The organism is Streptomyces caeni (assembly GCF_042678285.1).
Lineage (GTDB): Bacteria > Actinomycetota > Actinomycetes > Streptomycetales > Streptomycetaceae > Streptomyces > Streptomyces caeni.
Map to the genome: position 1 here is coordinate 907 of NZ_JBHUDX010000092.1, position 56611 is coordinate 57517.

The 56611-nt window shown below is 71.3% G+C and carries 46 protein-coding genes and 11 pseudogenes (2 of these 57 running past the window's edge); 31 read left to right on the forward strand and 26 right to left on the reverse strand.

The features are described from left to right. Positions 1-726, forward strand: the 3' portion of a protein-coding gene (locus ACFSL4_RS30210) for an aminotransferase class I/II-fold pyridoxal phosphate-dependent enzyme (protein WP_381089856.1). 531 nt of this gene lie to the left of the window's left edge; the window shows 726 of its 1257 coding nt (coding positions 532-1257); the start codon falls outside the window, past its left edge; its stop codon occupies positions 724-726. Next, entirely contained in the window at positions 723-1802 is a 1080-nt protein-coding gene (locus ACFSL4_RS30215; protein WP_381089859.1) for an MBL fold metallo-hydrolase, read from the forward strand. The genes ACFSL4_RS30210 and ACFSL4_RS30215 overlap by 4 nt, the downstream gene beginning before the upstream one ends. Before the next feature lie 14 nt (positions 1803-1816). Here ACFSL4_RS30215 and ACFSL4_RS30220 read toward each other — a convergent pair whose 3' ends face one another. Both ACFSL4_RS30220 and ACFSL4_RS30225 read right to left on the reverse strand, forming a co-directional pair. Next, positions 1817-2440, reverse strand: coding sequence for a DedA family protein (locus ACFSL4_RS30220; RefSeq protein WP_381089979.1), 624 nt, complete (start codon positions 2438-2440; stop codon positions 1817-1819). Next, the gene (locus tag ACFSL4_RS30225) at positions 2440-3213 is read right to left on the reverse strand and encodes an MBL fold metallo-hydrolase (RefSeq protein ID WP_381089862.1); all 774 of its coding nucleotides are present in this window, start codon (positions 3211-3213) and stop codon (positions 2440-2442) included. The genes ACFSL4_RS30220 and ACFSL4_RS30225 overlap by 1 nt, the downstream gene beginning before the upstream one ends. Before the next feature lie 83 nt (positions 3214-3296). Here ACFSL4_RS30225 and ACFSL4_RS30230 point away from each other — a divergent pair, with 83 nt between their 5' ends. From ACFSL4_RS30230 to dnaK, 5 genes are all read left to right on the forward strand, one after another. After that, entirely contained in the window at positions 3297-3749 is a 453-nt protein-coding gene (locus ACFSL4_RS30230; protein WP_381089865.1) for a hypothetical protein, read from the forward strand. 154 nt (positions 3750-3903) lie between these two features. Further along, complete coding sequence (locus tag ACFSL4_RS30235) at positions 3904-5964, forward strand: alkaline phosphatase family protein (RefSeq protein ID WP_381089868.1); 2061 nt, start codon at positions 3904-3906, stop codon at positions 5962-5964. 124 nt (positions 5965-6088) lie between these two features. Beyond that, positions 6089-6223 carry a hypothetical protein gene (locus ACFSL4_RS30240; protein WP_381089990.1) on the forward strand — a complete coding sequence of 45 codons (135 nt, stop codon included), beginning with the start codon at positions 6089-6091 and terminating at the stop codon, positions 6221-6223. Positions 6224-6297: 74 nt separating this feature from the next. Then, positions 6298-6723 carry an OsmC family protein gene (locus ACFSL4_RS30245; protein ID WP_381089871.1) on the forward strand — a complete coding sequence of 142 codons (426 nt, stop codon included), beginning with the start codon at positions 6298-6300 and terminating at the stop codon, positions 6721-6723. A gap of 171 nt (positions 6724-6894) precedes the next feature. Next, on the forward strand, positions 6895-8769 hold the full coding sequence (gene dnaK, locus ACFSL4_RS30250) for a molecular chaperone DnaK (RefSeq protein ID WP_381089874.1): 1875 nt from the start codon (positions 6895-6897) through the stop codon (positions 8767-8769). Between the two features lie 75 nt (positions 8770-8844). Here dnaK and ACFSL4_RS30255 read toward each other — a convergent pair. After that, positions 8845-9648 (reverse strand): annotated as a pseudogene (locus tag ACFSL4_RS30255) (SAM-dependent methyltransferase). A gap of 53 nt (positions 9649-9701) precedes the next feature. Beyond that, the gene (locus ACFSL4_RS30260; RefSeq protein WP_381089877.1) at positions 9702-10565 is read right to left on the reverse strand and encodes a helix-turn-helix domain-containing protein; all 864 of its coding nucleotides are present in this window, start codon (positions 10563-10565) and stop codon (positions 9702-9704) included. Positions 10566-10739: 174 nt separating this feature from the next. Between ACFSL4_RS30260 and ACFSL4_RS30265 the strand changes: the two genes are divergently transcribed. Next, a complete protein-coding gene (locus tag ACFSL4_RS30265) occupies positions 10740-11504 on the forward strand; it encodes a hypothetical protein (protein ID WP_381089880.1) in 765 nt (254 codons plus the stop codon). On the opposite strand, the gene ACFSL4_RS30270 is transcribed toward ACFSL4_RS30265, so the two are convergent. After that, on the reverse strand, positions 11490-12317 hold the full coding sequence (locus ACFSL4_RS30270) for a helix-turn-helix domain-containing protein (RefSeq protein WP_381089883.1): 828 nt from the start codon (positions 12315-12317) through the stop codon (positions 11490-11492). The genes ACFSL4_RS30265 and ACFSL4_RS30270 overlap by 15 nt on opposite strands. A 185-nt stretch (positions 12318-12502) precedes the next feature. On the opposite strand from ACFSL4_RS30270, the gene ACFSL4_RS30275 reads away from it, so the two are divergent. From ACFSL4_RS30275 to ACFSL4_RS30295, 5 genes and pseudogenes are all read left to right on the forward strand, one after another. Then, positions 12503-13663, forward strand: a complete 1161-nt coding sequence (locus ACFSL4_RS30275) for an RNA-guided endonuclease InsQ/TnpB family protein (RefSeq protein WP_381089886.1) — start codon at positions 12503-12505, stop codon at positions 13661-13663. A 90-nt stretch (positions 13664-13753) separates the two neighbouring features. Further along, positions 13754-14821, forward strand: a complete 1068-nt coding sequence (locus ACFSL4_RS30280) for an ADP-ribosylglycohydrolase family protein (protein ID WP_381089889.1) — start codon at positions 13754-13756, stop codon at positions 14819-14821. An 88-nt stretch (positions 14822-14909) separates the two neighbouring features. Next, the gene (locus ACFSL4_RS30285) at positions 14910-15212 is read left to right on the forward strand and encodes a 4a-hydroxytetrahydrobiopterin dehydratase (protein WP_381089892.1); all 303 of its coding nucleotides are present in this window, start codon (positions 14910-14912) and stop codon (positions 15210-15212) included. 11 nt (positions 15213-15223) lie between these two features. Continuing rightward, positions 15224-15979 (forward strand): class I SAM-dependent methyltransferase, encoded by a 756-nt coding sequence (locus ACFSL4_RS30290; protein ID WP_381089981.1) that lies wholly within the window; start codon positions 15224-15226, stop codon positions 15977-15979. A gap of 12 nt (positions 15980-15991) precedes the next feature. Beyond that, a pseudogene (locus ACFSL4_RS30295) lies at positions 15992-16935 on the forward strand (helix-turn-helix transcriptional regulator). A 70-nt stretch (positions 16936-17005) separates the two neighbouring features. On the opposite strand, the gene ACFSL4_RS30300 reads toward ACFSL4_RS30295, so the two are convergent. Next, positions 17006-19921, reverse strand: coding sequence for a glycoside hydrolase family 48 protein (locus tag ACFSL4_RS30300; RefSeq protein ID WP_381089895.1), 2916 nt, complete (start codon positions 19919-19921; stop codon positions 17006-17008). A gap of 265 nt (positions 19922-20186) precedes the next feature. Here ACFSL4_RS30300 and ACFSL4_RS30305 point away from each other — a divergent pair, with 265 nt between their 5' ends. From ACFSL4_RS30305 to ACFSL4_RS30320, 4 genes and pseudogenes are all read left to right on the forward strand, one after another. Beyond that, on the forward strand, positions 20187-21656 hold the full coding sequence (locus ACFSL4_RS30305; RefSeq protein ID WP_381089897.1) for a cellulose binding domain-containing protein: 1470 nt from the start codon (positions 20187-20189) through the stop codon (positions 21654-21656). 47 nt (positions 21657-21703) lie between these two features. After that, positions 21704-23434 carry a glycoside hydrolase family 6 protein gene (locus ACFSL4_RS30310; RefSeq protein WP_381089899.1) on the forward strand — a complete coding sequence of 577 codons (1731 nt, stop codon included), beginning with the start codon at positions 21704-21706 and terminating at the stop codon, positions 23432-23434. Between the two features lie 153 nt (positions 23435-23587). Further along, positions 23588-24499: a class I SAM-dependent methyltransferase gene (locus tag ACFSL4_RS30315; protein ID WP_381089902.1), complete on the forward strand. Its 912-nt coding sequence runs from the start codon at positions 23588-23590 to the stop codon at positions 24497-24499. A gap of 81 nt (positions 24500-24580) precedes the next feature. Next, positions 24581-25316: pseudogene (locus tag ACFSL4_RS30320) on the forward strand (SDR family oxidoreductase). Positions 25317-25464: 148 nt separating this feature from the next. Here the strand turns inward: ACFSL4_RS30320 and ACFSL4_RS30325 are convergent. The 3 genes from ACFSL4_RS30325 to ACFSL4_RS30335 form a co-directional block, all read right to left on the reverse strand. Then, on the reverse strand, positions 25465-26301 hold the full coding sequence (locus tag ACFSL4_RS30325) for an aldo/keto reductase (RefSeq protein ID WP_381089904.1): 837 nt from the start codon (positions 26299-26301) through the stop codon (positions 25465-25467). Positions 26302-26476: 175 nt separating this feature from the next. Continuing rightward, positions 26477-28303, reverse strand: a complete 1827-nt coding sequence (locus ACFSL4_RS30330; protein ID WP_381089907.1) for an AMP-dependent synthetase/ligase — start codon at positions 28301-28303, stop codon at positions 26477-26479. Positions 28304-28685: 382 nt separating this feature from the next. Continuing rightward, a complete protein-coding gene (locus ACFSL4_RS30335; RefSeq protein ID WP_381089910.1) occupies positions 28686-29549 on the reverse strand; it encodes a LysR substrate-binding domain-containing protein in 864 nt (287 codons plus the stop codon). 132 nt (positions 29550-29681) lie between these two features. Between ACFSL4_RS30335 and ACFSL4_RS30340 the strand changes: the two genes are divergently transcribed. Beyond that, positions 29682-30722 (forward strand): bile acid:sodium symporter family protein, encoded by a 1041-nt coding sequence (locus ACFSL4_RS30340; RefSeq protein WP_381089913.1) that lies wholly within the window; start codon positions 29682-29684, stop codon positions 30720-30722. A 262-nt stretch (positions 30723-30984) separates the two neighbouring features. Here ACFSL4_RS30340 and ACFSL4_RS30345 read toward each other — a convergent pair whose 3' ends face one another. Together ACFSL4_RS30345 and ACFSL4_RS30350 are read right to left on the reverse strand one after the other, a co-directional pair. After that, positions 30985-31845: an ABC transporter permease gene (locus ACFSL4_RS30345; RefSeq protein WP_381089916.1), complete on the reverse strand. Its 861-nt coding sequence runs from the start codon at positions 31843-31845 to the stop codon at positions 30985-30987. Next, positions 31842-32768, reverse strand: a complete 927-nt coding sequence (locus ACFSL4_RS30350; RefSeq protein ID WP_381089919.1) for an ABC transporter ATP-binding protein — start codon at positions 32766-32768, stop codon at positions 31842-31844. The genes ACFSL4_RS30345 and ACFSL4_RS30350 overlap by 4 nt, the downstream gene beginning before the upstream one ends. A 133-nt stretch (positions 32769-32901) precedes the next feature. Here ACFSL4_RS30350 and ACFSL4_RS30355 point away from each other — a divergent pair, with 133 nt between their 5' ends. From ACFSL4_RS30355 to ACFSL4_RS30365, 3 genes and pseudogenes are all read left to right on the forward strand, one after another. Then, positions 32902-34074, forward strand: a complete 1173-nt coding sequence (locus tag ACFSL4_RS30355; protein WP_381089922.1) for a sensor histidine kinase — start codon at positions 32902-32904, stop codon at positions 34072-34074. Continuing rightward, positions 34071-34727 (forward strand): response regulator, encoded by a 657-nt coding sequence (locus ACFSL4_RS30360; protein WP_381089925.1) that lies wholly within the window; start codon positions 34071-34073, stop codon positions 34725-34727. Before ACFSL4_RS30355 ends, ACFSL4_RS30360 begins: the two co-directional genes overlap by 4 nt. 214 nt (positions 34728-34941) lie before the next feature. Then, a pseudogene (locus ACFSL4_RS30365) lies at positions 34942-35292 on the forward strand (isochorismatase family protein); the annotation flags it as partial. A gap of 180 nt (positions 35293-35472) precedes the next feature. Here the strand turns inward: ACFSL4_RS30365 and fdhD are convergent. The 11 genes and pseudogenes from fdhD to rpe form a co-directional block, all read right to left on the reverse strand. Next, positions 35473-36357, reverse strand: coding sequence for a formate dehydrogenase accessory sulfurtransferase FdhD (fdhD, locus tag ACFSL4_RS30370; protein ID WP_381089927.1), 885 nt, complete (start codon positions 36355-36357; stop codon positions 35473-35475). 7 nt (positions 36358-36364) lie between these two features. Then, positions 36365-36493, reverse strand: a pseudogene (locus ACFSL4_RS30375) (2Fe-2S iron-sulfur cluster-binding protein); the annotation flags it as partial. Then, a pseudogene (locus ACFSL4_RS30380) lies at positions 36493-37146 on the reverse strand (molybdopterin oxidoreductase family protein); the annotation flags it as partial. The pseudogenes ACFSL4_RS30380 and ACFSL4_RS30375, both read right to left, overlap by 1 nt. A 20-nt stretch (positions 37147-37166) precedes the next feature. Further along, positions 37167-37370, reverse strand: a pseudogene (locus ACFSL4_RS30385) (ketopantoate reductase family protein); the annotation flags it as partial. Positions 37371-37514: 144 nt separating this feature from the next. Continuing rightward, entirely contained in the window at positions 37515-39134 is a 1620-nt protein-coding gene (locus ACFSL4_RS30390; protein ID WP_381089930.1) for an NADH-quinone oxidoreductase subunit M, read from the reverse strand. 48 nt (positions 39135-39182) lie between these two features. After that, positions 39183-40184: a CbbX protein gene (gene cbbX / locus ACFSL4_RS30395; RefSeq protein WP_381089933.1), complete on the reverse strand. Its 1002-nt coding sequence runs from the start codon at positions 40182-40184 to the stop codon at positions 39183-39185. Continuing rightward, a complete protein-coding gene (locus ACFSL4_RS30400) occupies positions 40181-40594 on the reverse strand; it encodes a ribulose bisphosphate carboxylase small subunit (RefSeq protein ID WP_381089936.1) in 414 nt (137 codons plus the stop codon). Before ACFSL4_RS30400 ends, cbbX begins: the two co-directional genes overlap by 4 nt. Before the next feature lie 35 nt (positions 40595-40629). After that, on the reverse strand, positions 40630-42078 hold the full coding sequence (locus ACFSL4_RS30405) for a form I ribulose bisphosphate carboxylase large subunit (RefSeq protein ID WP_381089939.1): 1449 nt from the start codon (positions 42076-42078) through the stop codon (positions 40630-40632). Between the two features lie 145 nt (positions 42079-42223). Then, entirely contained in the window at positions 42224-43186 is a 963-nt protein-coding gene (locus ACFSL4_RS30410) for a phosphoribulokinase (protein WP_381089941.1), read from the reverse strand. Beyond that, entirely contained in the window at positions 43174-45252 is a 2079-nt protein-coding gene (gene tkt / locus ACFSL4_RS30415) for a transketolase (RefSeq protein WP_381089944.1), read from the reverse strand. The genes ACFSL4_RS30410 and tkt overlap by 13 nt, the downstream gene beginning before the upstream one ends. Then, positions 45252-45965 (reverse strand): ribulose-phosphate 3-epimerase, encoded by a 714-nt coding sequence (gene rpe / locus ACFSL4_RS30420; RefSeq protein WP_381089947.1) that lies wholly within the window; start codon positions 45963-45965, stop codon positions 45252-45254. Before rpe ends, tkt begins: the two co-directional genes overlap by 1 nt. A 159-nt stretch (positions 45966-46124) precedes the next feature. On the opposite strand from rpe, the gene ACFSL4_RS30425 reads away from it, so the two are divergent. Both ACFSL4_RS30425 and ACFSL4_RS30430 read left to right on the forward strand, forming a co-directional pair. Then, positions 46125-46787, forward strand: coding sequence for a response regulator (locus tag ACFSL4_RS30425; protein ID WP_381089950.1), 663 nt, complete (start codon positions 46125-46127; stop codon positions 46785-46787). Continuing rightward, the gene (locus ACFSL4_RS30430) at positions 46784-47980 is read left to right on the forward strand and encodes a GAF domain-containing sensor histidine kinase (RefSeq protein WP_381089953.1); all 1197 of its coding nucleotides are present in this window, start codon (positions 46784-46786) and stop codon (positions 47978-47980) included. Before ACFSL4_RS30425 ends, ACFSL4_RS30430 begins: the two co-directional genes overlap by 4 nt. Here the strand turns inward: ACFSL4_RS30430 and ACFSL4_RS30435 are convergent. The 3 genes from ACFSL4_RS30435 to glpX are packed head-to-tail and all read right to left on the reverse strand — an operon-like array spanning position 47955 to position 50762. Beyond that, positions 47955-48677, reverse strand: a complete 723-nt coding sequence (locus tag ACFSL4_RS30435; protein ID WP_381089956.1) for an HAD-IA family hydrolase — start codon at positions 48675-48677, stop codon at positions 47955-47957. The two genes, ACFSL4_RS30430 and ACFSL4_RS30435, sit on opposite strands and share 26 nt — an antisense overlap. Next, positions 48674-49690: a class I fructose-bisphosphate aldolase gene (locus tag ACFSL4_RS30440; RefSeq protein ID WP_381089958.1), complete on the reverse strand. Its 1017-nt coding sequence runs from the start codon at positions 49688-49690 to the stop codon at positions 48674-48676. The genes ACFSL4_RS30435 and ACFSL4_RS30440 overlap by 4 nt, the downstream gene beginning before the upstream one ends. A gap of 49 nt (positions 49691-49739) precedes the next feature. Then, positions 49740-50762, reverse strand: a complete 1023-nt coding sequence (glpX, locus tag ACFSL4_RS30445) for a class II fructose-bisphosphatase (RefSeq protein WP_381089984.1) — start codon at positions 50760-50762, stop codon at positions 49740-49742. 376 nt (positions 50763-51138) lie between these two features. Here glpX and ACFSL4_RS30450 point away from each other — a divergent pair, with 376 nt between their 5' ends. The 4 genes from ACFSL4_RS30450 to ACFSL4_RS30465 all read left to right on the forward strand — a co-directional run bounded on the left by ACFSL4_RS30450 (position 51139) and on the right by ACFSL4_RS30465 (position 54525). Beyond that, a complete protein-coding gene (locus ACFSL4_RS30450) occupies positions 51139-52464 on the forward strand; it encodes an OFA family MFS transporter (protein WP_381089961.1) in 1326 nt (441 codons plus the stop codon). Then, positions 52439-52567, forward strand: coding sequence for an MFS transporter small subunit (locus ACFSL4_RS30455; protein WP_381089964.1), 129 nt, complete (start codon positions 52439-52441; stop codon positions 52565-52567). Before ACFSL4_RS30450 ends, ACFSL4_RS30455 begins: the two co-directional genes overlap by 26 nt. A gap of 157 nt (positions 52568-52724) precedes the next feature. Next, positions 52725-53672, forward strand: a complete 948-nt coding sequence (locus tag ACFSL4_RS30460) for a beta-ketoacyl-ACP synthase III (protein ID WP_381089967.1) — start codon at positions 52725-52727, stop codon at positions 53670-53672. 175 nt (positions 53673-53847) lie between these two features. Next, positions 53848-54525 (forward strand): GntR family transcriptional regulator, encoded by a 678-nt coding sequence (locus ACFSL4_RS30465; RefSeq protein WP_381089970.1) that lies wholly within the window; start codon positions 53848-53850, stop codon positions 54523-54525. A 7-nt stretch (positions 54526-54532) separates the two neighbouring features. Here the strand turns inward: ACFSL4_RS30465 and ACFSL4_RS30470 are convergent, their stop codons facing one another. Beyond that, positions 54533-54811: a hypothetical protein gene (locus ACFSL4_RS30470; protein WP_381089993.1), complete on the reverse strand. Its 279-nt coding sequence runs from the start codon at positions 54809-54811 to the stop codon at positions 54533-54535. Between the two features lie 11 nt (positions 54812-54822). On the opposite strand from ACFSL4_RS30470, the pseudogene ACFSL4_RS30475 reads away from it, so the two are divergent. The 4 pseudogenes from ACFSL4_RS30475 to ACFSL4_RS30490 all read left to right on the forward strand — a co-directional run. Further along, positions 54823-55053 (forward strand): annotated as a pseudogene (locus ACFSL4_RS30475) (sugar phosphate isomerase/epimerase); the annotation flags it as partial. Between the two features lie 9 nt (positions 55054-55062). Continuing rightward, positions 55063-55431, forward strand: a pseudogene (locus ACFSL4_RS30480) (ADP-forming succinate--CoA ligase subunit beta); the annotation flags it as partial. Between the two features lie 103 nt (positions 55432-55534). Beyond that, a pseudogene (locus ACFSL4_RS30485) lies at positions 55535-55786 on the forward strand (succinate--CoA ligase subunit alpha); the annotation flags it as partial. A 373-nt stretch (positions 55787-56159) separates the two neighbouring features. Next, a pseudogene (locus ACFSL4_RS30490) lies at positions 56160-56611 on the forward strand (aldehyde dehydrogenase family protein); its annotated part runs 208 nt beyond the window's last position; the annotation flags it as partial.

Sequence of the window (56611 nt, forward strand, 5' to 3'; positions counted from 1 at the left end):
GCCGAGGGGCTGCACCTGGTCAGCGACGAGACCTGGCGCGACACCCTGCACCGGCCGCACGACACGGTGCTGTTCAGCCCGGCCGAGATGCTCTCCGACCGGGTCGCCGTCGTCACCGACCTGGCGGGGCCCTTCCTCCCGGCCGGCTGGCCCGCCGCCGTCGCCCGCTTCCCGGCCACCGCCGACGGCGCCGGGCTGCGCGCCCGCGTCCTCGATGTGCTCACCGCGCTCGGTGCCCGGATAGCCGACCCGGTCGCCGCCGCGGCCGTGTACGTCCTCGACGAGCCCGCCGACGTGGCCCGGCGCCTGACCGAGGGTGTCGCGCTGCACGCGCGCGTGGCCGCCGCCGTGCACCGTACCGTCGTCGCCGCGGGCGCCCTCGCCCGGCCGCCGCAGGCAGGACGCCACCTCTACGCCGACCTCGACCCGCTGCGCGAGGCGCTCGGCGGGCACGGCGTCGGCGACGCACAGGAACTGGAGGACTTCCTCACCGCCCGGCTCGGCATGCCCGCACCCGGCGGCCACCGTTTCGGGGACGACCTGGCAGCGCTTCGCGTCCGCCTGCCCACCGGCCCCCTGCTCGGCACCACCGCCGAGGAGCGAGCGCAGTGCCTTCTCTCATCCGCGCCGTTGGAACTGCCACACGTGCAACGCGCGTTGATCCTCTTGGGATCGGTCTTCGACGATCTACGCGACGACGCTCAGCGACGGGAGTCTCCTCGATGACGCAGCAGTCCGAGCCGACCACGAATGCCGCTCAGGCGACCCGGTACCCGGGAGACCCGGCGTCCACGTCCTTGCTGAGCGAGGCCCCCGGGCCGGCGACCTCGCTCCCGCCGCTCGCCGAGCCGCGTCCGCTCGGCGAGCGCCGTATCTGGCCGCGCTCCTTCGCAAACCGGCTGACCGCCCCCCTGCCCGGCCTCAAGGCGTTCGCCCGCTTCGCCCGCGAGGGGGCGGTGCGGCCCGGGCCCGAGGGCCTCAAGGACATCCCCCTGCTGCCGTACGAGCCCGGCCCCCTGCCGCGGGCCGGCACGCGCACACTCGCCGTGTCCTGGGTGGGGCACGCCAGTTGGGTGGTGCGGATCGGCGGGCTGACCGTCCTCACCGATCCGGTCTGGTCCCGCCGGATCCTCGGCACGCCGCCCCGGATCACCCCCGCCGGCATCGCGTGGAGCACCCTGCCGCGCGTCGACGCGGTCGTCATCAGCCACAACCACTACGACCACCTGGACGCCCCGACCCTGCGCCGGCTCCCGCCCGGCACACCGATGTTCGTACCGGCCGGGCTCGCCCCGTGGTTCCGGCGGCGCCGCTTCACCCGCGTCACCGAGCTGGACTGGTGGGAGGGCGCCGAACTGGGCGGGGTCCGCTTCGACTTCGTCCCCGCCCACCACTGGTCCAAGCGCACCCTCACCGACACCTGCCGGTCGCTGTGGGGCGGCTGGATGCTGACGGCACCCGACGGACGGCGCGTGTACTTCGCGGGCGACACGGGATACGGCCACTGGTTCGAGCGGATCGGCCGCCGCTACCCCGGAATCGACCTGGCGCTCATGCCGATCGGCGCGTACGACCCCCGCTGGTGGCTCAGCGACGTCCACTGCGATCCGGAGGAGGCGGTCCGGGCGACGGCCGACCTCGGCGCGCGGCGGATGGCGCCCATGCACTGGGGCACGTTCGTGCTGTCGGCGGAGCCGGTCCTGGAACCGCTGACGCGGGTGCGGGCCGCGTGGGAGGAGGCGGGGCTGGCCCGCGAGGACCTGTGGGACCTGCCGGTGGGCGCGTCACGCGTGCTGGAGTGAGCCGGGCCCCGCGCTCACGGGGTGGGGGTGCGGCGCATCCTGCGCCAGACACCGGGCGCCGTGCTGATCGTCAGCGTCAGCGCCACCGCCGCCAGCACGCCCTGCCACGGCTCCGGGAACAGGGCGCCGCCGAGAATGCCGATCAGCTGGTAGGTCAGGGCCCAGGCGAGGCAGGCCGGGGCGTCGCCGCGGACGAAGCGGCACAGCGGCATCCGGGCCATCAGACAGGCGAGCATCACCGGGATGCGGCCCGCCGGGACGAGCCGGGAGACGGTGAGCACCGCGATGCCGTGCTCGCCGAGCTTCGCCTGCGCCTGGGCCAGCCGGTCCTCGGGGGCGCGGTCGCGGATCGTCTCCAGCCAGCGGGAACCGTTCTTCGACCGCATCCCGCGCTGGCCCAGCCAGTACAGCGTGACGTCCCCCAGGAAGGCCGCGAGCGAGGCGATGAGGAAGACCAGCGTGAGCGCGAGCGGGGCGGTGTGGTGGAGGGCGACGACCGCCGCCGAACTGACCAGGGCACCGGTCGGCACGACCGGTACCAGGGCACCGATCAGCACCAGCAGGAACAGCGACGGATAGCCGACCGCCTGCTGGGTGGACTCCGGGGGCACGGCGGTGCTCGCGGCGCCGAGGACCATCACCGGGCGGCCTCCGGTCGGACACTCTCGCCGTGGGAGAGCACATGCACCGCCACCTCGGGCGCGCGGAGCGCGGCGAGGCGCACGAATTCATTACCCGGCGCATGGAACTCATGGGGGCGCACGGCGTCCATGCCGATCGGCCAGTACGTGCCGTAGTGCACCGGCACCGCGCTGCGCGGCGCCAACCGGGCCAGCGCCCGCGCCGCGCGCCCCGCGTCCAGATGCCCCTCCCCGAGATACGGTCCCCAGCCGCCGACCGGCAGCAGCGCCACGTCGACCGGTCCGACCTCCTCGGCCATCGACTCGAACAGACCGGTGTCCCCGGCGAAGTACGTGCGCGCGTCACCCTCGACGACGAACCCGAGGGCCGGGGAGCGGTGCGCCCCGAACGGCAGCCGACGGCCGTCGTGCCGCGCCGGTACGACCCGTACGACCAGGTCACCGACCCGCACCTGGTCCCCGGGCAGCACCTCCGTGAGCCGCAGATGGCCGAGCCGGCGCAGCCCGGGCACCTGGTCCGGAGCGCCGCGCGGCACCAGGACCCGGGTGCCGGGCGCCAGCCGTGCCAGCGACGGCACATGCAGATGGTCGGCGTGCAGATGCGAGATGAGCGCGACGTCCGCGAGCGCCGCCTCGGCGGGCGGCGGGGCGCCGCGCCGCCGGCGCAGATGCGCGAGGCGGGGCGTGAACAGGGGGTCGGTCAGCACGCGCAGACCGGAGTCCTGGAGCGTGCAGGTGGCGTGGCCCCACCATGTGATCTCCACCGGCACTCCCTTGCCTCCTTCGTGCGACTCCCCCGAGCGTACGGGCAGGAGTAGGGTCGGCGGGGAAACCCTGAGGTGAGGGGGACTCCATGGGAGATGCGGACGGCGCCTCCGGTACGCGCGACGCCTCCGGCCGACCTGCCGCGGTCCGGGTCACGGCGATCGCCAGCCTGACGCCGCTGGAGGAGCTGGAGGCCAACCCCTTCCTCGTCGACTCCCGGGGCCAGCACGCCATGTGCGCGCGCTGGGCGGCCGAGCGGGGGTACGTGGTGACACGGGAACTTCTCGTACGCGGTCTGCGCCCCGATCACAACGCCCTGTGGTCGGATGTGGAGGCGGGTCTGGTCGACCTGTTCGTCGCCCCCAGCCGGCGCGTCCTGGAGCTGGCCCTGGCCTCCGTGGACGAGTTCACCGCGGAGTGCGCGCGCCGGGGCGTCCGCGTCGAGACGGTCGGCCGCGCGGAACCCTCGTACGACGCCCAGATGAAGGCCCGGGTGCACCGCCGTCTGTCGATGCCGACGGCGGGCTACGACGGGCGATGACCCGGTGGCAGCCGCCGCCGACCGGGGCGGGGCTCCGGCGGTCCCGGTCGGGGTGACGCGGCCCCCGGTCGGTGTGACAAGGTGGGGAGGGGCCCTCGGGGACCGACCGGGCCGGAACGTGAGGTGTGGTGTGGTGCGCCGGCGGTGGCGGAGCGTGCTCAGCGGGGTGTGGCGCAGCATCACCGTGTGGGCCGCGTCCACCGTCACCATGCTGGCCCTCGCCGCGGTCCTGCCCGACTTCCGGCTGGAGTCCGCGGGCGGCGACAGCGTGACCCGCGTCGCCGTGACCGCCGCGGCGGGCGCCGGGGTCTTCGGTCTGCTGTCCTCCCTGGTGTGGCCCCTGCTGGTGCGGCTGCTGCTGCTCGTGCCCGCGCTCGTCCTCGGGCTGCTCGTCTTCTTCCTCAACGGGTCCCTGCTGCTGGTCGCCCTCCGCATCAACCCCTCCGGGCGCGGCGAGGCGGCGCCCGAGACCGCCGTTGTGGTCGCCGCCGCGATGTCCGCCGTCGCCTCGGCGACCGGCGCCGCCCTGGCCGTGCGGGACGACGACGCCTACCGCAGGCGGCTGTACCGGCTCGCCGACCGGCGCCGCGGACGCTCCGGTCACAGGGCCGGGCCCGCCACTCCGGGAGCCCTCTTCGTCCAGCTCGACGGGGTGGGGCACGATGTGCTCAGGGCGGCCGTCGACAAGGGGATCATGCCCACCCTCGCCTCCTGGCTCGCTACCCGCGGCGGCCGTGGGCCCACGCACCGGCTCACCGCCTGGCGCACCGACTGGTCCAGCCAGACGGGCGCCAGCCAGCTCGGCATCCTGCACGGCTCCAACCACGATGTCCCGGCCTTCCGGTGGTACGAGAAGGAGCAGCGCGAGGTCGTCGTCTGCAACCGGCCGACGAGCGCCGCCGAACTGCAGCGCCGGGCCGTGGCGCGGACCGGTGACGGCGGACTCCTCACCGCGGACGGCGCGAGCCGCGGCAACCTCTTCAGCGGCGGCGCCGGCCAGCTGGCCCTGGTGCTGTCCGTCTCCGCGCGGCGCGGGAAGGAGAACCGTTCCCGCTCCGGTTACTTCGCCTACTTCAGCGACCCCGCCAACGCCGTCCGCACCGCGATGTCGTTCGTCGCCGACGCCGGCCGCGAGGTCGGCCAGTCGGCCCTGGCCCGCCTCAGGAAGCAGCGGCCGCGCGTCGGCCGCGGCGGCCTCTACCCCCTCGTCCGCGCCTTCGCCACCGTCGTCGAACGGGACGTCGTCGTCGCCGCGGTGATCGGCGACATGCTCGCCGGGCGCAGCGCGGTCTACGCGGACCTGGTGGCGTACGACGAAGTGGCCCACCACTCGGGTCCGCACAGCCGCGACGCCGAGAAGGTCCTGCACCGGCTGGACCGCTCGCTCGCGCTGCTCGCGCAGGTCGCCGAGCACGCTCCGCGCCCGTACCGGATCGTCGTCCTGTCCGACCACGGCCAGAGCCCCGGCGAGACCTTCCAGGGCCGCTACGGCCTCAGCCTCGCCAATCTGGTGCGGGCCGGCTGCGGGCTGCCCGTGCCGCGCAGGGCGGAGCACACCCACAGCGGAGCCGAGGCCCGCGCGGCGGTCCGGGCGGCACTGCACAGGCCCGTCGAGGAGAGCGGCGAGGCGCACCGTCCCGCACGCCGCTCCGAGCCCCTTGTGCTGGCCTCGGGCAACCTCGGGCTCGTCTCCTTCCCGGACGTGCCGCACCGGATGAGCAAGGAGGAGATCGACCTGCGCCATCCCGCGCTGCTGTCGACGCTCGCCAACCACCCCGGCATCGGCTTCGTCCTGGTGCGCAGCGAGGAGCACGGCGGGGTGGTGCTCGGGGCGCACGGCGCGCAGATCCCGGTCGGCCGGCTCGCCGACGGGGCCGGACCGCTCGCCCCCTTCGGGCCCGGCGCCGCCGACGCCGTACGCCGCACACACGCCTTCCCACACGCCGCCGACATCATGGTCAACTCCTGGTACGACCCCGTCGAGGGCGAAGTCCTCGCGTTCGAGGAGCAGATCGGCTCCCACGGCGGACTCGGCGGCGCCCAGGGGCGGCCGTTCCTGCTGTCGCCGGTGGCACTGTCCGACCCGGCCCCCGACGGCACCGAACTCGTCGGCGCGGAGCGGCTCCACCATGTCTTCCGGCGCTGGCTGCGCGAGTGCGGCGGCCCCCAGGTACCGCTGACCGCAGGCGAGAACGAGGACGAACGCGCCGCCTGACCGGCCGCGGCCGCGCCCGTGCACCGCCCGAATCCCGGCTGCGGCGGACGATCGGGCCACCCACACTGTCCGTGTCGGACCCCGCGCACCCGCGCCCCCACTCGCACACCCGAGGAGCCGCCGCGTGCGGGCAGCCGTCACCGTCATCACGGACGGGTGGTGCGACATCCCGCGGGTGCGCCGTGACCACGCCTGTCTGATCCCGCAGGGCGCCCGGCTTCCGTTCACCGCGCGCGGGCCGGTGTTCCGGGTGCGGTGAGCCGGGTGCCACGGGGAGATGTGTGATCGGATTGCACGGAACCCGGCAACGGGCCCCTACCGAAAGGAAGAACCGTGGCAACCACGCGCTCCGCACACACCGTCTGGGAAGGCAACCTGCTCGAGGGGAACGGCGTCGTCACGTTCGACTCCTCCGGCATCGGCGAGCAGCCGGTGTCGTGGCCGTCGCGCGCCGAGAAGGCGAACGGCAGGACCAGCCCTGAGGAGCTGATCGCCGCCGCCCACTCCAGCTGCTTCTCCATGGCGCTGTCGCACGGCCTGGCCGGCGCGGGTACCCCGCCCGCCAAGCTCGTCACCTCGGCCGACGTCACCTTCCAGCCGGGCGAGGGCATCACGGGCGTCCACCTCACCGTCGAGGGCACGGTCCCCGGCATCGACGAGGACACCTTCGTCGCCGCCGCCGAGGAGGCCAAGAAGAACTGCCCGGTCAGCCAGGCCCTGGCCGGTACGACGATCACGCTGTCGGCCAAGCTCGCCTGACCGTCGTCCGTCCTTCGGTGCCGCGCCCGTCGCGAGGGGGCGCGGCACCGCCGTTTCCGGGTACGTGAAAAGGACGGAGCGGGAGTCACGGGGACCGATCGGGGCATTGACAAGGGGCCACTCAAGTTTTGTGATGGAACGTGGGAACCTCCCTGGCGGAAGGGGACAGCGATGGCACGTGCGGTCGGCATAGATCTCGGCACGACGAACTCGGTGGTGGCCGTTCTGGAGGGTGGTGAGCCCACCGTCGTCGCCAACGCCGAGGGGGCGCGGACCACTCCGTCGGTCGTGGCCTTCGCCAAGAACGGCGAGGTGCTCGTGGGCGAGGTCGCCAAGCGGCAGGCCGTGACGAACGTGGAGCGCACCGCGCGCTCGGTGAAGCGGCACATGGGCGACGCGAACTGGCGTTTCCCGGACAAGGGGTCCATCGACGGCACCCGCTACCGGGCGCAGGAGCTGTCGGCCCGGGTCCTGCAGAAGCTGAAGCGGGACGCCGAGGCGTATCTGGGCGAGGACGTCACCGACGCGGTGATCACCGTGCCCGCCTACTTCGACGACGCCCAGCGGCAGGCCACCAAGGAGGCCGGGGAGATCGCGGGGCTGAAGGTGCTGCGGATCATCAACGAACCGACGGCCGCGGCCCTCGCGTACGGGCTCGACCGCGGCGAGGAGCAGACGGTCCTCGTGTTCGACCTCGGCGGCGGCACCTTCGACGTGTCCCTCCTGGAGATCGGCGACGGCGTCATCGAGGTCAAGGCCACCAACGGCGACACCCACCTCGGCGGCGACGACTGGGACCAGCGGATCGTGGACCATCTCGCGCAGCGCTTCAAGGGCCAGTACGGCATCGACCTCGGACGCGACAAGATGGCGGTGCAGCGCCTGCGCGAGGCCGCCGAGAAGGCGAAGATCGAGCTGTCGAGCTCCTCCGAGACGACCATCAACCTCCCCTACATCACCGCCTCCGCCGAGGGACCGCTGCACCTCGACGAGAAGCTGACGCGCGCTCAGTTCCAGGAGCTCACCGCCGATCTGCTCGACCGCTGCCGGACCCCCTTCCACCAGGCGGTCAAGGACGCGGGCGTGAAGGTCGCCGCGATCGACCACGTCATCCTCGTCGGCGGCTCGACCCGGATGCCCGCCGTCACCGATCTGGTCAGGGAACTGACCGGCAAGGACCCGCACAAGGGTGTCAACCCGGACGAGGTCGTGGCCGTGGGCGCGGCCCTCCAGGCCGGGGTCATCCGCGGCGACGTCAAGGACGTGCTGCTGCTCGACGTCACCCCGCTGTCGCTCGGCATCGAGACCAAGGGCGGCATCATGACCAAGCTCATCGAGCGCAACACGACCATCCCGACGCGGCGTTCGGAGATCTTCACCACCGCCGAGGACAACCAGCCGTCGGTCGGCATCCAGGTGTACCAGGGCGAGCGGGAGATCGCCGCGTACAACAAGAAGCTCGGCGTCTTCGACCTGACCGGGCTGCCGCCCGCACCGCGCGGGGTGCCGCAGATCGAGGTGGCCTTCGACATCGACGCGAACGGGATCATGCACGTCTCCGCGAAGGACCTGGCGACGGGCCGGGAACAGAAGATGACGGTCACCGGAGGCTCCGCGCTCCCCAAGGACGACATCGACCGGATGGTGCGCGACGCGGAACAGTACGCCGAGGAGGACCGCAGGCGCCGGGAGACCGCGGAGGCCCGGAACCAGGCCGAACAACTCGTCTACCAGACCGAGAAGTTCGTACGGGAGAACGAGGACCGCATTCCGGCGGACACCAGGGGCGAGGTGACGGCCGCGGCCACCGAGCTGAAGGAACTGCTCAAGGGCGAGCCCGACACGGCGGCGCTGCGGGCCGGCATCGAGAAGCTCGCCACCGTCAGCCAGAAGATGGGGCAGGCCATGTACGCCCAGGCCCAGCCGTCCGCCTCCGGCGGCCCGGGCGGCGAACAGGGCCCCGAAGAGGGCGGCCCCGGCGAAGAGGGCGTGGTGGACGCGGAGATCGTCGACGACGACAAGGACTCCAGGGGCGGGGCCGCCTGAGGGACCGGGCGGCGAACGGACGGTCCGGCGCGCGGAGGGACGGTCCGGCGCGCGGAGGGACGGACCCGCTCCGGTTCAGGACTTGCGCGCGACTCCCGCGTACACCGGCACGATGCCATCCGCCTGGGCTGCCACGTCCTCCGGGTCCGGCCGCCACCCGGAGACGGGGATCACCCCGGGGCCCAGCAGCTCCAGCCCCTCGAAGAAGCGCCGGAACTCGGCGAGGGACCGGGGGAAGAAGGGTGTGCCGCTTTGCCGGAACAGCCCGGCGGCCTTCTCGACCGCCTCGGGGTTCAGATCGGAGGTGACCTGCGACAGGACCAGACAGCTCCCGGGAGCGAGGGCCTCGACGTAGCGCGTGAGCAGACCGTGGACCTCGTCGCCGAGGTAGTGGGTCAGCGCGACCAGCGACAGCGCGACCGGCTGCCCGAAGTCCAGGGACTCGGCCGCCAGTGCGAGGATGGCCTCCGGGTCGCGGGCGTCCGCGTGGACGTAGGCGGTGGTGCCCTCCGCCGTGCCGTGCAGCAGCGCCTCGGCGTGCCGCAGCACGATCGGGTCGTTGTCGGCCTACACCACCCGTGCCCCGGGGGCAACCGCCTGCGCGACCTGGTGCAGGTTGGGCTCGGTGGGGATGCCCGTGCCGATGTCGAGGAACTGGCGCACGCCCCCCTCCGCCAGCGTCCGTGTGGCCCGTTGCATGAACCGGCGGTTGGCGCGCGCGCCGCGCCGTGCGGCCGGATCCGCGGCGAGGATCCTCCGGCCCAGCTCCTCGTCCACCGGGTGGTTGTCCTTGCCGCCCAGCCACCAGTCGCAGACCCGCGCGGGGTGGGGCCGGCCGGTGTCGATACGGGCGGGCACCGCCTCACGTTCGGTCGTCATACGGTCGCTCCTTGGGTGATGTGCCCGGGAAGGCGGGGCGTGTTCCTGAAGGGTCAGAAGGCGTCGCGGTACTCCCGCAGGACCGCTCTCGTGCGCTGGACGGAGGCCGCCTTCGCGGACATGTGGTCCAGGACCTCCAGGTGCATGGCCACCTCGGCGCGCGAGTCGAGGTAGAGCGCGCCGGTCAGGTACTCGCTGTAGACCATGTCGGGCAGTTCCGGCTCCGCGAAGCGGAACAGCACGAACGGGGTGTAGGTGCCCGGGTGCGGGCCGGTGGCGTACTCCGCGACCTGCAGGGTGATCCTGGGGTGCTCGGTGGCCTCAAGAAGCCGGTCGAACTGCTCGCGCATCACCTCGGAGCGGATGCTCACCGGGCGCCGCAGCACGGTCTCGTCCATGATCACCCAGAGGTGGGGCGGGTTCTTACGGGCGAGCAGCTCCTGCCGGGCCATGCGCAGGGCCACGTGCCGCTCGATGTCCTGCGGGCGGGCCTGCCCGACGGTCCCGGCCTCCAGCACGGCACGCGCGTACTGCTCGGTCTGCAGCAGCCCGGGCACGAAGTGCGGCTCGTACGACCGGATGATGCGGGCGGCGCCCTCCAGGCTCACATACAGACTGAACCAGTCGGGCAGCACGTCGTGGTAACGCTGCCACCAGCCGGGTCGGTTGGCCTCCTCGGCGAGCCGGACGAAGGCGGCAACCTCCTTGTCGGACACACCATACGTGGTGAGCAGCACCTGCACATACGGGATCTTCAACGCGACCTCGGCGGTCTCCATGCGCCGCACGGTCGCCGGGGCGACGCGCAGCACCTGTGCCGCCTCCTCGCGCTTGAGCCCGGCGGCCTCCCGAAGCTCCTGCAACCGCCGCCCGAGCACCACCTGGCCCACGGTGGGCGCAGGACGCCGCTCACTCACGCCACGCCTCCCCTACGCGTCGAACAACGTGAGCAGTGTGGCATGTTCGGGTGAAGGTCTCATGGGTTGAGGGTCCACAATGCTTCCGGGCGGCCGGGGCCGGGGGCCCTGCGGATGCCGGGGGAGACGGGGGAGGGGGCAGAACATGGCCAAGTCGAGGGCCGTGAAGCAGCGTTGGGAGGTGTCCCCGGGGGCGGCGACGGGCCCGCCGGCCTGCCTGTGGGCGTGCTGGGTCTGCTGGCCACCGCAGGCCTGCTGGTCACGTCGGTCTGGTCGTGGATGCCGTCGAGGGGAACGCCGCCGGGCTCGGTGCCGCCGCAGACCCAGCAGACCTACGTCGAAGCCCTGGACGGCGCGCGCAGGGCCCTGTTCAAGGGCCGTGTCACCTACGACGACGTGCACCGGCTGCACTTCCAGGCGGGGCAGGAGACCCGATTCCGGGTCGTCGTCTCGGGCGGCCGGCCGGCACCGGCCGACGGCAGGCGGGACTCCACGGTGTACGCCGGGGCCGACATCGGCGTCCGGCTCGCCTGCCACGGCGACGCCGGGTGCATGACGAACTCGTCGCGGCGGCAGCCCGTCCTGACCCCGAAGGACCGTGCCGAGTGGGTCTGGTGGATCACCCCGCACCGGGCGGGCACGGTGACCCTCACGGTCACCTCGTACTACCGCGACTCGGACGCCGTCCTGTTCGAGAAGCCGTTCGAACTGGAGGCGCAGGCCGCCGCCTCCCCCCGCGGCTTCTTCCCGTCCCTCTGGGACTGGCTCAGAGGCGGCTGGGGCGTGATCGTCGGCTTCATGACCGGCGTCGGAGCGATCTGGGGCACGGGGGCCCTGATCGTAGGAGCCGTGCGGCGCCGCCGCCGCGATGACGACCCGGCCCCCGGAGGGAGCGACGGCCCCCCGGGGCCAAGTGCTGACGGGTCACAAACCGAGTGACTGAAGGTACTTCACCGTCGCCGGGTCGGCGGGCAGGAACGTCTCGATGGCCAGTTCCGCCACCGTCACGTCCATCGGCGTGTTGAAGGTGGCGATCGACGAGACGAACGACAGCACCCGGCCGTCGTGTTCGATCTGCATCGGCAGCGCGAAGCGGGGCACCGTGCCGTCCGGCCCGGGGCCGCTCCGGCCGGGTACCGGATACGCCGCCACCTCCTCGTACAGCGCGCGCAGGGCGGCCGAGCGCTGCAGGGCGATCTGCCGGTCCATCTGCGCCAGCAGGTGGTCGCGCCACTCGCGCAGATTGCGGATGCGCCCGGCCAGGCCCTCGGGGTGCAGCGTGAGGCGCATCGCGTTCAGGGGCGGGGCGAGCAGATGGTCAGGGACGCCTTCCAGAAGCATCGTGATGCCGCGGTTCGCCGCCACCACGTCGTACCCGGCGTCCACCACCAGCGCCGGATAGGGCTCGTATCCCCGGATCAGCTGCTCCACGCCCGCCCGCAGCGCGTCCATCGACGGGTCGTCCAGCGGTGTCTCCGGATAGCGCGGGGCATACCCGGCGGCCAGCAGCAGCGCGTTGCGCTCGCGGACCGGCACGTCCAGGTGCTCGGCGAGCCGCAGCACCATCTCCTCGCTCGGCCGCGACCGGCCCGTCTCGACGAAGCTGATGTGCCGCGCCGACGAGCCGGCCCGCAGCGCCAGCTCCAGCTGGCTGACCCGTCGCCGCTCCCGCCACCCGCGCAGCAGCGGGCCGATGCCCGGGCCGGGAGGGGCCGGTGACGAGGCGTCGGCGCCGGACGCGACAACAGTCATAGGGCCTTTCCTTCGTGCATACCCCCGGCCTCAGCCGGGGGTGGGGGTACCTCCCGCTTGCGGGGGAGAAATGAAGCTCCTGCGTAGCGGCGCAGGAAGAGCCGGTTCGCCGCCAGGGCGGACCGGCGTTCATCGTTCACCAGCCGACACCCGCCACTCACAGGGGAACTGCTAGGTTGTGAGGCGTGGCGCGGCAGGTCAAGCGGGCCTTCAAGTACCGCTTCTGTCCCACGGGCGAGCAGGCAGCGGAGCTGTCCCGCACGTTCGGCTGCGTCCGCCTCGTCTGCAACAGGGCGCTGGAGGAGCGCACACGGGCCTGGTATGGCGAGCAGCGCCGTGTCTCCTGCGTGCAGTCGTCCGCAGCGCTTACAGGGTGGAAGAAGACCGAGGAACTCGCCTTCCTGACCGAGGTGTCGTCCGTCCCGCTCCAGCGGTCGCTGCGGCACCTTCAGACGGCGTTCGGGAACTTCTTCGCCAGGCGGGCCGAGTACCCGCGCTTCAAGTCGCGGAAGAAGTCCCGGGCGTCGGCCGAGTACACCCGCAGCGCCTTCAACTGGTGCGACGGGCAACTGACGCTCGCGAAGATGGCGGATCCCCTGGACATCCGCTGGTCGCGTCCGCTCCCTGAGGGTTCGGTACCGACGACGGTGACGGTCTCGCGTGACAGCGCCGGGCGTTGGTTCGTGTCGCTGCTGTGCGACGACGTGATCGCACCGGCTCCGGTCGCGGTGAACGCGGTCGGTATCGATGCGGGCATCACCTCGCTCGTGACCTTGTCGACCGGGGAGAAGGTCGCCAACCCGAAGCATGAGCGGCGTGACCGCGCCCGCCCGGCCCGCGCGCAGCGGGAGTTGTCGCGGAAGGCGAAGGGCTCGGCGAACCGGGAGAAGGCCCGCCGGAAAGTGGCCCGCGTTCATGCGCGGATCGCCGACCGGCGCCGCGACTTCCTCCACACGCTGTCGACTCGGCTCGTCCGTGAGAACCAAACGGTCGTGATCGAGGACATCACCGTCCGCAACCTGCTGAAGAACGGCCGCCTCGCGCGTGCCATCTCGGATGCGGCCTGGGCGGCTCTGCGCATGATGCTGGAGTACAGGTGCGCCTGGTACGGGGGCGAACTCGTTGTGATCGACCGCTGGTTCCCCAGCTCCAAGCTGTGCGGGGCCTGCGGTACGGTCCGCGAGAAGCTGCCGCTCAACGTGCGTGCGTGGACGTGCGACTGCGGCGCCGTGCATGACCGTGATGTGAACGCGGCGAAGAACATTCTGGCGGCCGGGCCGGCCGTGTCCGCCTGTGGAGCTGGTGTCAGACCTCAATGGAGTTCTCCTGAGGGCAGTCGGCGTTGAAGCAGGAACCCCTACAGCGCGAGCCGTAGGAATCCCCCTCGTTCACGAGGGGGAGGACATCAAGGGACGACCGTAGTCGAGGAGTGGTACATGGACGACCGGCTCACCCCGTTCTGGGAGGCCGCGGCGATCTACCGGGCCCGGGTGCGCGGCTGTCTCCTCGGGGGCGCCATCGGTGACGCCCTCGGGTATCCCGTCGAGTTCGCCTCCCTGGACCGTATCCGGGCCACGCACGGAGCCCAGGGCGTCAGCGGGCTCACCGCCGACGGCGAGGGCATCGTGGGCCGGGTCACCGACGACACCCAGATGACCCTGTTCACCGCGGAGGGGCTCCTGCAGGCACACGAGCGGGAGCGGCTCAAGGGCATCGGCGGCGGATGGTCCCGGCTGGTCCGGGACGCCTACGGACGCTGGCTCGACACCCAGCGCCTGCCCGGCCCGCCCGCGGGGGTCCGTGACGGCCTCGCCGCACAGCCCTGGCTGTACGCGCGCCGCGCCCCCGGCAACGCCTGCCTGTCCGGACTCGCCCAGGACTTCGTCCCCGACCCGGGGGCCGCGCTGGGACGGCCCGGTCCCGTCAACTCCGACTCCAAGGGCTGCGGAGCGGTCATGCGCTCGGCGCCTTTCGGCCTGACCCGGGCGAGCGCCGGCACCGCGTTCGAGATGGCCGCGCGCTGCGCCCAGACGACCCATGGCCACCCCACCGGCTACTACTCCGCGGGCGCCTTCGCCGCGATCGTGGCGTACCTCGTCGAGGGCGACTCCCTGGAGGGCGCAGTGCTGCGCGCGCAGCGGCTGCTGGCCCGCCACCCCGGGCACGAGGAGACCACGGCCGCGCTGGATCGCGCCCTCGGCCTGGCCGCCGAGGGCGCGCCGACGGCGGAGCGGGTCGAGACGCTCGGCGCGGGCTGGATCGCCGAGGAGGCGCTGGCCATCGCCGTGTACTGCGCCCTCGCCGAGCCGGACGTCCGCCGGGCCCTCCTGCTGTCCGTCAACCACTCCGGTGACAGCGACTCCACCGGCGCCATCTGCGGCAACCTCCTCGGCGCCCGGCACGGCGACCACCGGCTGCCGCAGGAGTGGCTGCAGGCCGTCGAGGGGCGCGCCGCCATCGCCGTGGTGGCGGACGACCTCGCCGCGGAATGCGTACGACACTGACGGCGCGGGCGCGCGTACGAAGCCGCGCCGAGGGGATGTGACAAGGTGGGCGGGCCACCCCCCCCGCGCCGCATGGAAGGAGCCGGTCATGCCCGTCGAACCGCTGTCGCAGAAGGAGGTCGAGGACCGGCTGGCGAAGCTGCCGGGCTGGTCGTTCGAGGGCGACCGGATCACCCGCTCCTACCGGCTCGGCTCGCATCTCGCGGCGACCGCGATGGTCGTGCACATCGCCCAGGTCCAGGAGGAGCTCGACCACCACTCCGACCTCACCCTCGGCTACAACACCGTTTCCCTGGCCGTGAGCACGCACAGCGCGGGCGGCGTCACCGAGCGGGACCTGGAACTGGCCCGCAGGGTGGAGGAGCTGGCGCCCGGGCACGGGGCGCAGTGAACGGGAGCACCATGCTCGACTACGACAAGGAGGCCGCGGCGTACGACGCGACCCGCGGGGGTGAACCCCGGGCGGCGGCGGCCGCGGACGCCGTGCTCGGGCTGATACCCGAGGGGGCGCGCCGGCTGCTGGACGTCGCCTGCGGGACGGGGATCGTGACCCGGAGGCTCGCCGCGCGACGGCCAGGGCTGCGGGTGACCGGCACCGACCTGGCGCACGCGATGACACGCCGGGCCGCGGCCCGGCTGCCCTGCGCCGTCGTCCTCGCCGACAGCCGCCGGCTGCCGTTCCGCGACGGCACGTTCGACGCGGTCACGAGCATATGGCTGCTCCATCTCGTCGACGGTCCCGAGGCCGTGCGGGCCGTGCTGGCCGAGTGCGCCCGGGTGCTGAGGCCCGGCGGTGTCTACGTCACCACCGTCGACAAGGCCGCCGCCCACGACGTGGGCAGCGACATAGACGCCGTGCTCGCCCCGCGCCCTCGCCGGCCCGCCCGCGACGCCGCGGACATGGTCGCGGCCCACGCCGCCGCGTGCGGTCTGGTCCCGTCCGGGCAGGCATGTTTCCCCGGTCTCGGCCAGGGCCGCAGCCCCCGCGGCGCCGCCGCCGACCTGAGGCGCGGCTGGTTCACCACCCTGACGCCGGGCGCGCCGCTCACCGAGCGCATGGCGGCGGCCCTGGAGGCGCTGCCGGACCAGGACCGGGCGCGCCCCGACCCGGTGTTCGCCCTGCGGGCGTTCCGCAAGGACCGCCCGCCTCTTCCCTGACATCATGTGGCGGTGAAGTCCAGCCGGCTCGTCTCCATCCTCCTGCTGCTCCAGACCCGCGGCCGGATGACCGCCGCCCAGCTCGCAGAGGAGCTGGAGGTGTCCGTGCGCACGGTCTACCGGGACGTCGAGGCGCTGCACGCGGCGGGTGTCCCGCTGTACGGCGACGCCGGGCACGCCGGCGGTTACCGGCTCCTCGACGGCTACCGCACCCGCCTCACCGGGCTGACCGCGGGCGAGGCGGAGGCCCTGTTCCTGTCCGGCGCCCCTGGCCCCGCCGCCCAGTTGGGCCTCGGCGCCGTCCTGGCCGCCGCCCAGCTCAAGGTCCGCGCCGCCCTTCCGCCCGAACTGCGCGCGCACGCCGACCGCATCGGCGGCCGCTTCCACCTGGACGCCCCGGGCTGGTACGCGGACGCCGACGAGGCCCCTGTCTCCCGGCCGTCGCCGACACGGTCTGGCACAGCCGTGTGCTGCGCGTCCTGTACCGGCGCTGGCGCGAACCCACCGACGTGGAGCGCCGCCTGGAACCGTACGGGCTCGTGCTGAAGGCGGGCCGCCGGTACGTCGTCGCCGGACCCGGACCGCGCACCTTCCGCGTCGACCAGATCCTTGAACTCGGCGCCACGGGCGAGGAGTTCGTCCGGCCGGAGGACTTCGACCTGGCCGCGCACCGGGCGGCGTACCGGCGTGGCTTCCACGACCGGCTGTACCGGCAGGAGGCCGTCGTGCGGCTCGCCCCGGGAGCGAGCCTCACCGGTCCCGCGGCCCGCGCCGTGGAGAGCGGCGGCCGCACGGACGAGGAGGGATGGACCGTGGCCACCGTCCCCATCGAGTCCGTCGAGCACGCACATGACGAGTTCCTGCGCCTGGGCACGGTGATCGAGGTCCTGGGGCCGCCGGAACTGCGCGCCCGTATCGCGGCGACCGTGACCGCCCTCGCGCGCGCCTACGCGTAGGGCCCGCCCACCGGGCGGACCCCTGTGCGGGTGGGGTCCGCCCGGCCCGGTACGCGGAGCGTTGGCGGGGCTATTCCAGGAGCTCCGCGTACGAGCCCATGGCGAGGGCGATGTCCGCCTGGGCCCAGAACCGGTGGTACGTGAAGGAGGGCGCGGCGCCGCCCGCGAGGTATGCCTCGATCTTCGACCAGGCCGGGTCGTTCTCGTAGAAGGACCGCATTGAGGCGAAGGTGGACGAGGAGTTGATGGAGTCGCCGTTCGGCATGGTGCCGCTCCAGCCGCTCGGCACGGAGACCGGGTCGTCGAAGCGGTTGTAGTCGGCGCGGGTCTCCGGGACGGCGATGCCGAGCCCGTCGCGGTAGTTGTCCCACATGCCGTCGAGCAGCGCCTTCGCCGTGGACTTGGCCGTCGGGTCACCGGACTTGGCGCCGTAGTACATCAGCGTCTTGGCGTACGCGGCCGCCACCCCGACGTCGTTGGTGTAGTCGGCGACGGTGACGTGCAGTCCGCTGTTGGATCCGGGACTCGACGGGTTCCAGGTGTCGGGCTGGCCCGACCAGTGGAGGGTGGAGGGGATCTGGTAGGTGCCGTCCGGGTTGACGGTGGTCTCGGACAGCGCCCAGGTCACCCACTTGTCGAGGATCGCCTTCGCCGTGGCGTTCCCCGTCTGCTGGTAGTACTCGGCGACCCGCTCCATCGACCATGCCTGGAAGCCGAACCACTGGTTGGACGGCGGGTCGTGGTAGACGGGCTGCCAGTCGTAGTACATGCCGTAGAAGGTGGACGTCCCGGCCGGCGGTGAGGCGTACCGGCCCTGCCAGCTGTTGGTCGCGCCGCCCGCGATGGCGCCCTCGGACGACTGCAGCCACTGGTAGAACTCCAGCTGGCGCCGGAGCGACGTGGCCCAGTCGGCCGTGCCCGTCGCCGACTTGGGCTCCAGGTCGGGGTAGCTGCTGAGCGCGTAGGCCGCGAGCGGGTTCTGGTAGCCGCCGTGGACGTGGCTGGAACCGATGCGCCAGGCCCAGCCGGCGGAGGAGTCCAGGGCACCGCCCCAGGCGTAGTACCAGGAGAGCAGGTAGTGGGAGGCGTCCTTGCCGGTACCCGCGGCGCATGTGGACGGGCCGACACAGTTGCCGATCTTCTTGAAGTACTTGTCGTACATGGCGTACCGCAGGTAGTCGCCCATCTTCGCGGCCTTGCCCACGGTCGTGGAGACGTCGGCGCCCCTGCCCTGCTGCTTGGCCCATACGTCGGCCCAGTACGCGGCCTGCACGGCGCGGGCGTCCGCGTCCGGCGCGTCGGTGAACTTCCACTGCCTGGAGTACGACGAGTCGCCGGTGAACAGGTCCAGATAGCCGTTCGTGCCGCCGTACTTGAACGCGTCGCAGGTCGGCTGCGGCACCGTCTCCCAGACCGACTCCTGCGGTCCGCGCTGGAAGGTGTTGATGTACGACGGCCCTGTCGCGCTCGGACCGGCCTCGCAGCTGCCCGGCTCGTTGCCGTACCCGTAGACGTTGTCGACGTCCTGGATCCAGTGCATGCCGTACACATCGTCCGTGCCGTACGCGCTCTTCAGCTCGCCCGCGATGGGGTCCGAGCCGACGGACACCGATGTGTCCAGCTTGGCCGGGTACTCGTCCGGGGTGTCCAGCTCGGGTGCGTAGGTCGCCGGCTTCGCGGGGCCGTAGAAGGAGTTGGCCGGCTGGTCGGCGTGGGTCGGGATCATGTACTTCTCCATCAGGGCCCACGCGCTGTTGAACTTCGACCAGTCGCCCGTCACCTTCCCGTACATGGCCTGCAGCCACAGCAGGTAACTGTAGGCCTCCGACGTGGTTTCATGGCCCTGGTCCGGTGCCTCGACGATCAGCGTCTCGACCGAGTGATAGGGGATCCCCTCAGGCGAGAAGTAGCCGTTGGCCGGGTCGGTGATCCTGCCGTAGAGGTCGAGGAACCGGGCGTCGTACGCCTTCGTGGCCGCCAGCTCCGTGACCGTGACCGTGGCCTTGGCGTGGCCGGTCGCGGAGGCGGTGAAGGTGGCTGAGCCGGTGCCGTTCGCGTCCGCCGTGACCGTCACCGGCCGGGCGGTGTCCCAGTCGGACGGCGTGAAGGTGAGCGAGGAGCCCCCGGTCACCGTGAGACCCGTGTTGCCCTCTGTGCGGGCCACGGACACCGTCACATCGGAGCTCGGCTGTGTCGACAGCTTCACGTCGAAGGTGCCCGACGTGCCCTGCTGCACGCCCAGCTGAGTGGGTGAGGCGACCACGGCGGGGCCCGAGGCGACGGTGATGCCGACCGGTGTGGACTCCGCGGACGCGCCGAGGCTGTCGTACGCCTTGGCCAGCAGGGAATGACTGCCCACGGTCAAACTGGAGACCGGGAGCGCGTACGGCGCGCTGGTGTCCGTGCCCAGCAGGGTCGTGTCGTCGTAGAACTCGACCTTGCTGATCGTCGCATTGTCGGCGGCGGCCGCGGTGGCGGCCAGCGGGACCGCCTCGCCCTGTGTGTAGACGGCGCCGGCGGTGGGGCTGGTCAGCACGGTGACCGGCGGCTGGTGGGCGCCCGCGCACAGGGCGCCGTTGATCGCGAAGCTCGTCGGCGCGGCGTTCGTGCCGCTGTACGTGAACTGCGCACCGGTGGTCACCGCGGCCCCGGCGGCGATCGTGCCGTTCCAGGAGGCGTTCTTCACCGTCACCGTCGTGCCGGACTGGGACCAGGTGCCGCTCCAGCCGTTGGTGAGCGTCTGGTTGCCCGCGTAGTCATACGTCAGGGTCCAGCCGTCGATGGCGTCGGTGCCCCGGTTGGTGAGGGTGAGGCCGGCGGTGAAGCCGGAGCCCCAGTCGTCGGTCTTGTAGTCGACACTGCACTGAAGCGCCGCCGCGTGTGCCGTGGCCGTGCCGTCCGCCGGCATGGCGAAGGGAAGCGCGAGGGCCGCCACGACGGCGGTCCAGAGCCGCCGCGCAGCGCGGCGGCTCCATCTGGGTGCCATGTGCTGGTTCCTCCTTGCGGCTCGGAGAAGTGGGGGGAGGAGCAACAAGCCTTGAACCAGTGGGAGCGCTCCCATATTGGGGAGGGGGGTGGGGGCGGTCAAGGTGTGTGAAGAGTCGAAAAGGATGTGACGCGGGTAGAACAGACAAGATTGTGACTCCTCTGGCCTTTCTCGTCACTTGGCGCTACCTTCACCTGCACCAGTGGGAGCGATTCCATCAGTCGGCGCGTCCGTCACGACGCGCCCGAGCTGAAAGGAGTCGCTCATGCGACACCCCCCTCGTTCAGCACTTTTACTCGTGGCCGGCGCGGTCGCCCTCGTGGGCACCGTGGTCGCGCCGGTCGTCACCGCGTCGGGCGCCGCTCCCGCGTGCACGGTGGACTACTCCGTGACCAGCCAGTGGGACAGCGGCTTCCAGGGCGCTGTAGAGATCACCAACAACAGTGAGGCCGTGAGCGGTTGGAGCCTCGGCTTCGACTTCGCGGGCGGCCAGCGGGTCACCCAGGGCTGGAACGCCACGTGGTCCCAGTCCGGTACGACGGTGACCGCGGCCAACGAGAGCTGGAACGGTTCGCTGGCCACGGGCGCCAGTGTCAGCGCCGGGTTCATAGCCTCCTGGGAGGGAAGCAACCCGGTGCCCACATCGTTCACGCTCAACGGAACCACGTGCAACGTCGACCCCGGGCCGACGCCGCCCCCGACCCAGCCTCCCCCGGCGGGCACGGCACCGGCCCTGCACGTCTCGGGGAACAGGCTCGTGGACTCGGGCGGCGCGACCCGCAGGCTGCTCGGTGTGAACCGCTCCGGCGGCGAGTTCATGTGCGTCCAGGGCTACGGCATCTTCGACGGCCCGGTCGACGACGCGGCCGTCCAGGCGATCGCCGACTGGAAGACCGACGCGGTCCGCATTCCGCTGAACGAGGAGTGCTGGCTGGGGCTCTCGAACATCAAGCCCGAGTACGCGGGCGCCAACTACATCGGCGCCGTCAAGGACCTGGTGGCCAGGGTCGAGGCACACGGCATGACCCCGGTCCTCGACCTGCACTGGACCTACGGCCAGTACACCGGCAACTCCGCCGGCTGCTCCGATGTGCACGCCACCTGCCAGAAGCCGATGCCGGACGCGCAGTACACTCCGTCGTTCTGGGCATCGGTCGCGAGCACGTTCAAGGACGACCCGGCGGTCGCGTTCGACCTGTTCAACGAGCCCTATCCGGACCGGGCGACGACCACGGCCACCCAGGCGTGGCAGTGCTGGCGGGACGGCGGCACCTGCCCCGGAATCGGCTACGAGGTCGCCGGCATGCAGGACCTGGTCGACGCGGTGCGCGGCACCGGTGCCACGAACGTGATCCTGGCGGGCGGCCTCGCGTACTCCAACGACCTGAGCCAGTGGCTGACGTACCGGCCCGACGACCCCGCGGGCAATCTCGTTGCCGCGTACCACGTCTACAACTTCAACGCCTGTGCGAACGAGAGCTGCTGGAACTCCACCCTCGCCCCGGTGGCGGCCCAGGTGCCGCTCGTCGCCGGGGAGGTCGGTGAGAACACCTGCTCGCACGGGTTCGTCGACCAGGTCATGAAGTGGTTCGACGACCGGGGGCTCTCGTATCTCGGCTGGACCTGGAACACCTGGGACTGCTCGTCCGGGCCGTCCCTGATCTCCGGTTACGACGGTACGCCCACGTCGTACGGCATCGGGCTGCGTGACCATCTGCGCGCCCTGAGCGGATGACTCCGCAACGGTCAACATCCCGTGGACAGAGAAGGAAACCCGCACTCATGAGTCGTACCAGAACAGCGATGTTCGCCGCCCTGGCGCTGTTCGCCGGGGCCTCGGGACCCGCGGCTGCCGCCGTCCCCTCGTCGGGCGCCGGGATCACCGCCGTCCCCTGCACCGTCGCCTACACGGTGCAGAACCAGTGGGACACCGGCTTCACCGCCGCCGTCACTGTCACCAACAACGGTGCCGCCAAGAGCAGTTGGGCGGTGCAGTGGTCCTACGCCGGCAACCAGCAGGTCACCAGCGGCTGGAACGCGCGGATCAGCCAGAGCGGGGCCGAGGTCACCGCCGCCAATGAGACCTACAACGGCGCACTCGCGACGGGTGGTTCGGTCAGCTTCGGATTCAACGCCTCCTACAGCGGCAGCAACGAGGTCCCGACGGCCTTCACCCTCGACGGCGTCACCTGCAACGTCGACGACGGCGGCAGCGGTGGCGGTGGCGGTGGCGGAGGCGGTGGCGGTGGCGGCACGAGCGGCCGCGTCGACAACCCGTACGCCGGAGCCAAGGTGTACGTGAACCCGGAGTGGTCCGCGAAGGCCGCCGCGGAGCCGGGCGGCAGCCGCGTCTCGAACCAGCCCACCGGCGTCTGGCTCGACCGCATCGCGGCGATCAACGGCGTGAACGGCGGCATGGGCCTGCGCGACCACCTCGACGCGGCCCTCGCCCAGAAGGGCAGCGGCGAAGAAGTCGTCCAGCTCGTGATCTACGACCTGCCGGGACGCGACTGCTCGGCCCTGGCGTCCAACGGCGAACTCGGCCCGACGGAGATCGACAAGTACAAGACCCAGTTCATCGACCCGATCGCGGCGATCCTGGCCGACCCCCAGTACGCCTCGCTGCGGATCGTCACCACGATCGAGATCGACTCGCTGCCGAACCTGGTCACCAACATCGGCAGCCGGGCCACGGCCACACCCGAGTGCGACACGATGAAGGCCAACGGCAACTACGTGAAGGGCGTCGGCTACGCGCTCGCCACGCTCGGCGCGATCCCCAACGTCTACAACTACGTGGACGCCGGACACCACGGCTGGCTCGGCTGGGACGACAACTTCGGCCCGTCGGCGGACCTGTTCAAGCAGGCGGCCACGAGCGAGGGCGCGACGGTCGACGACGTGGCGGGCTTCATCACCAACACGGCGAACTACAGCGCCCTCAAGGAGGACAACTTCACGGTCGACGACACCGTGAACGGCACCTCGGTGCGCCAGTCCAAGTGGGTCGACTGGAACCGGTACGTCGATGAGTTGTCGTACGCGCAGGCGTTCCGCGACAAGCTGGTCTCGGTCGGGTTCAACTCGGACATCGGCATGCTGATCGACACCTCCCGCAACGGCTGGGGCGGCTCCGCCCGGCCCTCCGGACCGGGCGCCACGACCAGTGTGGACACATACGTCGACGGCGGCCGCTACGACCGGCGCATCAACATCGGCAACTGGTGCAACCAGGCGGGCGCCGGGCTCGGCGAGCGCCCGCAGGCGTCGCCGGCCGCCGGTATCGACGCCTACGTGTGGATGAAGCCGCCGGGTGAGTCCGACGGCTCCAGCACAGCCATCTCGAACGACGAGGGCAAGGGCTTCGACCGCATGTGCGACCCGACCTACACGGGCAACGCGCGCAACGGCAACAACATGTCGGGCGCGCTGCCGGACGCACCGCTGTCCGGGCACTGGTTCTCGGCGCAGTTCCAGCAGCTGATGGCGAACGCCTATCCGCCGCTGTCCTGACCCCGGCCTGAGGCGATCCGCGGGGACCGGCCGGGGAGGGCCGGTCCCCGCGGATCGCGAACCGCCGTGGTTTTTGCCGCCCCGGCAACCGAAGTGGCCGGTTCACGGGGCGTCGGCGCAGGCTGGCGGCATCGACAAGGGAGGCTGACCACCATGGCGCACGCACACCACGGTCATCGGGACCGCCAGGGCCACCATCGACACCACGGGCACCACGACCACACCGACATCGACTGGGCCGTCATGGCCCCCGTGCTGGAGGCCCAGGCGGAGCTGTTCTCACCCCTGTACGAGAAGGTCATGGCGTGGCTGGCCGAGGACATGCCGGAGCCCGGTCTGATCGTCGACACGGGCAGCGGGCCGGGCGTGGTCGCCTGCTATTTCGCCGAGGCGTTCCCGGGCGCGCGCGTGGTCGCCGTGGACGGCTCCGAGCCACTGCTGGAGCGCGCCCGGGCCCGGGCCGCCCGTCTCGGCCTCGCCGACCGCCTCGATGTCATCGCCGGTGACCTGCCGGACGCCCTGGGCGGGCTGGACCACCCGGCCGGCCTGCTGTGGGCCGGCAACAGCCTGCACCACCTGGGCGACCAGCGGGCCGCCCTCGCCGCGTTCGCAGCGCGGCTGGCACCCGGGGGCACCCTGGCCCTGCTGGAGGGCGGTCTGCCCGCGCGGTTCCTGCCGCGGGACATCGGTTTCGGGCGTCCGGGCCTGCAGGCGCGCCTCGACGCGATGGAGGCGGAGTGGTTCACACGGATGCGGGCCGAGCTGCCCGGTGCCGTCACGGAGACCGAGGACTGGCCGGCGCTGCTGACCGCGGCCGGCCTGAAGCACACCGGTACCCGCAGCTTCCTGCTGGACCTGCCCGCCCCGGCCACGGACCGTGCCCGTGGCTACGTCGTCGCCTCCCTGACACGGCTGCGCGAGGCGCTCGCCGACGACCTCGGTCCCGACGACCGCAGCACCCTCGACCGCCTCCTGGACCCCGAGGACGACGCGAGCGTGCACCGCCGGAAGGACGTGTTCGTCCTGAAGGCGCACACGGTGTACACGGCCGTCCGGCCCGTGTGAGACGCGCCGCCAGGGCACCTGACTTGGAGAGCGCTCCAGGTGGCGGACTCGCCGGCGTTCACCGAGGCGCAGGGGGTAACCGTGATCGATTCTCCGGTCGCACTCGTCACCGGCGGGGGGCAGCGGCATCGGCGCCGCGGTGGCACGGCAGCTGCTCGACGCGGGGCACCGGGTGGCCGTCACGGGACGCGGCGAGCAGCGGCTGCGCGGCTTCGCGGCGGAACCCCAAGACCCGGCCGGCCTGTTGGCCATTGCCGGGAACATGGCCGAGTACGACCAGGTGCCTGCCGCCGTCGAGACCACGCTGAAGGAGTTCGGCCGGCTCGACACGGTCCTCGCCAACGCCGGTTTCGCCACCCGCGACACGGTCGCGGAGGGCGATCGGGCCGGGCGGCCCGAGACGGTGCTGACCGCTGGGTCCCGCGCTGCTCATCAGGGCCTCCATCGACGCCCTCAAGGAGACCCAGGGCCGGATCGTCCTGGTCGGCGGTGTGGCCGGGTTCGTGAACACGCCGGGCAACAACTACGGGGCGACCATGGGGGTACCGCCCGCTCGGGCGAAGCCGAGAGTGGGGGAGGGCGGTCACCGGCCTGGCCGAGAACGCCCGCCGTCAGGTCACGGAGTGGGGCGTGGGTGTGACACTGATCGCGCACGGCCGTGTCGAGACGCCGTTCCGGGACGGCTACGGCAGCCCCCCCGCCGGGGCACCTCCTCACCGCCGACCGGATCGCCGACCCGGTCGTCTGGGCGATCCGCCGGCCCGTGGGCGTCGACGTCAACACGGTGGTGGTACGGCCGCTCGGACAGCCCAACTGACGTCGGGCACCCGATACGGTGTGCGCCGCGGCGGGAGGTCCACCGGCGCTTCGGCCCCACCACGGCCGGCGAAGGCCCAGGACGACGACGGCCCGGCCGCGCGGAAGCGGGGCCGGGCCGTGGGCCGGGGCCGGCGGACGAGCCGGCGTCAGGCCATGTCGAACGTCGCCGGGTCGGGGCCGATGCGGCGGTCCTCGTTGAGCGCGCTGATCGCCGCCATGTCCTCGGTGTCCAGGGAGAAGTCGAAGACCTGGATGTTCTCCCTGATCCGGGACGGGGTCACGGACTTGGGGATCACGATGGTGCCGAGCTGGAGGTGCCAGCGCAGCACGACCTGGGCGGGGGAGCGGCCGTGCTTCTGGGCGATGGCGACGATCGCCGGGACCTCCAGAAGGCCCTTGCCCTGGCCGAGGGGCGACCACGCCTCCGTCGCGATCCCCTGCTCCGCGTGGTATTCACGTGCCGCCGGCTGCTGCAGATGCGGGTGCAGCTCGATCTGGTTCACCGCGGGGATGACCGACGTCGCGTCGATCAGGCGCTCCAGGTGCTCGGGAAGGAAGTTGGAGACGCCGATCGCCTTGGCGCGGCCGTCCGCGTGGATCTTCTCGAAGGCCTTGTACGTCTCGACGAACCTGCCCCGGGACGGCAACGGCCAGTGGATCAGGTACAGATCCACGTACTCCAGGCCGAGCTTCGCCAGCGACGCGTCGAAGGCGCGCAGCGCGGAGTCGTACCCGTGGTCGCTGTTCCAGAGCTTGGTGGTGACGAAGAGGTCCTCGCGGGGGATGCCGGAGGCGGCCACCGCCTTGCCGACGCCCTCTTCGTTGCCGTAGATCGCCGCTGTGTCGATGCTGCGGTACCCGGCCTCCAGAGCGGTGGCGACGGCGCTCTCCGCCTCGCCGTCCGGCACCTGCCAGACGCCGAAGCCCAGCTGGGGCATCTCGACGCCGTTGTTCAGGATGATCGGGGGGACCTTGCTGCTCACGAGCTCTCGATCCTTCAGTCGTCGGGTGGGTACTCCCATCGTCAACGATCACGGTGCGACACGCATTCCTGACCGGCCGTTTCCCCGCGGAATCTCGACGCCGGCCGGACAATGGCCGGAAACGGTCCCGGCCGCGCCCGTCCACGCCGCGGACCGAGGCCCTCCCGCACCGGTCTCAGGCCCGGTACAGCGCCTCCACCTCGGCCGCGTACGCGTTCTCGATCGCCTTGCGCTTCAGCTTCAGCGACGGCGTGAGCAGGCCGTGCTCCTCGGTGAACTGGTGGGCGAGGATGCGGAACGTGCGGATCGACTCGGCCTGTGAGACAAGCGTGTTGGCGGCCACCACCGCCCGCCGCACCTCCGTCTCCAGATCCGGGTCGCGGACGAGCTGGGCCGGGGACAGCTGCGGCTTGCCGCGCATCTGCAGCCAGTGCTCCACGGCCTCCGAGTCGAGCGTGACGAGCGCCGCCACGTACGGGCGGTCGTTGCCGACGACGATGCACTGCGCGACCAGGGGGTGGTCCCGTACCCGCTCCTCCAGCAGCCCGGGCGAGACGCTCTTGCCGCCGGAGGTCACCAGGATCTCCTTCTTGCGCCCGGTGATGGTGAGATAGCCGTCCTCGTCGAGGGAGCCCAGGTCGCCGGTGGCCAGCCAGCCGTCGTGCAGGGCTCCGTCGGTGGCCTTCTGGTTGTTCAGGTAGCCCTGGAAGATGTTGCCGCCGTGCAGCCAGATCTCGCCGTCGTCGGAGATGTGCACGGTCGTGCCGGGGATGGCCTGGCCGACGGTGCCGTACCGGGTGCGCTCGGGAGGGTTGGCGGTCGCGGCCGCCGTCGACTCCGTCAGCCCGTACCCCTCGTAGATGTGCACGCCGGCGCCCGCGAAGAACAGTCCGAGCCGGCGGTCCATCGCCGAACCCCCGGACATCGCGTGCCGCACCCGGCCGCCCATCGCGGCACGGATCTTGGCGTACACGACCTTGTCGAAGAACTGGTGCTGCACGCGCAGGCCCGCGGACGGCCCGGGCCCGATGCCCCACGCCTTCGCCTCGACCGCGTCCGCGTACTTGACGGCGACCTCGACCGCCTTCTCGAACGGGCCGGAGCGGCCCTCCTTCTCGGCCTTGCGGCGGGCCGCGTTGAACACCTTCTCGAAGATGTACGGCACGGCGAGGAAGAACGTCGGCCTGAACGCGGCCAGGTCGGGCAGCAGGGCCGCCGCGTTCAACTGGGGCTGGTGGCCGAACTTGACCCTGCCGCGGATGGCCGCCACCTGCACCATCCGGCCGAAGACGTGGGCCAGCGGCAGGAACAGCAACGTGGCCGCCTCGTCGCCCCTCCTGGAGTGGAAGACCGGTTCCCAGCGCTCGATGACCGTATCGGCCTCGAACATGAAGTTGCCGTGCGAGAGGACGCAGCCCTTGGGACGGCCGGTGGTGCCCGAGGTGTAGATCACGGTCGCGACCGAGTCCGGGGTGACCGCCTGCCGGTGCCGGTGCACCACCTCGTCGTCGATGTGGGCGCCCGCGTCGTACAGCTTCTGGACGGTGCCCACGTCCAGCTGCCACAGCCGGTGCAGCTGCGGCAGCCGGTCGATGACCGTGGCGATGGTCATCGCGTGGTCCTCGTGCTCCACCATCGCGGCCGTGACCTGCGCGTCGTGCAGCATCCAGAAGACCTGCTCGGCCGAGGAGGTGGGGTAGACGGGCACCACCTGCGCGCCGATCGTCCACAACGCGAAGTCGAAGAGCGTCCACTCGTAGCGCGTGCGGCACATGATCGCGACCCGGTCCCCGAAGCGGACCCCTTCGGCCAGCAGCCCCTTGGCGAGCGCCAGCACCTCGTCGCGGAACTCCGCAGCGGTCACATCCCGCCACCGGCCCTCCTCGTCCTTGCGACCGAGGGCGACACGGAGCGGATCTTGACGGGCATACTCGAAGACGACGTCGGCCAGACCGCCCACCGGCGGCGTCGACGCCAACGGGGGGTTGGTGAACTCGCGCAATCCCGCTCCTTGTGGCGCTCCGCACAGCGCCGTGAAAGCTACCCCACCGGGCGGCCGGGCGGGAGAGGGGCGGAAACCGGGGCGCTGTCCGCAAATGCACAGGTCAGGTCCGGAAAACGCCCGCACAACGGAGAGGGACGGGCGAAAATCCCTACTGCTGCGTAGGTTCCGGTCCCGCAATCTCCACGGAATCTGTACGGTGCGATTACCGTGGCGGGCGCTCTACTCGTGAGTAACATCGGCGGTGGTGCGCGTCGCCGGTTCCGTGCCAGGCGTTCCGCGGAACTCCGGTGCATCACCTGCGGGTCCGTCGTGGCGCGTCGCGCGGTTCTCCGCGCCCCTTCGCGGCGCGTCGAACCGTACTGGACTTCGCCGAGCCCGCTCAGCGGCGGTGCAGCCGGTCTCCGCCCGCCAGGATCGCCGCCGCCAGTGCCCGGGCCGCGTTGCGCGCCGGACCCGGCCGCTGCCCGTGCACCAGGACGAAGTCGACCTCGCCCAGCTCCGGCAGGCCCGCCCGCTCGGGGATCCGCACCAGACCGGGCGGGACCAGACCGCGGGAGTGGACCATCACGCCGAGGCCGGCGCGGGCCGCCGCGACCAGGCCGTTGAGGCTGCCGCTCGTACACGCGACGCGCCAGGCGCGGCCCTGCCTCTCCAGGGCCTCCAGTGCGCGGGCACGGGTGATGCCCGGCGGCGGATAGACGATCAGTGGCACCGGGCGGTCCGGGTCCAGGCGCAGCCGCTCCGCGCCGATCCACACCAGTCTGTCGTGCCAGACCAGTTCCCCGCGCGGGTCCTGGGGGCGCCGCTTGGCCAGCACCAGATCGAGCCGGCCCGTGGCGAGCTGTTCGTGGAGCACGCCGGACAGCTCGACCGTCAGTTCCAGATCGACCTCGGGGTGGTCGTGGCGGAACCCCTCCAGGATCTCCGGAAGGCGGGTGGCGACGAGGTCCTCCGAGGCGCCGAACCTGAGCCGGCCCCGCAGGCGCGTGCCGGTGAAGAACGCCGTCGCCTGCTCGTGCACCTCCAGGATCCGGCGCGCGAAGCCGAGCATCGCCTCGCCGTCCTCGGTCAGCTCGACCGAGTGCGTGCCCCGGGAGAACAGCTGCCGCCCCGTCGCGTCCTCCAGGCGCCGCACATGCTGGCTGACCGTGGACTGGCGCAGCCCGAGCCGCCGGGCGGCCTGCGTGAAGCTCAGGGTCTGGGCGACCGCCAGAAACGTCCGCAGGTGGGAGGGGTCGTACACCCCCTCAGGTTATCGCGGAACGCGATGACAGTCAGAGCGGTATGCCGGATTCCCGATCGATCGGCGGAGGAGGACGATGAAGAGGGCACGAGCGTGTCCGGCACCGGACGTACAGCGAAGTAGTGGAGCACAGTGAAACGCCTGCAATGGCCGCGTTGGATCCCCGTGGACCCGTACATCCTCCTGCTGCTGGGGACCGTGGGCGCGGCGGCCCTCCTCCCGGCGCGGGGCACGGCCGCCGATGTCGCGTCGGGCGCATCCACCGCCGCGATCGCCCTCCTCTTCTTCCTGTACGGAACCCGGCTCTCCACCCGGGAGGCCCTGACGGGGCTCAAACACTGGCGGCTCCACGTCACGGTGCTGGCCTGCACGTTCGTGATCTTCCCGCTGCTGGGCTTGGCCGCCCGGGGCCTGGTGCCGGTGCTGCTGACGCACAACCTCTACACCGGCCTGCTCTTCCTCACCCTCGTCCCGTCGACCATCCAGTCCTCGATCGCCTTCACCTCGATCGCGCGCGGCAACGTGCCCGCCGCGATCTGCGCGGGATCCTTCTCCTCCCTCGTGGGCATCGTCGTCACCCCGCTGCTCGCGGCGGCGCTGCTCGGCAACAGCGGAGGTGGGTTCTCCGCGGACTCGCTCGTCAAGATCGTGCTGCAGCTGCTGGTGCCGTTCCTCGCGGGGCAGGTGCTGCGGCGCTGGATCGGGAGCTTCATCACCCGGCACAAGAAGGTGCTCGGGCTGGTCGACCGCGGCTCGATCCTGCTGGTCGTCTACACGGCCTTCAGCGAGGGCATGGTCCGGGGCATCTGGCACCAGGTCAGCCCGCTCCGGCTGGGCGGCCTGCTCCTGGTCGAGGCGGTGGTGCTCGCGGTGATGCTCACGCTGACCTGGTACGGCGGCCGTGCGCTGGGCTTCGGCCGGGAGGACCGGATCGCCATCCAGTTCGCCGGCTCGAAGAAGTCCCTCGCCTCCGGGCTGCCCATGGCGAGCGTTCTGTTCGGCACGCAGGCCTCGCTGGCCGTGCTTCCGCTGATGCTCTTCCACCAGATGCAGCTCATGGTCTGCGCGGTGATCGCCAAGCGCCGCTCCCGCGATCCGCAGCCGCGGCCGGCCGCCTCCGGACCGGCCGCGGCCCCGCGCACCGGGATCGGCACGGGGACACGCTCCGGCTGAGGTCCGCCGCGCCGCGGCACCCGTGGCGCCTGCGGCGTGGTGCCGCGCGTGAGCTGTTCACCGGCCTGTTGATCCGGATCTCGGGCACACAGGGCTGACTGCGGATGACGTTCCGTCATGACCGCACCCCTGGAGCTCGATCCCAGTGGAGAACTGGAACTCCGCCGACCACGACCCGTTCCCGCCTGGCACCCGGCGAGTACGGACCAAGAGCCTGCTGCAACGGCCCGGTGCGCATCTTTGGCAGCCAGGCCCTGCGGGCTCACGGATCGTGCCGACGGACGGCGACCACAGCGACGACTGCTGCGGCGAGAGGCCAAGCCGTGTACACGATCCACGACCCGCTGATGGTCGCCGGGTAGGGGGCCGATCCGAAGGGGTCGCCCATCTGCACCAGCCGTTCCCACGCGCTGCGGGGCAGCGCGTGAAGGATGGCGGACGACCAGCGGTGGCGGTCGTTGAGGAGGAGCGGCAGCAGCAAAAGAATGCCGGTGAACGTCACGAAGGTGGTTGCGGTGTGCCGGATGAGGGCGCCGAGGCCCATCCCGACGAGCGCGCACACCGGAGCGAGCAGAGCGGACGCCGCGACGGCGCGGAGCGCGCCTGGGTAGCCGAGGGACAGGCCGATGCCCCGACCGGACAGGATGGCCTGTGTCACGCCGAACGAGGTTCCCGCGACGACGGTGCCGTAGACGAGCATGACTGCCGTCACGACGGCCATCTTGGCCGCTACGACCGATCGGCGGGCCGGTACTGCCGCGAAAGTCGTGCGGATCTGTCCGGTGCTGTACTCGCCGACGACCGTGAGGGCGCCGATGCTGCCGGTGGCGAGTATCAGGACCATGCAGGCGCCGATGGTGAAGGCGTCCCGCATGGCCCAGATCGGAACGAAGAGGGCCCGGATCCCTTCGTTGTAGGCCGGCCAGTTGTTGTAGTCCGCGACGGCCGCGCTGATGTTGATGGCGATGATGACGAGTGCGCTGACCCCGAAGGCCCAGGAAATGGACCGCAGCGACCAGAGTTTGATCCACTCGGCGGCGAGCAGGTCCCGGAAGCGGGCGCCGGGCTCGGCGGCGCGCACGGCGGTCGAGACCCCCGTCTGCCGTGTGGTGGTCGAGGTCATCGGGATTCTCCTGCGAGGTATTCGACGCTGTCGGCGGTGAGTTCCATGAACGCCTCCTCCAGTGAGGAGGTGCGGGTGGCCAGCTCAAGGAGCACGATGCGGTGGTGGGAGGCGAGTTCCCCGATGCGAGCCGCGCTCAGGCCGGTCACGGTGAGCCACTCCGCTGCGTCGGCGACCGGGTCGTCCGGCTGTACCGAGGCGCCCTCGGCTTCGAGCACAGCTGCCAGCGTGGTGCCGTCGGGTGTCCGCACGGTCACGCTCTGGCGGGTGCCGCGGGCCGCGAACTCCGTCACGCTCTCGTCGGCGATCAGCTCGCCCCGGCCGATGACGATCAGGTGCTCGGCGGTGTTCTGCATCTCGCTCATCAGGTGGCTGGAGACGAACACGGTGCGCCCCTCGGCGGCCAGTCGCCCGAACAGGCCGCGTACCCACCGCACGCCCTCCGGGTCCAGGCCGTTGACCGGCTCGTCGAACAGCAGCACCGGAGGGTCGCCGAGCAGAGCCGTGGCGATGCCGAGCCGCTGCTTCATGCCCAGGGAGAACCCGCCGATGCGACGCCGGGCCGCAGGAGCCAGTCCCACCTCCTCAAGGACCTCGTCCACCCGGTGCCGCGGGATACCGTTGCTGCGGGCCAGGGCGGACAGATAGGCCACTGCGCTGCGACCGCCATGGACGTCATGGGCGTCGAGCAGGGCACCGACGTGACGCAGGCCGCGCGGGTGGTCCCGGAACAGGTGACCGTCGATAGTGGCGGTGCCGCTGGTGGGTTCGGTCAAGCCGAGGAACATGCGCAGCGTGGTGCTCTTGCCGGCACCGTTGGGACCGAGGAACCCGGTGACGTGCCCGGGGCGCACGGTGAAAGTCAGGCCGTTGACGGCAGTGGCCTTGCCGTATCGCTTGGTCAGTTCGTTGACTTCGATCACCTGGCCAACGGTGCCGGGGAGAGCGTCCGTCCGGCATCGGCCCGGCGGCTGCACTCGCGGGAGGCCTGGTATCCCGTGGGCGTACGCCCACGGGCCAATGTTCCGCCGCTGGTCAGGCGATTACGATCGCCCCATGTCCGCCGAGCCGCGTCCCATGTCGTCCTGGCACCTGCGGCCGGCCGCGCGGGCGGCTCTGGCCTGGTGCGGGGCGATCGCCTACCCCTTCGCACTGTTCTTCGCGGCACGCGGCACGCCCTTCGACTCCCCCGGCCTGCCCTTCGTCTCGGCGGCCGCGGTCACGGTCCTGCCTCTCGGACTGCTGCGCCGCCGCCCACTGCCGGCTCTGGCACCGTTGCTCCTGGGTACGTACGTCACGGCGACGACAACCCCGTTCTGGCAGGTTGTGTTTCTGCTGGTTCTGGCGAACGACCTCGCCGTCGGATACATCGTGGCCACCCGGCCTCGCCGCATCGCGGTCACCGCTGCCGTCACGACGCTCGGCGTACAGGTCGCCTTCGCCGCACGCCTCGGGACCGGGACGGACGGCTTCGCCCGCACGGTCGTGGTCCTCGTCGTCGCGCTCGCCGCCGCCTGGATGACCGGCCATTCGATTCGCGAACGCCGAGAGCACGCCGCGGTACTGCGCTCACAGACCGCCGCCCGGGCCGCCGCTGCCGAACGCCTCCGGATCGCCCGTGAGCTGCACGACATGATCGCGCACAGTATTGGCGTCATCGCCATCCAGGCAGGCGTGGGTCGTCGGGTCATCGACACACAGCCGGACGAAGCCCGCAACGCGCTGGCCACCATCGAAGAGACCAGCAGGGAAACCCTCGCCGGGCTGCGGCGCACCCTGGGCGCGCTGCGCCGCACCGAACCGGGCCCTGGGGCGGAGGCCGCGCCGCGCGAGCCTGCCCCGGGGCTGGCCGACCTCGACCGGCTGACGGCCTCGGCGAAGGACGCGGGCATCCATGTCGACATGCGATGGCTCGGAGAACGACGGCCCCTGCCCCCCGATATCGACCTGGCCGCCTTCCGGATCGTCCAGGAGGCCCTCACCAACGTCGTACGCCACGCGGACACCCCCGACTGCCGCGTCACCATCGGCTACCAAGACGGTGAACTGACCATAGAGGTCGCCGACGACGGCCGCGGCGGCCCCACCTCCGGCACCGGATACGGCATCACCGGAATGAGGGAACGCGTCAACCTGCTACGCGGCCAGTTCACCGCCGGGCCTCGTCCCGAGGGCGGCTTTCGCGTGGCAGCCCGGCTCCCACTCTCCGAAGGAGCGCACATCTCATGACGGTCCGCGTCGTGCTCGCCGACGACCAGCCGCTGGTCCGCAACGGCCTGCGCGTCCTCATGGCCGACGCCCCCGACATCGACGTCGTGGGAGAGGCCGGAACCGGCGCCGAAGCGGTCCAGCTGGTCCGGGACACCGGGCCCGACGTGGCGGTGATGGACATCCGCATGCCAGGCATGGACGGCATCGAGGCCACTGGGCTGATCACGGCAGCCGCTGGAGCGGCGCGCGTCCTTATCCTCACCACGTTCGACGATGACGAGTACATCTACGGTGCTCTCCGAGCGGGTGCGAGCGGATTCCTCGTCAAGGACATGGCACTGGACGACATCCTCGGGGCGATCCGTGTGGTCGCCGCCGGAGACGCCCTGATCGCCCCGAGCGTCACGCGCCGCCTGATCGCGGAGTTCGCCGCCCGCCCCGAACCAGCCCCGCATCCACGACCAGTCGGGAACATCACCCAGCGGGAACGCGAGGTACTGACCCTCGTCGGACGCGGCATGTCCAACAGCGAGATCGCCGCCCACCTCTACATCAGCGTGGCCACCGCAAAAGCACACGTAGCGCGGCTACTCACCAAACTCGAAGCCCGCGACCGAGTCCAACTTGTCATCACCGCCTACGAGATCGGCCTGGTAACGCCACCTCGGTGAACACCAAGCACCCCAGTGAGCGCGGACATCCGCATCGGCTGCGCGCGGTGCTCGAACCTCGGGCAGGTACTCGACTCCCAGCTCGACGCGCTCAGCAAGCACGGCATCCCGAGGGACAAGATCTTCAGCGAGAAGACCAGCACCCGGGTGCAGGTCCGCCCCGAAGTTCGAGGAGGCGCTGAGGACGGCGCGGGAGGTCAAGGCGCACGCCCCGCAGCGTCCCGGAGTCCCCGAGCAGCCACCCGGCAGCGGACTGGTGGACGGACTGCTCGCGGACGGCGATCTGGAGGTGGTGAAGCGGACGCTCGGCGGCTTCCGCGGCACGGGTCTGGACCAGCGCCTGCGGGAGCGCGGCATCACCACCTCGGTGTTCGGTGGCATCGCCACCGACCTGGGCGTGGAGTCCACCGCCCGCGCCGCCTCCGACCTCCGCTACGACCTCGTCTTCGTCGAGGACGCCATGGCCGCGTTGACCGCGGCGGAGCACGAGGCGTCCGTGCGGCTGGACTTCCCGCGGCTGGGATCGGTCGTGGCCGCCTCCCAGGTGCGCCTCAAGGCCGGCTGACGGACCGGCCGGTCCACCGGTGAACCGCTGACGGACCGGCGAACCGCTGACGGACCGGCCGACGAGGAGCGCCGCCGCTGCGGCCGGTCCCCGCCGGGGCCGGGACTGAGGCGGGGCCCCCGCGGCGCAGGGGGCGCTCCCAACCGGTCGGGGCCCCGCCGCCGTGCCGCAGGGGGCCGGTCAGCCTTGGGCGGCCGCGGTCCGCAGGGCGATGCGGTCCTCACCCGCGTACACGTTCATGGAGCTGCCCCGCAGGAAGCCCACCAGGGTCAGGCCGGTCTCCGCGGCCAGGTCCACGGCCAGCGACGAGGGCGCCGAGACCGCCGCCAGCACCGGGATGCCCGCCATCACGGCCTTCTGCGCCAGCTCGAAGGATGCCCGGCCCGAGACCAGCAGGATCGTGCGGGACAGCGGCAGGTTCCCGTTCTGCAGGGCGCGGCCGACCAGCTTGTCGACCGCGTTGTGCCGGCCCACGTCCTCCCGGATGTCGAGCAGCTCGCCGTCCTCGGTGAACAGGGCCGCCGCGTGCAGCCCCCCGGTCCGGTCGAACACCCGCTGGGTCGCGCGCAGCCGGTCGGGGAGGCCCGCGAGCAAGTCAGGGTCCACCCGGACCGGGGGAGTATCGGTGATGGACCAGCGGGCCGTCGTCCGGACCGCGTCCAGGCTCGTCTTGCCGCACAGGCCGCAGGACGAGGTCGTGTAGACGTTGCGCTGCAGCGTGATGTCGGGGACCACCACGCCCGGCGCGGTGCTCACATCGACCACGTTGTAGGTGTTCGACCCTCTGGCGCTCTCCGCTTCGCCCGAGCGGGGGGCACCCCCACCCGTGGCGCCCGCGCAGTACACGATGTTCCGCAGTTCCCCCCGCTCGGCGAGCACTCCCTCGCTGACCAGGAACCCGGCGGCGAGCGCGAAGTCGTCGCCGGGGGTGCGCATGGTGATCGCGAGCGGCCTGCCGTTGAGTCTGATCTCCAGGGGTTCCTCGGCGACGAGCGTGTCGGGGCGGGTGGAGACCGCCCCGTTACGGATCCGGATCACCTTGCGTCGTTCCGTGACTCGTCCCATGTCCTGATCAGCCCCGGTTCTGTACGTGCTGGTAGCCGAAACGGCCCTTGATGCAGAGGTTGCCGTGGGTCACCGGGTTGTCGTGCGGAGAGGTGACCTTCACGATCTCATTGTCCTGTACGTGCAGCGTCAGGTCGGCACGCCCGTCACCTTCTCGGCGAGCGACAGCGCCCACGGCTCGACCAGCGTGCGGTACTCCTCGAAGCCGGTCGTCGCCCGCTCGATGAACGCCTCGTTCGCCGGGCCCGCGTGGATGATCTCGCGGCCGATCGCGCGTGCCATCGGGATGTCGGTTCCGACGTTCAGCCCGAGCCAGCTCTCCGCCCATTCCGCGGTCGAGGTGCGGCGCGGATCCACCGCGTACATCCGGGCGCCGTTCCTGATGCCCTTGAGCACGTGCTGGAAGAAGATCGGGTGGGCGAAGCGGGCGTTGGAGCCCCACATCACGATGACGTCGGTGTGCTCGATCTCCTCGTACGACGACGTCCCCCCGCCCGATCCGAAGGCGGCCGCCAGGCCCGCGACGCTCGGCGCCTGGCAGGTCCGGTTGCAGGAGTCCACGTTGTTGGTGCCCATGACGACTTGGGCGAACTTCTGCGCCACGTAGTTCATCTCGTTGGTGGCGCGGGCGCAGGAGAACATGCCGAACGCGCCGCGTGCCGCCTCCAGGCCGCGGGCGGCTTGGTCCAGCGCCTCGTCCCAGCCGGCCCGCCGGAACGGCTCGTCGCGGGAGTTCCGCACGAGCGGGTGCGTGAGCCGGGTGCAGGTCCCGGGGTCTCGTTTCCTCATGCGGCGCTCCTCGGCGCGAGCAGATCCGAGGGGGCGCTGAACGCCGGACAGCGCGCGGAGACGCTGGTGAAGTCACCGCGCGGGCTGTGCACGCGCACCCCGTGCCGCCTCATGGCCGCCAGATGCGGTCCACGGGCGACGAGGTGCACATCGGCGCCCGCGCGGTGGAGCGCGGCGCCGACGCAGGCGCCGACCGCACCGGCGCCGAGAACTGCGGCTTTCACGTGAACACTCCGTTCGGCCGAGGGGGTACCGCGGAGGTGGGAGGACACCGAACATGTCGGCGAAATATTGTCTACAGTATGGAGATTGGGTCGGCAAGGGTTCTCGCAGGACGGGAATCGAGGGCGGTCTCTTTGGTGCGCCGCCTACCGTGGGGGCGCGGGCCTTCCGCCCCGCGCGTCCGGGACCGCGTCGGGAGCGGGATCCGATGCACCCACATCGGACAGGGTGTGGCGGACGGACGGGGTGATGATGTCCGTGACCGGCTTGGGGTAGACGCCGAGACCGATCAGCAGCGCGATCAGCGGGACGGCGACCACGAGTTCGCGGACCTTCAGATCGGGCATCCCGGACACCCCCGCCTTCACCGGTCCGGTCATGGTGCGCTGGTAGAGCAGCAGCACATACAGTGCCGCCGGCACGATGCCGAAGGCGGCGACGGCACCCAGCGCCGGGTGGCGGGCGAAGGTGCCTACCAGGACCAGGAATTCACTGACGAAGGTGCCGAGGCCGGGCAGGGCCAGGGTGGCCAGACCGCCGATGAGGAAGGTGCCCGCCAGCAGCGGCGCCACCGTCTGCACCCCGCCGTAGTCGGCGATGAGCCGTGAACCGCGCCGGGAGATGAGGAAGCCGGCGACCAGCATCAGAACGGCCGTCGATATGCCGTGGTTGACCATGTAGAGCGCCGCCCCGACCTGGCCTTGGCTGGTCATCGCGAAGATGCCCAGGACGATGAAGCCGAAATGGGAGATCGAGGCGTACGCGATCAGCCGCTTGATGTCGTGCTGCCCGGCGGCCAGCAGGGCACCGTAGACGATGCCTGCCACGGCGAGGACCAGGATCACCGGAGCGGCCCACTTCGACGCCTCCGGGAAGAGCTGCAGGCAGAACCGGAGCATCGCGAAGGTGCCCACCTTGTCGACCACCGCCGTGATCAGCACGGCCACCGGCGCGGCGGACTCTCCCATCACGTTCGGCAGCCAGGTGTGCACCGGCACCATCGGTGCCTTGACCGCGAAAGCGAGGAAGAACCCGAGGAACAGGAGGCGTTCGGTGACCGTACCCATGGCCAGCGCGCCGTCGGCCCGCGCACGCACGATCTCCTGGACCGAGAAGGTCCCCGCGCCCAGCTGATCAGCCGTCACGACGAACAGACCGACCATCGCGGCCAGCATGACCAGACCACCGGCCAGGTTGTAGAGCAGGAACTTCACCGCCGCATACGAGCGTTGCGCTCTCGCTTTGGCCTCTCCCTGCTCTTTGGCCCGGTCCCCGAAGCCGCCGATCAGGAAGTACGCCGGCACCAGCATGGCCTCGAAGAAGACGTAGAACAAGAAGACGTCGAGGGCCTCGAAGGACAGCACCACCATCGCCTCGACCGCCAAGATCGATGCGAAGAAGCCCTGAGTCGGCCGCCACCAGCGATGCGCGTTCCGCTCCACCGGCCCGGCATCGTGCCAGCCGGCCAGGATGACGAACGGGACCAGCAGCGCGGTCAGCACGGTCAACGCCACCGCCATGCCGTCCACACCCAGCTCGTAGCGCACCCCGAAGTCCCTGATCCAGGCGTGGGACTCGGTCAGCTGGTACCGCGGGCCGCCCGGGTCGAAGCGCACCAGTACCGCCACCGCCGACACCAGCGTGCCCAAGGAGAAAGCCAGCGCCGTCCACTTGGCCGCGGTTCGCCCGGCGGCCGGCACGGCCGCGGTGGCGACCGCGCCCAGCGCCGGCACCGCAGCCGTGACCGTCAGCAAGGGAAATGACATGGATCAGACCGCCCCATCAACAAGGTCGCAGTTTTCCGGTTCCGGTGGTCAGGCCGCCGAGTGGGTACCGCCGCCCGCCTCGCCGGAGAACACACTGCTGCCCAGGAAGTCCTCGGGCTCGAAGCGCATCAGATCGTCCTTCCCCCAGCCACGGCCGGTCGCGGACACCAGCCGGTGGGCCTGCCGCAGCCGGGCCCGCTCCAACGCGTTGCGGACACTGCGCGCGTTGGAGAACCGAGGCCGTTCCATCCGAAGCCTCAGATACTCGCGGAACGTCTTCTCGGCCGTTTCGGAGAAGCGGTAGTTCTCCCCTTCGAGCATGAGACGGGCGATGGCCATGAGCGCCTCGACGTCGTAGTCGGGGAACTCGAGGTGGTGGGCGATGCGCGAGCTCAAGCCGGGATTCGAGGCGAAGAACGCGTCCATCCTGTCCTGGTAGCCGGCCATGATGACAACGAGGTGTTCCCGCTCGCTCTCCATGACCTGCAGGAGGATCTCGACGGCCTCCTGGCCGTAGTCACGCTCGTTGTCCGGCCGGTGCAGGTGGTACGCCTCGTCGATGAACAGCACACCGCCCATCGCCCGCTTGAGTACCTCCTTGGTCTTCGGCGCGGTGTGCCCGACGTACTGCCCGACGAGGTCGTCGCGGGTCACGGCCACCAGGTGCCCACGCTCGATGTAGCCGAGCCGCTGCAGCAGGCCGGCCATGCGCAGCGCCACCGTCGTCTTCCCGGTGCCGGGGTTGCCGGTGAAGGACATGTGCAGGCTGGGCCGGGTCGAGGTCAACCCGAACTGCCTGCGGGCCCGGTCGACGAGCAGCAGGGAGGCGATGTCCCGCACCTTGGCCTTGATCGAGTCCAGCCCGATCAGCTCCCGGTCCAGGGCCGTGAGCACGGAGTCGACGTCGGAGCGCCGGCGCTCCGCGGCGAGATCGACCGTGGCGTCCGCGGCGAGCGGAGGCGGATCGCCGGCCTCCGGCTCGGCCGTGCGCCCGGGCCCGGCCGGCATCCCGAAACCCGGGCGGCGCTGTCCCGGTCCGTGGCCGGTCATGATCCCTCGACCCGGTAGCGGTCGCCCGCGGGCCGGCCGAGGGCATAGGGATGGGTGGAGTAGGAGATCCGCCGGTCCGAGCCCTCCTGCCGGTCGAGCCGGAACCCGGGCTCGTCCGCGGGACGGTTGACGATGAACGACATGGCGGTGGTCTGCCGGCCGTACGAGGCGTCGAAGGCGTTCACCCGGATGTAGCGGTTCGGGTATGCCTTGCGGCACTCGTTCACCTCGTAGAGGACGCCGGCAGCGGACGTCTCGTCGAACATCGGCAGCCCCCACATCTCCCAGTAGTTGTTGCGGGGGTGCGGGTCGTCGGTGAACTCGACCGAGAGCGCCCAGCCGCGGTCCAGCGCGTACTGGGCCTGCGCGGTGATCTCCTCGTCGGTGAGCTCGGGGAGAAACGAAAACATTCCTTGGGTGATGCGCATGGGTCAGTTCCTCTTCCTCACACCGCGTCCGGCGTCGCGACGACATCGGGGGTGTCGGTGGACGCGTAGTTGAAGGTGATGTCACCCCAGGTGGACAGGGCCATGTCGAGCTCCCGGCTGTTCTTGGCGGCGGCCTTCAGCACGCTCTCGCCCTCCCTGAGGAGGTCCTTGCCCTCGTTGCGGGCCTTGACCATCGCCTCCAGCGCCACGCGGTTGGCGGCCGCGCCCGCCGCGATGCCCATCGGGTGGCCGATGGTGCCGCCGCCGAACTGCAGGATGACGTCGTCGTCGAACAGGTCCAGCAACTGGTGCATCTGTCCGGCGTGGATACCGCCGGAGGCCACCGGCATGACCGCCGGCATCGAGACCCAGTCCTGCTCGAAGTACAGGCCCTTGGCCGGGTCCGGCTCCACCTTGTCCTTGCGCAGCGTGTCGTAGTAGCCCAGGACGCTTCCCCGGTCGCCCTCGAGCTTCCCGATGACCGTACCGGCGTGGATGTGGTCGACACCGGCCAGGCGCATCCACTTGGACACGACGCGGAAGCTCACTCCGTGGGACTTCTGGCGGGTGTAGGTCGAATGACCGGCCCGATGCAGATGGAGGACAACGCCGTTCTTCCGGGCCCACTTGGCCATCGACTGGATCGCGGTGTAGCCGACCGTCAGGTCGATCATGACGATGACGCTGCCGAGTTCCCTGGCGAACTCCGCACGCTCGTACATGTCCTCCATGGTCGCCGCGGTGACGTTGAGGTAGTGCCCCTTGATCTCACCGGTCTCGGCCTGCGCCCGGTTGACCGCCTCCATGCCGAACAGGAAGCGGTCCCGCCAGCGCATGAACGGCTGGGAGTTGATGTTCTCGTCGTCCTTGGTGAAGTCCAGCCCGCCGCGCAGACCCTCGTAGATCACCCGGCCGTAGTTGCGGGCGGACAGACCGAGCTTGGGCTTGATGGTGGCACCGAGCAGCGGTCGCCCGTACTTGTTGAGCATCTCGCGCTCCAGCACGACGCCGTGCGCGGGACCCTGGAAGGTCTTGACGTAGTGCGGGGGAATCCGCATGTCCTCCAGGCGGAGGGACTTGACCGCCTTGAACCCGAACACGTTGCCGATGATCGAGGAGGTGAGGTTGGCGATCGACCCCTCCTCGAACAGGTCCAGGTCGTAGGCGATGTAGGCGATGAACTCGCCCGGCCGGCCCGGGACGGCCTCCACCTTGTAGCACTTGCCCCGGTAGTGGTCGTGGGCGGTGAGCCGGTCGGTCCACACCACGGTCCACGTGGCGGTCGAGGACTCACCGGCGACGGCGGCCCCGGCCTCCTCCGGCGGGACGCCCTCCTGCGGAACCATCCGGAACGCGGCGAGCACGTCGGTGTCCTTGGGCTCGTAGTCGGGCCGCCAGTAGCCCATCTCGGTGTAGGGGATCACCCCCGCATTCCAGCGTCCGCCCGTTTCCGTACTTGCTGTCATGTCCTGCTCCCGATGAGGCATGGCGTCCCACGACGCTCGAATGAGTGGTTGATGCTCGTGGCCGACGGGCCGGCCGGATGCCGGTCGGCCCGTACCGGCCGGCATCGGGGAAACGACAGGCGATCGCGCAGACGGCGAGGGCCTGTCACTGGGCTGCGGCCTGATGCGAACCCGACCGCTGGGCATCCAGCAGGTGGTACAGGAGCAGCAGCTGGGTGATCCCCAAAGGCTCGCTGCGCTGCCCCGTGCCGAGATCGCCCAGCGCATCGGGCAGTTCCGCGTCGACGCCGAGCCTCGACCAGATCGCCTTCTGGACGACCTGGCTCTCCTCGATGGGGGCATAGCCGTGGACGTGCAGGGCATCGCACGGGCGACCGTCCTCGTCCCTGCTCATCTTGAGGTGGATCGACCGCCGCTCGCTGCTGTCGAGGATCGTCGAGAGCCCGGGGTGCCTGATGGTCGGGCGCAGCAGAAGCTCGGCCGACAGCGGCGTGTTCGGCGGGTCGTCGCGGCCGGCGATCGGCGCGAACCGGACCACCAGGTCGGCGAAGGCACGCTGCGGCCGGATGTACGCCGCCGACTCCGGCTCCCTCCGCTCCAACTCCGCGGCCACCTGCTCCGGCTGGTAGCCGCGCTTCTGCGTGTCCCTGGCGATCTTCCACTTCCGCCGGATCTCCTCGGGCGGGCCGAGGTAGACGGCGATGTCGAAGCAGGCCCTGCTTATCCTCGTGTGGAGCGGCAGCAGCCCCTCGACGATCACGAAGTCCCGCGGCTCGACCAGCTCGGGGCGGGCCAGCAGCCCCGTGTCGTGGTCGTAGACCGGCTTGAGGATGGGCTCACCCATCGCGAGGAGCTGCAGATGCTGCTCCATGATCTCCACATAGTTGCAGTCCGGGTGCAGCGCCGTGAACGGCAGGGTCTTGCGCTCCTGCCGGTCGTAGCGGTGGTAGTCGTCGACGCAGATCGCCGTGACCCGCTCCGGGCCGAGCGCCTTGACCAGTCCCTTGGTCAGCGTCGTCTTGCCCGCGGCGCTGTCTCCGGCGATGGCCATCATGACCGGGCGCTTCTGCTTGTCTCGGGCGCGTTCCATTCTGATCAGCTTGGGCATGACGTGACCTCCTCCTCGGCCCCCGGGCCGGTCAGGGAGAGCGCGGCCTGCACGACCGCGGAGACGGTGAAGCCCAGTTCCGCGTAGACGGTCGGGCCGGGAGCGCTGGCTCCGAACCGGCGCAGCCCGATGACCTTGTCGCCGGGACGGGACAGAGCCGCCCAGCCGTGCGGAACACCGGCTTCGATCCACACCGCCGGACAGTCCGGCAGGAGGTCGCAGCCCTCGGCCGACCGCTGTTCGAACCGTTCGCGCCACGGCACGGACAGGACCCGGGCCACGACACCTCGATCGGACAGTTCGGCGGCCGCGGCCACCGCGAGTTCCACCTCGGAACCCGTGGCGGCGAGGACCACGTCCGGCGTCCGGGCGCCGTCGCGGACGATACGTGCGCCGTCGCGCGCGATCGCGCCCCGGGGAACCGGATCCAGCACCGTCAGCTTCTGCCGGCTGAGCACCAGCACGGACGGGCCGTCCTGATGCTGCAGGGCCGTCTGCCAGCAGGCGGCCGTCTCGTTGGCATCGGCCGGGCGCAGCACCATCACATCGGGGATCAGCCGCAGGGCCTCGATGTGCTCGATCGGCTGGTGGGTCGGCCCGTCCTCCCCGACCAGGACCGAGTCATGGGTGAGGACGAACACCGACGGAACCTTCATCAGGGCGGCCAGCCGCACCGCGGGCCTCAGATAGTCGGAGAAGACCAGGAAGGTGCTGCCATAGGCGCGCAGACCTCCGTGGAGCGTCATGCCGTTGAGCATCGCCGCCATCGCGTGCTCGCGGATACCGAAGTGCACCGTGCGGCCCGCGAAGGAGCCGGGGCCCACGTCCCCGGCTCCGGGGACGGTGGTGTTGGTGGACGCGGCGAGGTCGGCCGACCCGCCGACGAGCCCGGGGTAGGCGGGCCCGATCGCGGCGAGTGTCGCGCCCGACGCCTCACGGGTCGCCACCGCGGTACCGGCCTCGAAGACGGGCAGCAGCTTCTCCAGGCCGGCGGGCGGCCGGGCGGCCGTGTCCCAGGACGCCGCCAGGTCCGCATTGGCCTCCTGCCAGCTCTGGCGGGTCTTCTCCCAGCTCAGTCGCGCGGCTCTGCCCCGCTCGGCCAGTTCCTTGCAGCGCTGGGTGACCTCCTCGGGAACGTGGAAGCTCTCGGCGGGCCAGCCGGCCGCCTCCTTCGCCGCGGCCAGCTCACTCTCGCCCAGCGGAGAGCCGTGCACCTTGCTGGTCCCGGCCAGCGTGGGCGCTCCGTCGCCGATCACGGTCCGGACCGCTACCAGGGTCGGCCGTGTCTCGTCCGCCACCGCCGCGCCGAGCGCGGCCGACAGCGACTCCACATCGTTGCCGTCGGCCACCCGAAGGGTCTGCCAGCCATAAGCGGTGAACCGGCCGAGCACGTCGTCGGAGCAGCTCCTGGTCGCCGGGCCGTCGATCGTGATGTCGTTGTCGTCGTAGATGACGATCAGACGACCGAGGCCGAGATGACCGGCGAGCGAGGCCGCCTCATGGCTGATGCCCTCCATCAGGTCGCCGTCGCCTGCCATCACCCAGGTGCGGTGGTCGACCACGGTGTGCTCGTCGGTGTTGCCGCGCTCGGCCCGCATGCGCTCGGCCAGCGCCAGGCCCACGGCCGTGGCGATGCCCTGGCCGAGGGGCCCGGTGGTCACCTCCACACCGGGGGTGTGGCCGTACTCAGGGTGTCCGGGTGTCTTCGAGCCCCACTGGCGGAACCGGCGCAGCTCGTCGAGGGGGAGGTCATAGCCGAACAGATGGAGCAACGAGTACAGCAGCATGGACCCGTGGCCCGCGGAGAGCACGAAACGGTCCCTGTCCTCCCACTGCGGCTCGCCGGGGTCGTGCCGCAGGAAGCGCGACCACAGCGTCCATGCCGCGGCGGCGGCTCCCATCGGCATGCCGGGGTGCCCGCTCCGGGCGGCCTGGACGCCGTCGGCGGCGAGGAACCGGATGGTCTTGACGGCCAGCGCGTCCACCTCGTCGGGTGTGCCGTGGCCGTGCCGCGCCTCGGCGACGGTCCCGGCGGGGCGCGTGCCGCTTCCCGGCCCCGGCGCCATCAGGCAGCTTCCTTGCCGTGAGCGGAGTCCGACAGCGCCGACTCCGCGAGCCCACGCAGATGGGCGACCTCGTCGGCGAGCCTGTCCCGGTGCCGGAACAGCGCGCTGCCGACACAGAACGTCGTCGCGCCCGCGCGTGCGGAGCCGTTGATGGTGTTCCGTCCGATCCCGCCGTCGACCTCGAGCTCGATCTCGTGCGGCTGGTCCTGGATCAGCGAGCGGACCTCGGCGATCTTCCGCTCCATCGACGCCAGGTAGTCCTGGCCGCCGAAGCCCGGGTTCACCGTCATCACGAGCACCAGATCGACCAGGTCGAGCACGTGCGCCACGGCGCTGGCCGGCGTCGCCGGGTTGAGCGCCACACCGGCGCGCGCGCCCAGCTCGTGCACCGCTGCCAGCGTCCGGTGCAGGTGGGTGCACGCCTCGGCGTGCACGATGACGAGCGAGCAGCCCGCCGACACCCAGTGGGACAGCATCCGATCCGGGTCCTGGACCATCAGATGCGCCTCGAACTCGAGGCCGACCTGCGGGCGGACCGAGGCGATGACATCGGGACCCATGGTCATGTTGGGGACGAACGATCCGTCCATGATGTCCCACTGGATCCGGTCGACACCGGCGTGCTCCAGGGACCGGCATTCTTCCCCCAGACGGGAGAAGTCCGCAGGCAGGACTGAGGGAACGATGCGTGGTCGTACCACGGTAGGTTGCATGGAGCGACCTCCTGATCAACGGCGTGGCCCGACGGTAGGCCACAGGAGGTCGCGCGGGTCCCCCCCGCTTGGGGGATCCATCAGGGGGATTTCCGCTGTCGGCAGGTTCAGGGCCTCTCAGCCCCTCGATTTACGTGCATCTTTTCGTAGGCTCATCGCATGAAGAAGCAGCCGCTGCGCCTTGTGCTCGTGGATGATCACGAAATGGTCCTGGAAGGTCTCAAGGCCGTCCTCGCCCGTTTCTGGGGCAGGGTCCGCGTCGTCGGGCAGGCGATCACCACGGTCGAGGCCGAGCGACTGGTCGCGGGGCTCGACCCTGACGTCGTCGTGCTGGACGTACGGCTGCGCGGCCCGCTGAGCGGCCTGGACCTGTGCCGCCGGCTGGTCGAGGAAGACCCCGGGAGGCGGGTGGTGCTGCTCAGCGCCTACGACGACGAGCAGTACCTGTTCCAGGCCCTGCGTGCCGGTGCGGCCGGCTATCTGCTCAAGTGGATCGACGGCGAGGGGCTGGTCCGGCATCTGGAGATGGCCGCCGCGGGCGAGACGGTCATCGATCCCACCATGGCCGGACGTGTGGTCGCCTCCGCTGCCCGCCTGCAGGCCGGTGAATTCTGGCCGGGTGCCCGTCTGGGCCTCACCCAGCGGGAGAGCGAGGTCCTGGGCCTTCTGGTGGCCGGGCTGTCCAACAAGGCGATCGCCGGAAGGCTCGTGCTGGGCGACGAGACGGTGAAGAGCCACGTACGGGCGATCTTCCGCAAGCTCGAAGTGAACGACCGGGCCAATGCCGTGGCGGTGGCCCTGAGGGAAGGAATCTTCCGATGACCGCGGCAGAAGGACTCGGACTCCCCGACGCCTGCCAGGAGAACACCCTGCTGGTGGGCATCATCGAGGCGATCTCGGCAGGGCCCGAACTGGGACTCCTCGCAGCGAAAGTGGCTGACCTCATCGTCGCCGCCACCGCCACCGACGTCTGCTTCGTGCACGTCCTCGACGACGGCGAAAGGTCGCTGACCCTGGCGGGGGCCACGCCTCCGTTCGACGAGCACGTGGGCCGCATCCGGCTGCCCCTGGGGGACGGGGTGGCAGGCTGGGTGGCCAGCCACCAGGAGCCCGTCGTCATCACGGAGCACAAGGAAAGCGACCTGCGCTACCGCTACTTTCCCGAGCTGCGCGGCCGCGATTTCACCTCGCTGGTCTCGGTACCGATGGCCACCCGTCCCGGCGGCCTGGTCGGGGTGCTCAACGTGCACACCCGGCGCCGTCGCGAATTCACGGAGCGGGACGTCAGGGTGCTCACCTCGATCGGCGCCCTGGTCGCCGGCGTGATCCACCAGGCCAGGCTGCACCGCCGGCTGGCTTTGCGTGAGCGCATCCACGAGCGGTTCACCGAACAGGTCGTGGCCGCGCAGGAAGCGGAGCGCAGACGCCTGGCGGCCGACATCCACGACGGGATCACCCAACGCCTGTGCAGCCTGCGCTTCCACCTCGACGCGGCGGCCGGCGCACTCCACGAGTCCGTGGACTTCGCCGCCGCACAACTGGTGCGGGCCCAGCAACTGGCCGATCTCACGTCCGAGGAAGCCCGCGCGGCGATCAACGACCTGCGTCCGCCCGTCCTCGACGACCTCGGCCTCGCCGACAGCCTGGCCAGTCTGGCCCGCTCCGTCGCGGGCCTGGAGGTGGTCGTGGACGCCGAGGAATGCGAGCTGCCCGACCATGTCGCGATCGCCCTGTACCGCATCGCCCAGGAGGCCCTGCAGAACGTCGTCAAGCACGCCGGGTGCACGAGGACCTATCTGAGCGTCGCGACGACGGCCGACGAAGTGATCCTCCGGGTCAGGGACGACGGGTGCGGTTTCGACCGCGGTTCCATGGCGTTCGGGGAGGCGCCGGCCACCGACGGGTACGGCATGACGAGCATGGAGGAACGTGCCGAACTCATCGGCGGCCGGCTCGAGGTGCGGTCACGGCCCGGTGAGGGCACGACGGTCACCGCTCGCGTGCCGCTCGGCTGACCGAGGACCATGCGTCGAACAGCGCCCCTACGCCTGCGAAATCCTGCGCCACGGCCAGCGCCCCCGTGAAGTCCTGGCCGCGGGTGTAGTCGTTGGTCACCACGACGCACCGCAGGCCGGCGCCGAGTGCCGCGCGCAGCCCGTTCTCGGAGTCCTCCACGGCCAGCGCGGCCTCGGGGCCGAGCCCGAGGCGGGCCAGCACATCGTGGTAGACGGCCGGATCCGGTTTCAGCAGGGGTACGTCGGTGCCGGTCACCACGGTCTCGAAGGTGCCCGGCTCGAACAGCCCGTCCAGGAGCGGTTCGACCCACTCCCGGGAACCTGTGGTCGCGACGGCGAGCGTCACGCCGACGCCGGCGAGACGGTCGATCAGGTCGTGAACCCCGGGGCGTGCCGGGATCCGTCCCTGTTCGACGAGTACGCGAAAGCGTTCGGTCTTGTCCTTGTGCAGTCCGGCAGCGAGCACCGCGGCCTCTTCGGCACCAAGACCGGTCTCTTCGAGCCATGCCGCGATCCGCCTGCGCCCACCGGTGATACGGAGCAGCCGACCGTACTCCTCGGCCCCCCACCGGTGGGGCAGACCCGCGGCGGCGAAGGCGGCGTTGAACGCCACCCGGTGGCCATGCCGTTCGCTGTCCACCAGGGTGCCGTCGACATCGAAGATGACCGCCCGCCGCGGCCGCCTCGGCGCGTTCACGCAGCAGCGCTTTCCAGCGCCTCGCTGTAGTTTCCGGCCAGGGCGGCCGTGTTGCAGCCCACCCGGTGAGCCAGCACCCTCTGCCCGGTCTCCCACAGTTCGGCCTTCCCGGCCCAGGCCTCCAGCGCCGGGGCCACCAGGGCTCGGCCGAAGGAGAAGGTGAGCGGCCACGGCGCGGGCAGCTTCTGCATCGCGTCCAGGTTCGCGCTGGCGGCGGAGGCGCTCTGGCCACCGGACAGGAACGCGATTCCGGCGACACTGGCGGGCACCGTGTCACGCAGCACACCCACCGTGGCGGCGGCGACCTCCTCCGGCCCAGGAGTCTCACCCGAGTCCTTGCCCGGCACCACCATGTTGGGCTTGAGGACCATGCCGTCCAGGCGGACCCCGGCGATCCGCAGCTCGGCGAAGACCTCGGCCAGCGTCTCCGCGGTCACCGCGGCGCAGTCGCTCATCGAGTGTGCGCCGGTCATCATCACCTCGGGCTCGACGATCGGCACGATGCCGGCTTCCTGGCACAGCGCCGCGTAGCGGGCCAGAGCGTGGGCGTTGGCATGCCGGGCCCGCGCGCTCGGCAGGTTCTCACCGATCACGATCACCGCACGCCACTTGGCGAACCGCGCCCCCAGCGCGGCGAATTCGGAGAGCCGTCCGCGCAGACCGTCCAGCCCCTCGGTCACCGTCTCACCGGGCGCTCCCGCCAGCGGCCTGGCGCCGGTGTCCACCTTGATCCCCGGGAGCAGTCCCAGCGCCTGCATGGCCTCCGGGAACGGCCTGCCGTCGGCCACCGACTGCCGCAGCGTCTCCTCGCACAGGATCACCCCGCTGACACCGTTCGAGAGATCCGGCGTGGTCACCAGCATCTCCCGGTACGCCCGGCGGTTCTCCTCGGTGGGCTCCACGCCGACCTGCTGGAGCCGGTCGGACATGGTGCCGATGCTCTCGTCCGCGGCGAGGATGCCCTTGCCGCGCTCCACCATCGCGGCGGCCGTGGCTGCCAGCTGATCGGTCACGTGTTCGTCCCCTTCTCGCCGGCCGAGCTGCCGCCCGGCCCATGAACTGTCATGCCTTGGTTGTGGTGCTGGTCGCCGTCGGCGCGGTGTGCCCGGCCGGGTCGATCCGGTGTTCGCTGCGCACCAGCAGGACGGTCCTGCTGCGCGAGCTCATGACCAGCGACTCCGTGGTGGCCCGGTCCGGGCCGTGACGGACACCGCTCATCAGGTCCCCGTCGGTGATGCCGGTCGCCACGAAGATCGCGCCGTCGCCTGTGACGAGGTCGTCGGTGCAGAACACCCGGTCGGGATCATGGCCGGCGTCCAGGACCCCGCGTCGTTCGTTCTCGTCACGCGGCGCCCACCGAGCCTGGAGCACGCCGCCGAGGCACTTGACGGCGCAGGCCGCGATGATCCCCTCCGGAGTGCCGCCGATGCCGAGCAGCATGTCGATCCCGGTGCCCTCGCGCGCTGCCATGACCGCCCCCGCGACGTCGCCGTCGGGGATGAACCTGACCCGGGCGCCGGCCGCACGCACCTGGTCGGCGAGGTCCTTGTGCCGTGGCCGGTCCAGCATGCACACGGTGACATGCCCGGGGTCCACGCCCTTGCCCCTGGCGACCGCGCGCACGTTGTCGGCGACCGGCGCGGTGATGTCGACGAGCGCCGCGGCCTCCGGACCGGTGACGAGCTTGTCGATGTAGAACAGGGCCGAAGGATCGAACATGGAACCCCGCGGGCTCGCCGCGAGCACCGAGAGCGCGTTGCTCATTCCCTTGGCGGTCAGCGTGGTTCCGTCGATCGGATCGACCGCGACGTCGTAGGCAGGTCCACGCCCGTCGCCGACGGCCTCGCCGTTGTAGAGCATGGGCGCTTCGTCCTTCTCGCCCTCGCCGATCACCACGACGCCGTTGAACGGGAGCGTGCTCATCTTCGCGCGCATCGCGTCCACGGCCGCCTGGTCGGCGGAATGCTTGTCGCCCCGGCCCGCCCAGTGCGCGGCTGCGATCGCCGCAGCCTCGGTCGACCGCACGAGATCAAGCGCCAGATGGTGTTCCGGCAGCGAGTGGTCGCTGGTCCGTACCGGGTCCATGGTCTGTGCATGCAAGGCACTACCTCCTGCCTCACGCGAAGTCGATCGCGTGGTGCTCGGACCGTAGGGCAGATTCCGCCGCCCATCTCCCCCGGACAGGTGGAACTTGCGGGGGATATCCGGCCGTGGCTCGCGCCCGTGGGCCACCGGCAGGCCGCCGGCGGCCGAAGAGCCGGGCCGGCCGAGGGGATTCACCTCGGCTCATATCGGCCTGAAGATTCACAAACACCCGCATGAAGACCGGCCGGCGCGGTCATGGCACCCGCATGCCCTGCCCGGCGCGGCCACCGTTCACCGCCCCCGGGATACCGTTCATCGCATACCGTCTACGTGACGGGTTCTCAACTCCGGTTGGATTTTCTACGGTTCGGGACCCATGAGCCCTCCTGTCGCACCCACGGGATGGAGCCGCTGGCTGGTCCCGCCCGCCGCTCTGTCCGTCCACCTCTCCATCGGCCAGGCGTACGCCTGGAGCGTGTTCAAACCGCCCCTCGAATCCGCCCTGCATCTCAACGGCACGCAGAGCGCGCTGCCCTTCCAGCTCGCCATCGTCATGCTCGGCCTGTCCGCCGCGTTCGGCGGCACGCTCGTGGAGCGCAACGGGCCCCGCTGGGCGATGACCGTGGCCCTCGTCTGCTTCTCGTCCGGCTTTCTGCTCTCGGCGCTCGGCGCGGCCACCGAGCAGTACTGGCTGATCGTCCTCGGCTACGGCTTCGTCGGCGGGATCGGGCTCGGCGTCGGCTACATCTCGCCCGTCTCCACGCTCATCAAGTGGTTCCCCGACCGGCCCGGCATGGCCACCGGCATCGCCATCATGGGCTTCGGCGGCGGCGCGCTGATCGCCTCGCCCTGGTCGGCGCAGATGCTCCAGTCGTTCGGCACCGACCACTCGGGGATCGCGCTCGCCTTTCTCGTGCACGGGCTGTCGTACGCCGTCTTCATGTCGCTCGGCCTGCTGCTGGTGCGGGTGCCGCGCACCGAGAGGCCCCTCGCGTCCGGGCCCAGCGCCGTCGAGGGCGTGCAGGTCTCCGCCCGCAGCGCCGTGCGCACCCCCCAGTTCTGGTGCCTGTGGATCGTGCTCTGCATGAACGTGACCGCCGGCATCGGCATCCTTGAGAAGGCCGCCCCGATGATCACGGACTTCTTCGCGGACACGTCCACGCCCGTGTCGCTCTCGGCGGCCGCCGGCTTCGTCGCGCTGCTGTCGGCGGCCAACATGGCGGGCCGCATCGGCTGGTCGTCGGCCTCCGACCTGATCGGGCGGAAGAACATCTACCGCGTCTACCTGGGCGTCGGCGCGCTGATGTACCTGCTCATCGCCTCGTTCGGTGACTCCTCCAAGCCCCTGTTCATCCTCTGCGCGCTGGTGATCCTCTCCTTCTACGGGGGCGGCTTCGCCACCGTCCCGGCCTATCTGAAGGACCTCTTCGGGACGTACGAGGTCGGGGCGATCCACGGCCGGCTGCTGACCGCCTGGTCGACCGCCGGCGTGCTCGGGCCGCTCATCGTGAACTGGATCGCCGACCACCAGAAGGAGGCGGGCAAGCACGGGGCGTCCCGCTACGGCCTGTCCCTCGTGATCATGATCGGACTGCTCGTCATCGGATTCGTCGCCAACGAGCTGATCCGGCCCGTCCACCCCCGCCACCACATCCCCGCACCGAAGGAGGCCGCCGATGGACGCCGCGAGCAGCCCGCCTGAACGACGGTTCCTGATCGCACTCTCCTGGCTGTGGGTGGGGGCTCCCCTGTGCTACGGCCTCTACGAACTCGTACTGAAGGCCAAGCAGCTCTTCACCGGGTGAGGCCGGGGCGGCCCCACCGGCATGCGAGGGCGTCCGAGCGTCTGCGGAAGCCGACAACGCGGACGTGCCATTCCTGTCGCTTCACGTGCCGCCGTACCCGTGAGTCACTGATCAGACTGGTGGATCCCGCTACCCAGGCACCGAAGGGGAACCACCCATGCACGGCTCACGCATCGCCGCCGTCGGCCATTACCAGCCCGCCAGGGTCCTCACCAACGAGGACCTGGTCGGCATGGTCGACACCAGCGACGAGTGGATCAGGACCCGGGTCGGGATCCGGTCGCGCCACATCGCCGGGCCGGACGAGCCCGTCGACGAACTGGCCGCGCACGCCGCCGCGAAGGCGCTCGCCGCAGCGGGCCTGATGCCCGGTGACATCGACCTGGTGCTGGTCGCCACGTCCACGGCCATCGACCGCTCGCCGAACACGGCCGCCCGCGTGGCGGCCCGGCTCGGCATCCCCTCCCCGGCGGCGATGGACGTCAACGTCGTCTGCGCCGGCTTCACCCATGCGCTCGCCACCGCCGATCACGCCGTGCGCGCGGGCGCGGCCCGGCGGGCCCTTGTCATCGGCGCCGAGAAGATGTCCGACGTGACGGACTGGACCGACCGTACGACGTGCGTGCTGGTCGGGGACGGCGCCGGGGCCGCCGTGGTCGAGGCGTGCCCGCCCGGGGGCGAGCCCGGGATCGGCCCCGTGCTGTGGGGCTCGGTGCCCGAGATGGCGCATGCCGTGCGCATCGAGGGCACGCCGCCCCGGTTCGCGCAGGAAGGGCAGAGCGTGTACCGGTGGGCCACCACCCGGCTGCCGCCGATCGCGCGCCGGGTCTGCGAGCGGGCCGGGCTCACGCCCGAGGACCTCGCCGGGGTCGTGCTGCACCAGGCGAACCTGCGCATCATCGAACCGCTCGCCGAGAAGCTCGGGGCCGTGAACGCGGTCGTCGCCCGCGATGTCGCCGACTCCGGGAACACCTCGGCGGCGAGCATCCCGCTCGCGCTCTCCAAACTCGTCGAGCGCGGGGAGATCCCGTCCGGCGCCCCCGTGCTGCTCTTCGGGTTCGGCGGGAACCTGTCGTACGCGGGACAGGTCGTGCGCTGTCCGTAGCCGGTGCGCCCCGCTCCGGGGTGGGCCGGGTACCGTCCGCAGGACCGTGCCGGGACGATGTGACGAGGCCGACTCCCCGCGGCCCTGGCCTCTGGGCGCCGTAGACTGTAGACGAAAGACAATCCATACTGGCTCTCCGGCTGCCGCGCTGCCGTTGCCCTGGAGGGGGACCCCGATGTTGTCGACAGGACTGCCACAGGGAGCGGTGCCCAAGCTCGAACGGCCGGGCCCGCTGCGCGACCGTGTCTACGAGGCGCTTCTCGAACTCATCACCACGCGCGCCCTCCAGCCCGGCCAGCACCTCGTGGAGAGCGAACTGGCCGGGCATCTCGGGGTCTCCCGGCAGCCGGTGCGCGAGGCGCTGCAGCGGCTGAACACCGAGGGGTGGGTCGATCTGCGGCCCGCCCAGGGCGCGTTCGTGCACGAGCCGACCGAGGAGGAGGCCGACCAGCTCCTGACGGTCCGTACGCTGCTTGAGGCGGAGGCCGCCCGGCTCGCCGCCGCCAACGCGGGCAGCGCCGGGGTCGCGGCCCTCGAGGAACTGTGTGCGCAGGGCGAGCAGGCCGTGGCGGGCGACGACGTGGACGCCGCGGTCGCCATGAACGCCCGCTTCCACACCAAGGTGATGGAACTGGCGGGCAACGCGGTGCTCGCGGAGCTGGCCGGGCAGGTCGACCGACGGGTGCGCTGGTACTACACACCGGTCGCCCGCCAGCGCGGACAGCAGTCCTGGAACGAGCACCGTGCCCTGATCGCCGCGATCGCGGACCGCGACGAGCAGCGTGCCACACGGCTCATGCGCGAGCACACGGAGCACACGCGGAGGTCGTACCACGCCCGGACGGCCTCCTGAACCCCGCTCACGCCGGGAACGCCCCGGCGGGGCGGGCCGCCGCCGCGGCCGCCGACACCGCCATCCACGCGGCCGGTTCGGCGACAGCCGATCCCCGCCGGACCGGCCTTTGTCCTGTGACGGCATCGCCGCCGAAATCGCCCTTGCCCCCGACCTGTTGACGGACCTCGGCCTGAAAGAGCTGCCATGACCCGGCCACCGGCACCGGCACCTGCACCGGTGCACCGGCACCGGCGATCGCGTCGGCACCGGCACCGGCACCGGCGATCGCGCCGGGCGCTCCCACCCCGCTGCTGGTTCTGGACGTCGTCCCAGTTCCGCCTCTCCCGGCGGCCCGACGGCACGCCCGCGGCCTTCGAACCCCTCGACTACGTGCTCGGGCAGCCCCACCGCTGTCCGCTGTTCCACGTGAAGGACGGGGTGAGCGACCCGTCCGACGAGTTCGGCTACAGCATGGTGGACGTCGGCGACGGCGACATCGGCTACCAGCGGTTCATCTCGGCCGTGACCCGGCTGCGCGAGAGCCGGAACGTCAGCCTCGTCATGTCGACACTGGACGTGGTCGCGGGCTGCGGCGCCCGCCCCGCCAGCTTCCTCGACACCGGTGGCGCAGCCTCCGCCCAGACCATGGCCGACGGGCTGTCCGTCATCCTCTCCGACCCGGCGGTGAAGTCGGTCCTCGTCAACGTCTTCGGTGGCATCACCGCCTGCGACGCGGTCGCCGCTGGCATCGTGCGGGCCCTGGACTCCGTCCGGCTGACCAAACCGTTGGTGGTACGGCTCGACGGCAACAACGCCGCCCGGGGACGCGCGATCCTCAACGCCCGCCGGCATCCCCTGGTCCAGCAGGTCAGCGCCATGGACGGCGCCGCCCGCCGGGTCGCCCAACTCGCCGACGCCGCCTGAGGAGCCCGCCATGGCCATCTACCTCACCAAGGAGAGCAAGGTCCTCGTCCAGGGCATGACCGGGGGCGAGGGCATGAAGCACACCCGCCGCGTGCTCGCGGATGTAGGCGGCGACGCGGAGGAACGGGTCGCCGCCTACATCCGCGAGCACGTCACCAAACCGGTCGTCGGCTGCATCGCCGGCTTCACCGCCCCCGAGGGAAAGACCATGGGCCACGCGGGCGCGATCGTCTCGGGCTCCTCCGGTACGGCACACGCGAAGAAGGAGGCCCTGGAGGCGGCAGGGGTCGGCGTGGGGAGCACTCCTACCGAGACAGCGCGGCTGGCACTGGCGATACCGGAAGAAACGGCGTGATGTCACTCATAGTCGCCACCAGGTGACTGTTGGGTTTCGTGCCAGGTCACTACCGTCCTCGTAGGGCGACCGTCTGTTTCACACCCGACGACAACGCGTCGCGTACGACTTGCCGCGCACAACGCGTCGCGTACGACGTACCGCGTACGACGGCAGCATCCGCAGCACGGCGGCCCGGCATCCGCAGCACGGCCGTTTCCATCGCCCCACGGCGGCCTCCGTCGCCCCAAGCCGGCCCCCCGGCACCACGGCTGCCTCCCGCCGCCCCGGCGGCTGCCGCCCCACGACATCCGCGCACGGCATGTGCGTTCCGAGCGCCGCACGGACCGTGTGCCTCCCGCCCCCGACTGTGCACCGAGAGCGGAGCAACCGAATGGCACAGACCCTCACCCTCAAATCCGGTACCTCATGGTCCGACGCCTGGCAGCGCTGCCTCCCCGTCGCCCCCGAGGCGTTCCGGGACGACCGTGTCCTCAACCTCTGGGACTCGGCCTGGCAGGCGGACGGCCGGGCGCTGCCCGCCACCAGTCCGGTCGACGGCGGTCCCGTCGCGGGCCCGCCCCGCCTCGACCGGGGCACCGCCCGGCGCGCGGTACGAGCCGCCCTGGACCGGCACCGAGCCTGGCGTCATGTGCCCCTGCCCGAACGCCGGGCCCGGGTCGCCGCGACCCTCGACGCCCTCACCGAGCACCGCGAACCGCTCACCCTCCTGCTCGTGCGGGAGATCGGCAAGCCATGGCGGCTGGCCCAGGCCGATGTGGACCGGGCCGTCGACGGCGTGCGCTGGTACGTCGACGGAATAGAACCGATGATCGGCGACCGGGG

What these genes read in the sequence shown, in the direction of transcription:
- ACFSL4_RS30215 (WP_381089859.1), top strand. Translation starts at nt 723, where the DNA reads ATGACGCAGCAGTCCGAGCCGACCACGAATGCCGCTCAGGCGACCCGG.
- ACFSL4_RS30220 (WP_381089979.1), bottom strand. Translation starts at nt 2,440, where the DNA reads ATGGTCCTCGGCGCCGCGAGCACCGCCGTGCCCCCGGAGTCCACCCAG.
- ACFSL4_RS30230 (WP_381089865.1), top strand. Translation starts at nt 3,297, where the DNA reads ATGGGAGATGCGGACGGCGCCTCCGGTACGCGCGACGCCTCCGGCCGA.
- dnaK (WP_381089874.1), top strand. Translation starts at nt 6,895, where the DNA reads ATGGCACGTGCGGTCGGCATAGATCTCGGCACGACGAACTCGGTGGTG.
- ACFSL4_RS30270 (WP_381089883.1), bottom strand. Translation starts at nt 12,317, where the DNA reads ATGACTGTTGTCGCGTCCGGCGCCGACGCCTCGTCACCGGCCCCTCCC.
- ACFSL4_RS30280 (WP_381089889.1), top strand. Translation starts at nt 13,754, where the DNA reads ATGGACGACCGGCTCACCCCGTTCTGGGAGGCCGCGGCGATCTACCGG.
- ACFSL4_RS30285 (WP_381089892.1), top strand. Translation starts at nt 14,910, where the DNA reads ATGCCCGTCGAACCGCTGTCGCAGAAGGAGGTCGAGGACCGGCTGGCG.
- ACFSL4_RS30290 (WP_381089981.1), top strand. Translation starts at nt 15,224, where the DNA reads ATGCTCGACTACGACAAGGAGGCCGCGGCGTACGACGCGACCCGCGGG.
- ACFSL4_RS30300 (WP_381089895.1), bottom strand. Translation starts at nt 19,921, where the DNA reads ATGGCACCCAGATGGAGCCGCCGCGCTGCGCGGCGGCTCTGGACCGCC.
- ACFSL4_RS30305 (WP_381089897.1), top strand. Translation starts at nt 20,187, where the DNA reads ATGCGACACCCCCCTCGTTCAGCACTTTTACTCGTGGCCGGCGCGGTC.
- ACFSL4_RS30310 (WP_381089899.1), top strand. Translation starts at nt 21,704, where the DNA reads ATGAGTCGTACCAGAACAGCGATGTTCGCCGCCCTGGCGCTGTTCGCC.
- ACFSL4_RS30315 (WP_381089902.1), top strand. Translation starts at nt 23,588, where the DNA reads ATGGCGCACGCACACCACGGTCATCGGGACCGCCAGGGCCACCATCGA.
- ACFSL4_RS30345 (WP_381089916.1), bottom strand. Translation starts at nt 31,845, where the DNA reads ATGACCTCGACCACCACACGGCAGACGGGGGTCTCGACCGCCGTGCGC.
- ACFSL4_RS30355 (WP_381089922.1), top strand. Translation starts at nt 32,902, where the DNA reads ATGTCCGCCGAGCCGCGTCCCATGTCGTCCTGGCACCTGCGGCCGGCC.
- ACFSL4_RS30360 (WP_381089925.1), top strand. Translation starts at nt 34,071, where the DNA reads ATGACGGTCCGCGTCGTGCTCGCCGACGACCAGCCGCTGGTCCGCAAC.
- fdhD (WP_381089927.1), bottom strand. Translation starts at nt 36,357, where the DNA reads ATGGGACGAGTCACGGAACGACGCAAGGTGATCCGGATCCGTAACGGG.
- ACFSL4_RS30390 (WP_381089930.1), bottom strand. Translation starts at nt 39,134, where the DNA reads ATGTCATTTCCCTTGCTGACGGTCACGGCTGCGGTGCCGGCGCTGGGC.
- cbbX (WP_381089933.1), bottom strand. Translation starts at nt 40,184, where the DNA reads ATGACCGGCCACGGACCGGGACAGCGCCGCCCGGGTTTCGGGATGCCG.
- ACFSL4_RS30400 (WP_381089936.1), bottom strand. Translation starts at nt 40,594, where the DNA reads ATGTTTTCGTTTCTCCCCGAGCTCACCGACGAGGAGATCACCGCGCAG.
- ACFSL4_RS30405 (WP_381089939.1), bottom strand. Translation starts at nt 42,078, where the DNA reads ATGACAGCAAGTACGGAAACGGGCGGACGCTGGAATGCGGGGGTGATC.
- ACFSL4_RS30410 (WP_381089941.1), bottom strand. Translation starts at nt 43,186, where the DNA reads ATGCCCAAGCTGATCAGAATGGAACGCGCCCGAGACAAGCAGAAGCGC.
- tkt (WP_381089944.1), bottom strand. Translation starts at nt 45,252, where the DNA reads ATGGCGCCGGGGCCGGGAAGCGGCACGCGCCCCGCCGGGACCGTCGCC.
- rpe (WP_381089947.1), bottom strand. Translation starts at nt 45,965, where the DNA reads ATGCAACCTACCGTGGTACGACCACGCATCGTTCCCTCAGTCCTGCCT.
- ACFSL4_RS30425 (WP_381089950.1), top strand. Translation starts at nt 46,125, where the DNA reads ATGAAGAAGCAGCCGCTGCGCCTTGTGCTCGTGGATGATCACGAAATG.
- ACFSL4_RS30430 (WP_381089953.1), top strand. Translation starts at nt 46,784, where the DNA reads ATGACCGCGGCAGAAGGACTCGGACTCCCCGACGCCTGCCAGGAGAAC.
- glpX (WP_381089984.1), bottom strand. Translation starts at nt 50,762, where the DNA reads ATGGACCCGGTACGGACCAGCGACCACTCGCTGCCGGAACACCATCTG.
- ACFSL4_RS30450 (WP_381089961.1), top strand. Translation starts at nt 51,139, where the DNA reads ATGAGCCCTCCTGTCGCACCCACGGGATGGAGCCGCTGGCTGGTCCCG.
- ACFSL4_RS30455 (WP_381089964.1), top strand. Translation starts at nt 52,439, where the DNA reads ATGGACGCCGCGAGCAGCCCGCCTGAACGACGGTTCCTGATCGCACTC.
- ACFSL4_RS30460 (WP_381089967.1), top strand. Translation starts at nt 52,725, where the DNA reads ATGCACGGCTCACGCATCGCCGCCGTCGGCCATTACCAGCCCGCCAGG.
- ACFSL4_RS30465 (WP_381089970.1), top strand. Translation starts at nt 53,848, where the DNA reads ATGTTGTCGACAGGACTGCCACAGGGAGCGGTGCCCAAGCTCGAACGG.